The 42,157-nt window shown below is 65.7% G+C and carries 37 protein-coding genes and 1 pseudogene (2 of these 38 only partly in view); 21 read left to right on the forward strand and 17 right to left on the reverse strand.

The window, feature by feature from the left end; translation table 11 throughout:
* A protein-coding gene (locus SKP52_RS00450; RefSeq protein WP_081997499.1) for an NAD-glutamate dehydrogenase crosses the window boundary here: on the forward strand, positions 1-3,904 show its 3' portion. 797 nt of this gene lie to the left of the window's left edge; the window shows 3,904 of its 4,701 coding nt (coding positions 798-4,701); the start codon falls outside the window, past its left edge; the stop codon is at positions 3,902-3,904.
* Positions 3,904-4,761, forward strand: coding sequence for an ATP-grasp domain-containing protein (locus SKP52_RS00455; protein WP_039570475.1), 858 nt, complete (start codon positions 3,904-3,906; stop codon positions 4,759-4,761). The genes SKP52_RS00450 and SKP52_RS00455 overlap by 1 nt, the downstream gene beginning before the upstream one ends.
* Here SKP52_RS00455 and SKP52_RS00460 read toward each other — a convergent pair.
* Together SKP52_RS00460 and SKP52_RS26400 are read right to left on the reverse strand one after the other, a co-directional pair.
* Complete coding sequence (locus tag SKP52_RS00460) at positions 4,758-4,997, reverse strand: ribbon-helix-helix domain-containing protein (RefSeq protein ID WP_039570477.1); 240 nt, start codon at positions 4,995-4,997, stop codon at positions 4,758-4,760. The genes SKP52_RS00455 and SKP52_RS00460 overlap by 4 nt on opposite strands.
* Positions 4,994-5,134, reverse strand: a complete 141-nt coding sequence (locus SKP52_RS26400) for a hypothetical protein (RefSeq protein ID WP_160292334.1) — start codon at positions 5,132-5,134, stop codon at positions 4,994-4,996. Before SKP52_RS26400 ends, SKP52_RS00460 begins: the two co-directional genes overlap by 4 nt.
* A gap of 154 nt (positions 5,135-5,288) precedes the next feature.
* Between SKP52_RS26400 and SKP52_RS27345 the strand changes: the two are divergent.
* Both SKP52_RS27345 and SKP52_RS27350 read left to right on the forward strand, forming a co-directional pair.
* Positions 5,289-5,405 (forward strand): annotated as a pseudogene (locus SKP52_RS27345) (LuxR C-terminal-related transcriptional regulator); the annotation flags it as partial.
* 213 nt (positions 5,406-5,618) lie between these two features.
* Positions 5,619-6,035: a DUF4019 domain-containing protein gene (locus SKP52_RS27350; protein WP_321164082.1), complete on the forward strand. Its 417-nt coding sequence runs from the start codon at positions 5,619-5,621 to the stop codon at positions 6,033-6,035.
* 81 nt (positions 6,036-6,116) lie between these two features.
* Here the strand turns inward: SKP52_RS27350 and phbB are convergent, their stop codons facing one another.
* From phbB to SKP52_RS00500, 7 genes are all read right to left on the reverse strand, one after another.
* Entirely contained in the window at positions 6,117-6,839 is a 723-nt protein-coding gene (phbB, locus tag SKP52_RS00470; protein WP_039570483.1) for an acetoacetyl-CoA reductase, read from the reverse strand.
* A gap of 98 nt (positions 6,840-6,937) precedes the next feature.
* Positions 6,938-8,524, reverse strand: a complete 1,587-nt coding sequence (locus tag SKP52_RS00475; protein ID WP_039570486.1) for a DUF1963 domain-containing protein — start codon at positions 8,522-8,524, stop codon at positions 6,938-6,940.
* A gap of 94 nt (positions 8,525-8,618) precedes the next feature.
* Positions 8,619-9,614 (reverse strand): ferrochelatase, encoded by a 996-nt coding sequence (gene hemH / locus SKP52_RS00480; RefSeq protein ID WP_039570489.1) that lies wholly within the window; start codon positions 9,612-9,614, stop codon positions 8,619-8,621.
* The gene (locus SKP52_RS00485) at positions 9,611-11,899 is read right to left on the reverse strand and encodes a xanthine dehydrogenase family protein molybdopterin-binding subunit (protein ID WP_052207675.1); all 2,289 of its coding nucleotides are present in this window, start codon (positions 11,897-11,899) and stop codon (positions 9,611-9,613) included. Before SKP52_RS00485 ends, hemH begins: the two co-directional genes overlap by 4 nt.
* A gap of 48 nt (positions 11,900-11,947) precedes the next feature.
* The gene (locus tag SKP52_RS00490) at positions 11,948-12,520 is read right to left on the reverse strand and encodes a hypothetical protein (protein ID WP_052208795.1); all 573 of its coding nucleotides are present in this window, start codon (positions 12,518-12,520) and stop codon (positions 11,948-11,950) included.
* Positions 12,521-12,540: 20 nt separating this feature from the next.
* Positions 12,541-12,963 carry a CoA-binding protein gene (locus SKP52_RS00495; RefSeq protein ID WP_039570496.1) on the reverse strand — a complete coding sequence of 141 codons (423 nt, stop codon included), beginning with the start codon at positions 12,961-12,963 and terminating at the stop codon, positions 12,541-12,543.
* Entirely contained in the window at positions 12,963-13,952 is a 990-nt protein-coding gene (locus SKP52_RS00500) for an Mrp/NBP35 family ATP-binding protein (protein WP_039570499.1), read from the reverse strand. Before SKP52_RS00500 ends, SKP52_RS00495 begins: the two co-directional genes overlap by 1 nt.
* A 91-nt stretch (positions 13,953-14,043) precedes the next feature.
* On the opposite strand from SKP52_RS00500, the gene hflK reads away from it, so the two are divergent.
* The 4 genes from hflK (at position 14,044) to SKP52_RS00520 (ending at position 18,168) form a co-directional block, all read left to right on the forward strand.
* Entirely contained in the window at positions 14,044-15,204 is a 1,161-nt protein-coding gene (hflK, locus tag SKP52_RS00505) for a protease modulator HflK (RefSeq protein ID WP_081997133.1), read from the forward strand.
* The gene (gene hflC, locus SKP52_RS00510; protein WP_039570502.1) at positions 15,204-16,055 is read left to right on the forward strand and encodes a protease modulator HflC; all 852 of its coding nucleotides are present in this window, start codon (positions 15,204-15,206) and stop codon (positions 16,053-16,055) included. The genes hflK and hflC overlap by 1 nt, the downstream gene beginning before the upstream one ends.
* A gap of 130 nt (positions 16,056-16,185) precedes the next feature.
* The gene (locus SKP52_RS00515; RefSeq protein WP_039570505.1) at positions 16,186-17,679 is read left to right on the forward strand and encodes a trypsin-like peptidase domain-containing protein; all 1,494 of its coding nucleotides are present in this window, start codon (positions 16,186-16,188) and stop codon (positions 17,677-17,679) included.
* A 120-nt stretch (positions 17,680-17,799) separates the two neighbouring features.
* Positions 17,800-18,168, forward strand: a complete 369-nt coding sequence (locus SKP52_RS00520) for a VOC family protein (protein ID WP_039579227.1) — start codon at positions 17,800-17,802, stop codon at positions 18,166-18,168.
* Positions 18,169-18,512: 344 nt separating this feature from the next.
* Here the strand turns inward: SKP52_RS00520 and SKP52_RS00525 are convergent, their stop codons facing one another.
* Positions 18,513-19,067 (reverse strand): nucleotidyltransferase family protein, encoded by a 555-nt coding sequence (locus SKP52_RS00525; protein ID WP_039570508.1) that lies wholly within the window; start codon positions 19,065-19,067, stop codon positions 18,513-18,515.
* 405 nt (positions 19,068-19,472) lie between these two features.
* Here SKP52_RS00525 and SKP52_RS00530 point away from each other — a divergent pair, with 405 nt between their 5' ends.
* Positions 19,473-21,068 carry a helicase HerA-like domain-containing protein gene (locus SKP52_RS00530; protein WP_039570511.1) on the forward strand — a complete coding sequence of 532 codons (1,596 nt, stop codon included), beginning with the start codon at positions 19,473-19,475 and terminating at the stop codon, positions 21,066-21,068.
* A gap of 115 nt (positions 21,069-21,183) precedes the next feature.
* Here the strand turns inward: SKP52_RS00530 and SKP52_RS00535 are convergent, their stop codons facing one another.
* Positions 21,184-23,883 carry a M1 family metallopeptidase gene (locus SKP52_RS00535; protein ID WP_081997134.1) on the reverse strand — a complete coding sequence of 900 codons (2,700 nt, stop codon included), beginning with the start codon at positions 23,881-23,883 and terminating at the stop codon, positions 21,184-21,186.
* Between the two features lie 125 nt (positions 23,884-24,008).
* On the opposite strand from SKP52_RS00535, the gene SKP52_RS00540 reads away from it, so the two are divergent.
* Positions 24,009-25,295 carry a cytochrome P450 gene (locus tag SKP52_RS00540; protein ID WP_039570515.1) on the forward strand — a complete coding sequence of 429 codons (1,287 nt, stop codon included), beginning with the start codon at positions 24,009-24,011 and terminating at the stop codon, positions 25,293-25,295.
* 77 nt (positions 25,296-25,372) lie between these two features.
* Entirely contained in the window at positions 25,373-25,588 is a 216-nt protein-coding gene (locus SKP52_RS00545) for a hypothetical protein (RefSeq protein ID WP_148308968.1), read from the forward strand.
* A gap of 24 nt (positions 25,589-25,612) precedes the next feature.
* Here the strand turns inward: SKP52_RS00545 and SKP52_RS00550 are convergent, their stop codons facing one another.
* Together SKP52_RS00550 and queF are read right to left on the reverse strand one after the other, a co-directional pair.
* Positions 25,613-26,023, reverse strand: coding sequence for an acyl-CoA thioesterase (locus tag SKP52_RS00550; RefSeq protein WP_039570522.1), 411 nt, complete (start codon positions 26,021-26,023; stop codon positions 25,613-25,615).
* Positions 26,024-26,104: 81 nt separating this feature from the next.
* Positions 26,105-26,575 carry a preQ(1) synthase gene (gene queF / locus SKP52_RS00555; RefSeq protein WP_039570525.1) on the reverse strand — a complete coding sequence of 157 codons (471 nt, stop codon included), beginning with the start codon at positions 26,573-26,575 and terminating at the stop codon, positions 26,105-26,107.
* Between the two features lie 119 nt (positions 26,576-26,694).
* Between queF and SKP52_RS00560 the strand changes: the two genes are divergently transcribed.
* The 4 genes from SKP52_RS00560 (at position 26,695) to SKP52_RS00575 (ending at position 31,264) form a co-directional block, all read left to right on the forward strand.
* Positions 26,695-28,041, forward strand: a complete 1,347-nt coding sequence (locus SKP52_RS00560) for a hypothetical protein (RefSeq protein WP_039570528.1) — start codon at positions 26,695-26,697, stop codon at positions 28,039-28,041.
* 181 nt (positions 28,042-28,222) lie between these two features.
* Positions 28,223-29,062, forward strand: coding sequence for a 3-mercaptopyruvate sulfurtransferase (sseA, locus tag SKP52_RS00565; protein WP_039570531.1), 840 nt, complete (start codon positions 28,223-28,225; stop codon positions 29,060-29,062).
* Between the two features lie 70 nt (positions 29,063-29,132).
* Positions 29,133-30,332 carry a cystathionine beta-lyase gene (gene metC / locus SKP52_RS00570; protein ID WP_039570533.1) on the forward strand — a complete coding sequence of 400 codons (1,200 nt, stop codon included), beginning with the start codon at positions 29,133-29,135 and terminating at the stop codon, positions 30,330-30,332.
* Positions 30,329-31,264: a mechanosensitive ion channel family protein gene (locus tag SKP52_RS00575; protein WP_052207676.1), complete on the forward strand. Its 936-nt coding sequence runs from the start codon at positions 30,329-30,331 to the stop codon at positions 31,262-31,264. The genes metC and SKP52_RS00575 overlap by 4 nt, the downstream gene beginning before the upstream one ends.
* Positions 31,265-31,361: 97 nt before the next feature.
* On the opposite strand, the gene ppa is transcribed toward SKP52_RS00575, so the two are convergent.
* Entirely contained in the window at positions 31,362-31,898 is a 537-nt protein-coding gene (gene ppa / locus SKP52_RS00580) for an inorganic diphosphatase (protein ID WP_039570537.1), read from the reverse strand.
* A gap of 40 nt (positions 31,899-31,938) precedes the next feature.
* On the reverse strand, positions 31,939-33,870 hold the full coding sequence (locus SKP52_RS00585) for a M61 family metallopeptidase (protein ID WP_039570541.1): 1,932 nt from the start codon (positions 33,868-33,870) through the stop codon (positions 31,939-31,941).
* 94 nt (positions 33,871-33,964) lie between these two features.
* On the opposite strand from SKP52_RS00585, the gene hisS reads away from it, so the two are divergent.
* The 6 genes from hisS to SKP52_RS00615 all read left to right on the forward strand — a co-directional run bounded on the left by hisS (position 33,965) and on the right by SKP52_RS00615 (position 41,512).
* On the forward strand, positions 33,965-35,263 hold the full coding sequence (hisS, locus tag SKP52_RS00590; protein WP_039570543.1) for a histidine--tRNA ligase: 1,299 nt from the start codon (positions 33,965-33,967) through the stop codon (positions 35,261-35,263).
* A 106-nt stretch (positions 35,264-35,369) separates the two neighbouring features.
* The gene (prfA, locus tag SKP52_RS00595) at positions 35,370-36,437 is read left to right on the forward strand and encodes a peptide chain release factor 1 (protein ID WP_039570547.1); all 1,068 of its coding nucleotides are present in this window, start codon (positions 35,370-35,372) and stop codon (positions 36,435-36,437) included.
* Entirely contained in the window at positions 36,430-37,284 is an 855-nt protein-coding gene (prmC, locus tag SKP52_RS00600; protein WP_407695059.1) for a peptide chain release factor N(5)-glutamine methyltransferase, read from the forward strand. Before prfA ends, prmC begins: the two co-directional genes overlap by 8 nt.
* 275 nt (positions 37,285-37,559) lie before the next feature.
* A complete protein-coding gene (locus SKP52_RS00605) occupies positions 37,560-38,459 on the forward strand; it encodes a DUF4167 domain-containing protein (RefSeq protein ID WP_039570551.1) in 900 nt (299 codons plus the stop codon).
* Between the two features lie 76 nt (positions 38,460-38,535).
* Entirely contained in the window at positions 38,536-39,921 is a 1,386-nt protein-coding gene (locus SKP52_RS00610) for a DUF4139 domain-containing protein (protein WP_039570553.1), read from the forward strand.
* A gap of 10 nt (positions 39,922-39,931) precedes the next feature.
* Positions 39,932-41,512, forward strand: coding sequence for a DUF4139 domain-containing protein (locus SKP52_RS00615; RefSeq protein ID WP_039570555.1), 1,581 nt, complete (start codon positions 39,932-39,934; stop codon positions 41,510-41,512).
* An 8-nt stretch (positions 41,513-41,520) separates the two neighbouring features.
* Here SKP52_RS00615 and SKP52_RS00620 read toward each other — a convergent pair whose 3' ends face one another.
* Entirely contained in the window at positions 41,521-41,910 is a 390-nt protein-coding gene (locus SKP52_RS00620; RefSeq protein ID WP_039570557.1) for an acyl-CoA thioesterase, read from the reverse strand.
* On the reverse strand, positions 41,900-42,157 hold the 3' portion of the coding sequence (locus SKP52_RS00625; protein WP_039579233.1) for a hypothetical protein. Its footprint extends 51 nt past the window's final position; the window shows 258 of its 309 coding nt (coding positions 52-309); the start codon falls outside the window, past its right edge — the gene reads right to left on this strand; it ends in the stop codon at positions 41,900-41,902. Before SKP52_RS00625 ends, SKP52_RS00620 begins: the two co-directional genes overlap by 11 nt.

Genomic DNA, 42,157 nt, shown 5'->3' on the forward strand with positions numbered 1-42,157 from the left:
CCGCGTGCTGCTCGACCTCGTCATCATTCCCGAAGTGAAGGGCAAGAAGGTCGAGCGGCTGTCGATCCACGCGGGCCTGTGGACGAGCGCCGCGCTGTCGGCGCCGCCGGCGAAGGTGCCAGTGCTGCGCGCGCAGCTCGAAGCCTTGATGGGGAAATTCGGTTTCGATCCCGCAGGCCACGCAGGCAAGGCACTGGCGCATGCGCTCACCGCGCTGCCGCACGACCTGCTCATCGCCTTCGATGCGGCGGCGCTCGAAGAGCTGGTGCTGACCTCGATGTCGATCACCGATCGCCCGCGGCCAAAGGTGGTGACGGTGCGGAGCGCGCTCGGCCGCCATTTGTTCGCTTTCGTCTGGTTGCCGCGCGATGAAGTGTCGGCGGGCCGCCGCCTCGCGGTCGAATCCTTGCTCGTGCGCGAAGCCAAGGCCGGCGTCATCGGCTGGACGATGGTGCTCGAAGATGGCGGCGCGGCGCTGCTGCGCTACACGCTCGACCTGCGTAGTGGCGGCGTGGTGCCCGATACCGACGCGCTGAATGCCCAGCTCGAACAGATGGTGCGCGGCTGGCAGCCCGAGGTCGAGGCGGCGCTGGCGAAGCGCGGCGATCCGGGGCGCGCGGCGGCGCTCGCGGCGCGCTTTGCACCGATGTTCCCGCCCAATTACCGCAACCTCTATAATCCCGAGGAAGCGGCGCGCGACATCTTGCGGCTGCGCGACCTCGACGCCGACAATCCGCGCAGCGTCCGGCTCGCGCGCAAGAGCCTCGACGGCGACGACCAGCTGCGGCTGAAAGTCTATAGCGCGGTCGGTCCGCTCGCGCTGTCCGACGTCGTTCCCGCGCTCGAACATTTTGGTTTCCAGGTGCTCGAGGAAATCCCGACCGCGCTCGGCCAGAGCCGCGCCCCGGGTGTCGAAGGCGACGACGAAGCGCCGATCGTGATCCACGATTTCACCCTGCGCCTGCCTGCCAATGTCGACGAACTTGCGCTGCTTCCCTATTCCGAAGTGCTCGAAGGCGCGATCGCGGCGGTGCTCGACGGGCGCGCCGAAAATGACGCCTTCAACGAACTGGTGCTCACCAACCAGACCGATCCGCGCGCCATCGTCTGGCTGCGCGCCTGGTTCCGCTATCTGCGTCAGGGTGGCTCGGCCTATGGCATGGACACCGTCGTCAGCGCGCTGCGCCATGCGCCCGCGCTAACCGCCGCATTGATCGAGCGTTTTTCCGCGCTCCACGATCCGAAGGGGCGCGATGCGAAGCGTGCCGAAGCGCTCGAAGCCGACATCATGGCGGGCTTTGCCGACATCAAGTCGATCGACGAAGACCGTATCCTCCGCCTGTTCCACGCCGTCGTCAACGCGACGCTGCGTACCAATGCGTTCGCGCCCGCTGCCGAAGAGGCGCTGGCGTTTAAGATCGACAGCGCGCAGATCCCGGGGCTGCCCAAGCCGCTGCCGTGGCGCGAAGTGTGGGTCTATTCGCCGCGCGTCGAGGGCATCCACTTGCGCGCCGGCCCGGTCGCGCGCGGCGGGCTCCGCTGGTCCGATCGCCGCGACGACTTCCGCACTGAAATCCTCGGGCTGATGAAGGCGCAGCGCGTCAAGAACGCCGTGATCGTGCCGACCGGCGCAAAGGGCGGCTTCTATCCCAAGGCACTGCCCGATGCGGCGCTCGACCGCGATGCGTGGTTTGCGGAGGGCACCGAATGTTATCGCATCTTCATCCGTTCCTTGCTATCGATCACCGACAATCTGGTCGCGGGCAAGGTCGTGCATCCGCAGGGCGTCGTGATCCACGACGGTGACGATCCCTATTTCGTTGTCGCTGCTGACAAGGGCACTGCGACCTTCTCCGACGTCGCCAACGGCCTTGCGATGGAGCGCGACTTCTGGCTCGGCGACGCGTTCGCGAGCGGCGGGTCGAAGGGCTATGACCATAAGGCGATGGGCATCACGGCGAAGGGCGCGTGGCTCTCGGTCCAGCGCCACTTCGCCGAAATGGGCGTCGATGTGCAAACCGATACGATCCGCGTCGTCGGCTGCGGCGATATGTCGGGCGACGTGTTCGGCAACGGCATGCTGTTGTCGAAGGCGATCCAGCTGACCGCTGCGTTCGACCACCGCCATATCTTTCTCGACCCCAATCCCGATCCGGCGAAAAGCTGGAAGGAACGCGAGCGGATGTTTGGCCTCCCGCGCTCATCCTGGGCCGATTACAACGCCAAGCTGATCTCAAAGGGCGGCGGTATCTTTCCGCGCAGCCAGAAGAGCATCCCGCTCACCCCCGAAGTGCAGGCGCTGCTTGGCCTGTCGGTGGCCGAAATCGACCCCGGCTCGCTGATCTCGGCGATCCTGAAGGCGCCCGTCGACCTGCTCTGGTTCGGCGGCATCGGCACCTATGTGAAGGCGGCAGCCCAGAATAACGCCGAGGTCGGCGATCCCGCGAACGACGCGCTGCGCGTCGACGCCGAGGATCTGCGCGTGCGTGCGGTCGGCGAGGGCGCGAACCTGGGCGTCACGCAGGCGGCGCGCATCGCCTTCTCGGCGAAGGGCGGGCGGATCAACACCGACTTCATCGATAATAGCGCGGGCGTCGATTGCTCGGATAACGAGGTCAATATCAAGATCGCGCTCAACCGCGAGATGGCCGAAGGGCGGCTCAGCCAAGAAGACCGCGACGCGCTGCTCGTGCGCATGACCGATGATGTTTCTGAGCTGGTGCTCGAGGACAACCGCTTGCAGGCGCTCGCGCTGTCGATCGCCGAAAAGGGCGGATCGGCGGCGGTGCCGTCGCTGGTGCGGATCATGGAGACGTTCGAGGCGTCGGGCCGACTCGACCGCAAGGTCGAGGGGCTGGCGGCGAACGACGAACTGCTCCGGCGCGCCGCCGAGGGACGCGGGCTGACGCGCCCCGAACTGGCGGTGCTGCTGTCGACCGCGAAGCTCGCGCTGCAGGATGCGATCGAGCATAGCGACCTGCCGAACGACCCCGCGCTCGCGAGCGATCTCGCCGCGGCCTTCCCCGAAGAGATGCAGCGCGACTTTGCGCAGGCGATCGCCGACCACCAGCTGCGCCGGGAGATCGTCGCGACGAAGATCGCGAACCGCATCATCAACCGCATGGGCATCGTCCATCCCTTCGAACTCGTCGAAGAGGAAGGCTGCGCGCTCGGCGACGTCGCCGCGGCCTTCGTCGCGGTCGAACGCCTGCTCGAAATGCCGGCGATCTGGGATGCGCTCGACGCGGCGAAGATCGACGAGAGCGTGCGCCTGTCGCTGTTTGCGCAGGCGTCGTCGGCGATGACCTCGCAAATGGCCGACCTGCTTCGCGTGACGCAGACGCTGTCGCAGCCGGGGCCGGTCGTCACGCGGCTCGAACCCGGGGTCGATCGCCTGATGTCGGGGGTCGACGCGCTGCTCAGCCCGTCGGTCAAGCGCCAGTGGGACAGCCTGACCGAGCAATTGCTGGGCGCAGGTGCACCCGAGACGCTGACCGCGGCAGTCGTTCGCCTGTTCAAGACCGACGGCGCAATCGGCATCGTCGACCTCGCGGAACGGCGCGGCGATGACGAGATTGCGGTGACCCACGCCTTCACCCATCTGGGCGAAGCCCTGGGGCTCGACTGGGCGCAGACGCTGGCGGCGCATATGAGCCCCGCCGATCCATGGGAACGCCTGCTCGTCAACAGCCTCGCGCGCGATTTCCAGCAGATGCGCCTGACCTTCCTTGCGGGACTGCCCAAGGGCGATCTTGACGCGGCGGTGACCAAATGGCTCGCCGACCATGCCCCGCGGGTCGAACAGTTCCGCGCGACGGTCGAACGCGCGCGAACGATCCCGAACCCGAACGGCGCGATGCTGTCGCATATCGCGGGGCAAGCGCGCGGGCTTCTGGGACGGTAATGCCGTTCCAGCCCCGTGTCGCGATCCTCGTTCCGGCGCCCGACTATTATGAAAAGTGGCAGCCCGCCTTTGCCCGCAAGGCGGCGGCGCTGACCGCTGCGGGGTTGATCGTCGAGCAAAGGGTTTGGACCGATCCCGGCGATCTCGCGGGCTATGACGTGGTGCTGCCGCTCTTCGCATGGGGCTATCAACGCGATGTCGCGGCCTGGTATGCGCTGCTCGACCGGCTGGAGGGCGAGGGGCTGCCCATCGTCAACCCCGTTCCGGTGCTGCGCTGGAACAGCGACAAGGCATATCTCGGTGAACTCGGCGCAAAGCGCGTTGCGGTCGTGCCCACGGTAGAGGTTGATGCGCTCGACGATGCGAGCCTGACCGAGGCGATGTCCGAGCTGATGACCGACGAGGTGGTGATCAAGCCGGCGATCTCGGGCGGCGCCGACGGGACGCATCGTATCGTCCCCGGCGCGCCGCTGCCGTCCGACGCGCAGGGACAACGCCGCCTCGTGCAACCCTTGATGGCGGGCATCCTGACCGAAGGCGAATATTCGCTGTTCTTTTTCGCGGGCAAGTTCAGCCACGCGATCGTCAAGCGCCCCGCCGCAGGCGACTTTCGCGTGCAGGAGCAGTTCGGCGGCCGCGAGACCGTTTGGGACGCGAGTGAAGCGGCACAGGCTCTTGCGGCAGCCGCCCTGGCTGCCGCTCCGGCACCGCCGGTCTACGCACGCGTCGACATGGTCGGTGACGCCGCGGGCATGCTGCACATCATGGAACTCGAACTGATCGAACCGTCGCTGTTCCTGCACCACGCGCCCGACAAGGGCGCGGCGTTTGGGACTGCCGTTTACGCTGCCATCTAGTCGGCAGCGCGGTTTCGCCACAGCCACTGCCGGATCGCCGAGGTCAGGTTCGGCGGGGCGTCCGCCTCCATCCGCTCGACATCGATCCGCGCAACGAGTGCGTTAACCGGCAGCGCCTGCCGTGCGGCTTCCGCTTCAAGCGCGTCCCAGAAGATAGGCTCAAGGCTGATCGACGTCGGATGACCGGCGATCGTCACCGATCTTTTGACCGGGGGATGGAGCGGGGGGCCGCTCAAGTCCGCGCGCGCCTTCGACGCAGGATCAGCGCGGTGGCGATCAGCCAGACGAGGCCCGAGACGAGGACACCGGGGGCGCCGCCGGCATAAGCGCGGGCGAGGTCTTGCGGGACGGCGGTGAGCGAGGCTTCGGTCATGCTTGGGGTGTAGCGACTTGATTCGCGACAGCAAAGCCGTGCTGCTTCGCGCCCCGCTCCATACCAAAATTGGTATACGAATTATTTGGGGTGGCGGGCCATTTCGGCGTTCCGTAAACCGGCCCGCCGATCCGGCGCAAACGCAAGCAGGCTCATGACAGGACTTCAGGCACTCACCGAAAAAGAAAAGGAGACGTTGCGCCTTCTCGTCGATGGCCATGATGCGAAATCGATGGCGCGGCACCTGGGATTGTCGGTCCACACGATCAACGAACGGCTCCGCGATGCGCGGCGCAAGATGTCGGCGTCCAGTAGCCGGGAGGCCGCCCGGCAACTGCGCGAGATGGAAAGGGCAGACCCCCAATTTTTGGCGGACAGGCATTTGGGGGATGCGGCCGCCCCTGCCGGGATGGGAGAGCCCCGGACATCAGCTCGGACGCGTCGCCTGTCGCGCCGCGTCGGCTGGATAGCCGGAGGAATCATCATGTCGATCAGCCTTGCCCTGTTTGCTTTCGCGTCCCTGTCGGGGACACCCCAAACGCCCGCCGCGCCAGAGCCGGCCGCTTCCGTTTCCGAAACCGCCGCGGTGCAGGCGGCGCGGCAGTGGCTTGCCCTGACCGACAAGGGCGACTGGAACGGCAGCTGGAATGCGACGGGGCAGGCGTTCAAATCGCTCAACACCAGCGAGAGGTGGGCGGACGTGTCGCGGTCGGTTCGCACCCCGCTCGGCGCGCTCGTCTCGCGTAGTTTGATCGGCGAGGAATATGTTCCCGCGCCGCCTTACGGCTATCAGGTCGTGAAGTTCAGGACGAACTACGCGAACAAGGCCGGGGCGATCGAAACGCTGTCGCTGGTTCGCGAAGGGAACGAATGGCGCGTGGTGGGTTGTACGATCGAGTAGGGGAACGGGTAGTGGATTGGGCGACGGCAAAGCCGCCGCCTGAGCCTGCCCCCGCGACGGCGGGGGGCAGACCTCGGCCCGTCAGTACATATGTTGCCCGCCGTTGATGCTCATCGTCGACCCGGTGACGAACCCCGCATCCTCACTGCACAGGAAGGCGACGCCGCGCGCGATTTCGTCGGCTTGGCCGAGGCGCCCGACCGGAATTTTCGCGACGATTTTTTCGAGCACCTGCGGCGGGACGGCGGCGACCATGTCGGTGTCGATATAGCCCGGCGCGATCGCGTTGACGGTCACGCCCTTCTTGGCGCCTTCCTGTGCCAGCGCCTTGGTAAAGCCGTGGATGCCCGATTTCGCGGCGGCATAATTGACCTGGCCATATTGGCCGGCCTGGCCGTTGATCGAGCCGATGTTGACGATGCGGCCCCAGCCGCGCTCGACCATGCCAGGGAAACAGGCCTTTGCCATGTTGAAGCAGCCGCCGAGGTTGACGCGCATCACATCGTCCCAATCGGCGTAGCTCATGCGCGACAGCGTGCCGTCGCGCGTGATGCCGGCATTGTTGACGACGATGTCTACGGGTCCGAATTTCTCGGTCACGGCGATGCAGCCGTCGACGCACGCCTGATGATCGCCGACATCCCATTTCATCGCGGCGATGCCGGTGCGGTCGGTAAATTCGCGCGCCTTTTCGTCATTGCCACCATAGTTGGCGACGACGGTGACGCCCATCTCCTTCAGCTTGAGGCTGATTGCTTCGCCGATCCCGCGGCTGCCGCCGGTGACGATTGCTACGCGTGCCATAAATTCACTCTCCCACGTGATTATGGCACCATGACTAGGCCGCGTCGGCGCGCGCCGCAAGTTTACCGGAACGTCAATCGCAAAGCTATTCAGGGGGTTTAGTGGCTCACCTGCACCCGCAGTTTCGAAAAATCTCCGATCGCAAGGTCGGCCTTGTCGATCGTCACGACCAGATTGTCGCAGTCGCCGAACCGCCGGCTCATCAGTCCGCTGGTCGGCAGTTCAAGCAAAACCGCTTCGCGCTCCTCGTCATAATCAAGGATGTGGCGAAACGGCTCATGCCCCATCGCCGCCATCTCGCGGTCGGCCAGCTCGCGCCACCAGGGTTCGAAAAAGGCACGGGCCGGCGCGGGAAGATTTTCAGGATTGGCGCACCAGGCGTGCTTCGCGCGATCGAACAACATCGTCTGATAATCATGCACCCACAGATTCGCATCGGCGCGGTGCGTCGTCAGCGGCAGGGTGATCGTCTCGATACGCTCGGCGCCCGTTTCGGGATCGACCGTGGCAATCGCCTTGACCCAATGGATCGCGTGCAGCCCCGCCATCACCGCCGTCGCGTCGCTGGCCGAGAAGTCGGCGCGCGCCGCGCTGTCGTGGACAATCGCGATAATCTCTTCGGCGCGCTTGCGCGCTTCATAATTGATCGCGGCGCGCTGTTCCATTTCGGCGATATCCGCGGCATCTGCGCCCGGCGTCGGCGCGGCTTCGGGCGTCAGCCGATCGAGCCGCATTTCGAGCAACGCGACCATCGCGGTCATGCTGCCCCAGTCGAAGGGGTGGAATGCCGGATCGGCGATGTCGTAGCCGCGATCGTAGAGCGTGGCGCCAGGTTCGCCCGGATCGGCTTCGCTGCGCGGATCGGCATCGCCCGGGCCGATGGCGACCAGATCGACGGGCCATTCGGGAAAGGCGCGCACCGCGAACGGCGCAAGGTCGCCAAGAGCCAGACCGCCGTGCGGGCCGAACCATCCTTCCGGGTCGTTGAGCGTGTAGGGCGGCGCGACGGGCATGCCGGGATCGCGCAGGTGAAGGACGCACATGTCATAGCGGCGGCGGTGGATGAAGAAGGCGAGCGCGCCGTGGCGTGGTCCCAGCCCGCCCCACAGGCCCTGAGGGAGGTCGGCGCAATTGATCTGCGCGAGGAAATCGGCCGGCTGGTCGTCGATCTTTGGCCATTCCATGCCTGCGGGGAGACGCGGGCGGCCGCCGAGCCAGCTGTTCGTCGAGATCGCGTCGCGCGGCGGAATTTGGGGAACGAGGCGAAGCGACACCTCCTCGACGTCGATTTTCTCGGCGCGGTGGGCGGCTCTCTCGACCTCTAGAGCGATCGATTCGAGCGCGACATCGTCCGGATCGATAGCCGCGGCGGGTTGGGGTTCGGACCCATATTCGTCGTCGGCCGGTATTTCGAGCGGCGTCTTGCGGCTGATCCGTGCGAGCCGCGATGGCGAGATTTCCACGTCGGGTTCGGGCGCGGCTTTGCGCGGCAGTTTTGGCAGGCGGATTTCGCGCGGCGTTCGTGGTTCGCGGGGCGCGCGCGGCGCCTGTGGTTCGCGGGGTTCGCCGGGCGCGGCGGGTACGGTCCGCGATCGCCGCGACCACCAGATGGCAAAGCCGATTATTGCCAGAAAGGCCAGCGTGGCCACGGCCAGCGCCCACCCCAGCAATTCGAGCTCGGTCATCACATATCTCCAAATTGGTGCGGCTCATGCCTTTTCGGCGCCGCGCCGGAGCAATTTAGCGCATGGACCTAAACAGTTTGTAAGCAGCCGCGATTCAAAGCCATCCCGCCAGTTCGCGGCGTACCAGCGCCTCCAGCATCGCCATGCCGGGCGCGTCGGCGTTGAGGCAGGGGAGGTAAGCGAACCGCCGGCCGCCCGCGGCTTCGAATTGCTGCTTGCCGCGGATCGCCAGCTCTTCGAGCGTTTCGAGGCAGTCGGCGGCAAAGCCGGGGGCGAAGATCGCGACGCTCTTCCCTTGCTTTCCGAGCGTTTCGAGCAGCGTGTCGGTCGCGGGTTCGAGCCATTTGGCGCGTCCGAAGCGCGACTGGAACGCCACCTCGACCGGACGGCCGAGCGCATCCGAAAGCAGACGCGCGGTTTTGCGGGACTGGCAATGATAGGGATCGCCGAGGTGAAGCGTCCGTTCGGGCATGCCGTGAAAGCTGGCGAGCAGCACATCGGGGGTGAAATCGAGCGCGGCGAGCCCGCCCTCGACCGACTGTTTGAGCGCATCCAGATAAGCGCCATCGTCGTGATAGGGCGGCAGGAAGCGGATCGCTGGCTGCCAGCGCAGCGTCTGCAGATGCTTGCCGACGGCATCGACCACCGTCGCCGTCGTCGCGGCGCAATATTGGGGATAAAGCGGCGCGACAAGGATATGGCGGCAACCCGCCGCCATCAGTGCGTCGATTGCCGGACCGATCGCCGGCTTGCCGTACCGCATTGCGTGGGCGACCTGCACCGCTTCGCCGAATGCCGCTTGCAGGGCTTGGCTTTGCGCGCGCGTGATCGCGGCGAGCGGCGAGCCGTCATCGGTCCAGACCTGGGCGTAGGCGTGCGCCGACTTTTTCGGCCGCGTCGTAAGGATGATGCCGCGCAGGATCGGTTGCCACAAGATCTGCGGGATTTCGACGACGCGGCGGTCGGACAGGAATTCCGCCAGATATCGGCGCACCGACGGCGCATCGGGCGCGTCGGGGGTGCCGAGGTTGACCAGCAGCACGCCGATACGGGGTGCGGCGACGGGCGGATGATCGGGGGGCAAGGTCATAATGGGTGCGCCGAGAGGGGCAGGCGTCGGACGCGCCGGCCGGTTGCGGCGAACATCGCGTTGGCGATCGCGGGCGCAACAACAGGCACGCCGATTTCGCCGAGTCCGCCGGGCTCGCGGTCGCTGTCGATGAATTCGACCAGGATCTGCGGCGTCTGCGACAGGTCGGGGAGGCCGAGCTGGCCGAGCTTGCGCGCGGTTGCGAGGCCGCCTTCATAATCGGTCGTCGCGCCGACCGCGGCGGCGAGGCCGAATATCAGCCCGCCCTCGATTTGCTGCCGCGCGATCGCCGGGTTCACCAGCCGCCCGGCGTCGACCACCGCGACCAATTGCTCGACCTGCAGCCCGCCCTCGCTCTGCCTTGCGGTCGCCATCAGCGCGATATGGCTGCCGCGCATCGAATGGCAGGCGAGCCCCTGCGTCGTCCCCGACAATCCGCCTTCCCAGCCGCCAAGGCTGGTCGCGGTGAGCAGGCAGCGCGCGAGCAGCGGCGCGTTGCCGAGCATCGCGATGCGATAGGATAAAGCATCGGTTCCGGCGCGCGCCGCCAGTTCGTCGACGAAACATTCGGTGAAAAAGGCTGTGTAGCTATCGGCATTGCCGCGCCAGCGCCCCGTCGGCAGGCCGATATCGGCGGGGCAATGGTCGACCGCCATATTCGGGATGGCATAGCTGCTCGCCGCACCCTCGACTGCGGCGGCGTCGGATCGGCCCGCCGCCGCGCGCTGTGCGATGTCGGCCGGCATATTGTCGAACAGCCGGTCGCGAAATTCATGGTTGGTTGGCGGCACTGCGATGCGCGTCACCAGCGCGTCGATCCCGCCCGCGGCGTTGAGCGTCGCGGTCAACTTTGCGCGCGCCGGCGCGCGCGGAGGCAGACGCATGATCTCCTCGGCGCGCGACCAGGCGAGTTGGACTGGGCGTTTGACTTGCAGCGCGATGATCGCAGCCTGGACGGCGACGCTGTGGTCGAGACAGGCATCGAACGATCCCCCCGCCATCATCGGGAACAGCGTGACATTCGCGGGCGCCAGCCCGGTCGCCCCGGCGATGGCGTCGCGGCACTGCGCGGGAGCCTGCGTCGCAACCCAGACGCGGAGGCCGTCCCGGTCGGGCGCGGCGGTCGCGGTGCGCGTTTCGATGGGCGCGTGGACTGCGGGCGCGACGGCATATTCGGCGGAGATTTTCCGCCGCCCCTCCATCGCCTCGGCGACGTCGCCTTCGCTTGCGATGCGATAGCCGTCGTCTTTCAGCGCCGCCTTCAGCGCCGTGTTGATGCGGTCGGTCGATATCGGCGAACCTTCGGTCTCGAACACCGGCGCGAAGCGGTCGAGCGCGCGGTTCGCGGCCCACCAGTTGCGCGCGACCGCCGCGACCCAGCGTGCATGCGTCACGACATGCAGCAGGCCCGGCGAGGCGAGACCCTGCTTGCGGTCGATGCTTTTCAGCGTCGTCGCGCCGAGCGGGCCCTGGCGGATAGCCGCAAACACCATGTCGGGCAGGCGGATGTCGCCGGCATAATTGGCCGACCCGTCGATCTTGGCGGGCAGGTCGAGCCGCGTCAGTTCCTTGCCGTAGAGCGGGTCCGAACTGCTCGCGCGGTAAACGGGTTCGGCAGGCGGTTCGAGCAGCGCGGCGGCGGCCGCGACGTCTCCGAAACGCAGCCTTTTCTGACCATGGGTGACGAAACCGTCCTGCGTGTCGCATTCTTCCCAGTCGGCGTCCCAACGATTGGCGGCCGCCATCATCAGCAGCGCGCGCGCCTGCGCCGCAGCGGCGCGGCACGGCGCCTCGAACATGCGCACCGACGAGCTGTTTGCGGTGAGCATCACCGCATGGCGCACGGCCCATTCGCGGCGCGCCCAGCTGCGCACGTCGGACACGAAATCGGGAACGCCTGCGCGCGGGGTAAACACCGCGCTATCCTCGTCGACGAGCAGCGTGTTGGTATAGAGCGGGTTGATCGGCGCACTTTCGACCGCGATCGTGCGCCAGTCGGCGCCGAGTTCGTCGGCCATGATCTGCGGCAGCAGTGTCGTGACGCCCTGACCCATCTCGCATTGCGGGACGATCGCGCTGATATGGCCGTCGTCGCCGATCTTCAGGAACGCGTTGAAGATATGCTCGTCGGGGGATGCGGTCAGGTTCGGCTGATAGTCGCGCGGCCACAGGCTCCACGCGATGGCCAGTCCGCCCGCCGCGGTCGCGCCGATGAGCAACGAACGGCGGCTGACGTCCGGCAGGCGCGATTTATCTTTCCCCACTATGTCGCGAATGCCGGCCATCGCCGACGCTGATAAGCGGCGTGAGTCGGGAGGGCAAAGGCTTTTGCGTTACCAGCCCCAGGGGGCGGGCGGCGGCGTCACCGGCTTCGCATAATCGAACGCCACGCGGAAATGGCGTCCCGGCCGATCGAGGCCATAGGTGAAGCCCGCCGATGTCGTTTCGATGGACCAGATGTTCGTGTTCGAAACGCTGCGGCCGGTCGCGGTGAACATGGCGATCGATTCGGCGTCGACGGGGAAGGTCTGCCGCGCGGCCGTTCCGGCATCGGCGGTGTCGCCGCCATAAAGCGTGGTCGCGTCGGGCTTGCCGTCGGCGTGGCGATGATCGTGCTTGAGGCGGAGGCCCGTGGACGTCCGGGTGATGATCCAAGTGCGCGACCGGTCCCAGTCGCCATCGGGGCCGAGTCCGTCGATGTGAAAGGGGATTTCGATTCGGTCGCTCGTGCAATGGCGGATATGCATCACCATCGCCTTGCCGTGCATCTCGGCATCGGCTTCCTGATCGCTTGCAAGGCGGCCGGCATAAGCCTTGCCGCAGCGCGCCGATAGAGCGGCGAAAAAATCGTCCTGCGGCGTCGTGGCGGTCGGCGTCGTCGCGCATCCTGCGAGTGAGGCCGCCATGAGCAGCGGCAACGCGGACCTCACTTCAGCAGGCCGAGCCGCGGGATTTCGATCTTGGGACAACGGTCCATAACGACGGTCAGTCCTGCGGCTTCGGCGCGCTTCGCTGCGGCCTCGTTGATGACGCCGAGCTGCATCCACACGGCCTTGGCGCCATGGACGATCGCTTCGTCGACCGCGGTTCCGGCGTCGTCGCTGTTGCGGAAGATGTCCACGATTTCGGCCGGCGGTTCGACATCTGCGAGGGTCGCGACCACGGGTGCGCCGTGAATCGTCGTGCCGGCATGACCCGGGTTGACCGCGATCACATTATGTCCCTGCGCGACCAGAAAGGCGAGAACGCCGTTCGACGCGCGCGCGGGGTTGGGAGAGGCGCCCACCACCGCGATACGGCGCTTTTGCCCGAGCAGTTCGCGAATCTCGGTTTCGTCGTTGATCGCCATCATCGCCCCTTTCGTGTGGTCAGCCACTCGGCGACCTTCGCCGCTATCGCATGGAACGGCTCGCCCGCCGGGTCGGTTCCGGCCGCGGGCGGGACGCCGCCGTCGCTCGCGAGGCGGATGCCCATCGAAAGCGGAACGCGGCCGAGGAAGTCGAGGCCCATCGTCTTTGCTGCGGCCTCGGCGCCGCCGCTGCCGAACGGGTCGCTGACCTCGCCGCAATGCGGGCAGGAATAGCCCGCCATATTCTCGACCAGCCCGATGATCGGCACCTCGGCCTGTTCGAACAGGCTGACCGCGCGCGTCGCGTCCATCAGCGCGAGATCCTGCGGCGTCGACACGATCACCGCGCCCGCGGGCTTGTGCTTCTGGATCATCGTCAGCTGGACGTCGCCGGTACCGGGGGGCAGGTCGACGACGAGCGTGTCGATGTCGCCCCAGCTGGCGTCGACCAGCTGTTCGAGCGCCTTGCCCGCCATCGGACCGCGCCAGGCGATCGCCTGTCCGGGCGCCGCGATCTGCCCGGTCGACAGCATCGGCACGCCATAGGCGTTGGGGACGGGGACGAGTTTCGATCCGCGCGATTCAGGTTTGATATTTTCGCTGTCCATCAGGCGGGGCTGCGACGGCCCATAAATGTCGGCATCGACTAGTCCGACCTTCACGCCCAGCCGCCGCAGCGCGACCGCGAGGTTTGCGGCGAGGGTCGATTTGCCGACGCCCCCCTTGCCGCTGCCGACCGCGATGATCGTCATCGTCTTTTTCTCGGCAGTCATCGCGATGCGGACCTCGCGCACGCCGGTTTCGGCGAGCAGGCCGGCGCGGAGCTTGTCTTCGAGCGGTTTGCGCGCTTCGACCGCGAGCCCCGACACATCGAGAACGACGGCGAGCAGGCCCATATCGTCGAGCAATCGCAGCCCCGACGCGCGCCCCTCGCTCAATTGGGCTGCGGCTGCTGTCAGGCGGGCGATATCGGCGCTTTGTTCGGTCATGTCCGCGCCAGATAGGCATGATCGGCGCGTTTGCCAGCCATTTTCGCGCGCACCCCCTGTTAATCGCGCCCGTGGCCCCTATAAAAGCAATATGAACGACAAGATTGACGGCAGCATGGATCGCCGCAGCCCGAGGGGATTGCGGCAATTTTTCGATTCGATCAGCCAGATGGCGAACAGCCCGTGGGGCAGCCCCGGCAAGGGCGATGACGACGGGAAGGGCGACGGCAAGCGTCCCGGCCCGCGGAACCCGTGGGTCACCCCCGATCCGGCCGACCAGCGGCGCGCGCAAAAACCGCGCGGCCCCTCGGCGCTCGACGAATTGCTGCGCAAGGGGCGCGGCGGTTTCGGTGGCGGCGGTTCGGGCGGCGGAAGCCAGTTCGATTTCGGCGATTCGGCAAAGCTCTGGAAGTGGGTGGTGCTTGCCCTCGTCGTTGCGTGGGTGCTGTTCTCCTCCTTCCACATCGTGCCGCCCGAAAAGGAAGGCGTGATCACCCGCCTCGGCAGCTACTCGCGCACCGTCGGCCCCGGCGTGAAACTGACCTGGCCCGCGCCGATCGAGCGCATTCGGCTCGAGGACGTCCGTGCGATCCGCACGATGGCGATCGGCTCGCCCAATGCCACCGACGAGAATTTCGTGCTGACCCGCGACCAGAGCATCGTCGACCTTGCCTATGAGGTCCGCTGGTCGGTGCGCGATCCCGAACTCTTCTTCTTCCAGCTCGCCGATCCCGAAGGCACGATCCGCGAAGTCGCGGAAAGCGCGATGCGCGCCACGGTTGCGAACTTCGACCTCGTCCAGGCGATCGGCCCCGGCCGCGTCGAGATCGAGGCGCAGGTCCAGCAGCGCATGCAGGAATTGCTCAACCAATATCGCGCCGGCGTGATGATCCAGGGCATCGCGATCCGCCAGGTCGACCCGCCGAGCCAGGTCGACGAAGCCTTCAAGGAAGTCACCGCGGCGCGGCAGGAACGCGAATCGGCGATCAACCTCGCGCGCGCCTATCAGCAGCAGGTGCTCGAACGCGCGCGCGGCGACACATCGGCGTTCGACCAGATCTATGCGCAATATCAGCTGGCGCCCGAAGTGACGCGCAAGCGCCTCTATTATGAAACGATGGAGAATGTGTTGTCGAACGTCGACAAGACCGTTGTCGAAGCGCGCGGGGTGACCCCCTATCTGCCGCTCAATGAAGTGCAGAGGCGGATTCCCGCCACGCCGCCTGCCGCTGCGACGAAGGGAGGCGAATGATGTTTAATTCGCTGTTCCAGAACCCGATGCGGCTGCTGTTCGGCGCCGTCATCCTTCTCGTCATCCTGTCGCAATCGCTGGCGATCGTGCCCGAGGACAAGCAGGCGCTGATCCTGCGCTTCGGCGAGATCGAGCGCACGGTGAACCGCTACAAGCCGAACGAGGAATTCGGCCGTTCGGGCGCCGGCCTTGTCCTGCGCGTGCCGTTCACCGACGGCATCCAATATATCGACAAGCGCATCCTCGGCGTGAACATGGAGCGCCAGCAGGTGCTCTCGACCGACCAGCAGCGCTTGCAGGTCGACGCTTTTGCGCGCTTCCGCATTACCAACCCGGTGCGCATGTACACCGCGATCCGGACCGAGGATAAATTGCAGGCGCAGCTCGCGACGATCCTCGGTTCGTCGCTGCGCAACGAGCTGGGCAAGCGCACCTTTGCCACCCTGCTGTCGCCCGAGCGCGGCGCGGTGATGGACAATATCCAGGTCGCGCTGAACCGCGAAGCGCAGAAATATGGCGCCGAGATCATCGATGTGCGGATCAAGCGCGCCGACCTTCCCGAAGGCGCGACGCTCGAGGCGGCGTACAACCGCATGCGCACCGCGCGCCAGCAGGAAGCGATCTCGATCCGCGCCGAAGGGCAGAAGGAAGCGCAAATCATCCGCGGCAGCGCCGATGGCGAAGCGGCGCGCATCTATGCCGCCAGCTTTGGCAAGGATCCCGAATTCTATGATTTCTACCGGGCGATGCAGAGCTATCGGCAGACCTTCCTCGGCGAAAACAACCAGGGCGGGACGTCGATCATCATGTCGCCGGACAATGAATATCTGAAACGGTTCAGCGGCGGTTGATGCGGCCGGCTGCCGGCTGAACGGAACAGGCAGGCGCTGTTCATGTTCAATCGCCGTTCAGCCAGTTCGCCGCAGATAGCCGCGGCCGGGGCAGATAAGTTTTTTTCGAGAACGAAAAGGAATTTCGATCGTGCGTTATGTTTATGGCATCACTTCGGCCTTGCTGGCGGGTGGCACCGCGCTGGCGCTGGTCACCCAGTCCCCCGTCGGGGCGCAGGTCGCGCAAAATGAGAAGAGCGAAATCGCCAAGGTCGTGCCGCGTTCGGGCGCGCCCGAAAGCTTCGCTGACCTGGTCGAGCAGCTCCAGCCCGCAGTGGTCAACATCTCGACCAAACAGGAAGTCACGCTCGGCGTCCGGCTCAACCCCTTCGCCGGCACGCGTGAGCCGATCACGCAGGAACAGCAGGGCGGCGGATCGGGATTCCTGATTTCGGCCGACGGCTATATCGTCACCAACAACCACGTCATCTCGGGCGGTCCGCGCGGCGAAGAAGTGAACCAGGTCACGGTGACGCTGACCAACCAGAAGGAATATAAGGCGACGATCGTCGGCCGCGACGTCGCATCCGACCTCGCGCTGCTCAAGATAGAGGCGAGCGGTCTGCCGTTCGTCAAGTTCGCCGACAGCAGCACCGCGCGCGTCGGCGACTGGGTCGTTGCGATCGGCAATCCGCTCGGGCTCGGCTCGACGGTGACCGCGGGCATCATCTCGGCGGTGCAACGCAACATCGGCACCGGCACCGCCTATGACCGCTATATTCAAACCGATACTGCGATCAACCGCGGCAACTCGGGCGGTCCGTTGTTCGATCTGAGCGGGAATGTCGTCGGGATCAACAATATGCTGATCTCGCCCGTCGGCGCGAACATCGGCGTCAACTTCGCCATTCCCGCCGATGCGGCTATTCCCGTGATCAACGCGCTGCGCGCCGGCGAAAAGGTTCAGCGCGGCTATCTTGGCATCGGCATCGCGCCCGTCGACGAGGATCTCGCGGCGGCGCTCGGCCTGCCCAAGGACCGCGGCGAATTCATCCAGCGCGTCGAACCCGATCAGGCGGGTCAAAAGGCGGGCCTGAAGCGCGGCGACGTCGTGACCAAGGTCAACGGCAAGGACGTCACGCCGCAGCAGACGCTGTCGTACATCGTGTCGAACACCAAGCCTGGCACGCGCATTCCGCTCGAAATCATTCGTGACGGCAAGACGATGACGATCCAGACCGTCGTCGGAACGCGTCCGCCCGAGGAAACGCTGACCGGCAGCAATTTCGATCCCGAAGAAGAACAGACGGTTCCCGAGGATCCGACGGGCGCCGCCGACAAGGCGATCCAGGAAGAGTTGGGACTGTCGGTGCAGGTGGTGACGCCCGAAATCGCGCGCGCGGTCGGGGTCGACGCCGGCACCAAGGGGCTCGTGGTCGGTGCGGCATCGGCGAACAGCGACGCGGGCCGCAAAGGCCTGCGCCGGGGCGACGTGATCCTTAGCGCCAACCGCACGCCGGTCACGACGAGCGAGGCGCTGGCCAAGGCGGTCGCCGACGCGAAAAAGGCGGGCCGCGATGCGGTGCTGCTCGAAATCCTGCGCCGCGGCGGGCCGTCGGCCTTCGTCGCGATCCGCGTGAAATAGGCTTCGGCTTCTCACCCATCAATCGGGGCGCCGCACCTTCGGGTCCGGCGCCCTTTTTGTTTGCCTCGTGCCGCCCATGTTCATACTATGTTCCCATAACAACGAGTCGGGAGAATGATGATGATTGGCTATGTGACGCTGGGCACGAAGGATCTCGCCAAGGCGGCGGAATTTTATGACGCGATTGCCGCCGAACTCGACACGCCGCGCATGATGGAATTCGACGGCTTCATCGCCTGGGGCAAGCCGGGCGGCGGCGCGGGCATCGGGCTGACCAAGCCCTTCGACGGCAATGTTGCAACGGTCGGCAACGGCGTGATGGTCGCGCTCGAGGCAAAGGACAAGGACCAGGTCCACCGCCTCCACGAGATCGCGCTGGCGCATGGCGGCAGCTGCGAAGGCCCCCCGGGACCGCGCGGCGAAGGCTTTTACGCGGGCTATTTCCGCGACCCCGACGGCAACAAGCTCAACGCCTTCATCATGGGATGAGCGGGCGCGCGCGGAACGTCGGTTTTGGGGTGGGGAGCGGACATTCCCCCTCTCCCAAGGGGAGAGGGCTTTATGGCCGCAACCGGTCGTTTCCCGCCACTTCGTCATCCCGGACCTGATCCGGGATCCACGGCGGCGCTGAAGTCATGGACCCCGGATCAGGTCCGGGGTGACGATGAGGGGGATATCCTCCCTGTCGCAGCGATGGGGGGGGGGCGCCGCGAAGCGGTGGTGGAGGGGCTGCGATGGTGCGCCATTAGCCCCTCCGTCAGCGCTTCGCGCTGCCACCTCCCCATGGCTCCGCCACAGGGAGGATTTATGGCAACGATTGCTCGAAACCGGCCTCACGCTTCCCGCAGCAAGGGCCAATGCTCCAGCCATTTTTTGGATTTCCGTCGCTCGTCGTAAACGGCGCGCTTCAGGTCCACGAAAGACGACGTCGGACGCAGGATCAAGCCGAACAGATCGTCGGCGCCCAGCGGCGCGGCAACCTCGCAATGGTCGGCATCATAGCGTCGCGCCGCAACGGCGGTTGCTGTCTCGGGCCAATGGCGCATCGCATCGGCGGCGGAAGCATAGGGCGGGTCGCCGTTGCGGATGTGCATGCGCGCCTGGTTCTTGACCGACCAGACGACCGAGGGCGCGATCGCCGCCAGCCGCGCCTCGTGGAGCCGATCGAGCGCCGGGTCGATTCGGTCGGGGTCGTACCAGATCACGTCGACATCGCGATCGGGCGGTGACGGCGGGCGCTGGTGCCGATGATCCCAGACCGCGTTTCTGACAAAACCGGCTGCGATCCAGCAGTCGGGCAGTTCGAGCGCCGCAACCGCGCCGAGCAGGTACCAGCGAAGCCGGTCGGCGCGCAGAATAGAAATGATATCGGCCTCGGCTGCGCTCATCTGCGGGAAGATAGCGCGCCGGGCCGTGTCTGAATATGGCCGCGGCGACGGTTCCTTCGGCTGGCGGGCAGCGACAGCGGCTTTCCTACAATATCGCGCCATGATCTATGCTGCCGGATGACTCGATCCGACACCCTTGCCGTCGCGCCCCTATCGCGTTTGGGCACCGACCGTGCGATCCGCCAAAGCCACACAAGACATATGTCTCGTCCGTGCATGCGGGGTTTTTGTGGCGTTAGCGCCGGCGGCTGCAACTCTGCCGTGCCGTCGCGCGACGCGAATTCCGAGTGAAGTTCGGCAGTTTTGGGCCGTTTTCCGCTTTTGGCCTCGGCGCCGGTTTGCCGATTGCCTGGACTCTCCCGCCGCTCTAACTTCGACGCAGCATTTCAAGGTGGAGGATAGCGGGTGAGCGACGGCAGTACGGCAAGCGAAATCTATATCGGTCTTGGCGGGGGCGGCGCTGCCGACGGGCCGCGCCAGTCGCTCGTGCTCAAGCGCGCGAACCGTCACGGGCTGATCGCTGGTGCGACGGGCACGGGCAAGACGGTGACCTTGCAGGGCCTCGCTGAGGGCTTTTCGGCGGCCGGCGTCCCGGTATTCGTCGCCGATGTGAAGGGCGACCTTGCCGGCATGGCGATGGCGGGCAGCCCGACGGCGAAGGTCCATGAACCCTTTTCGAAACGCGCCGCCGAGATTGGCGATACCGACTGGGCGTATCGCGACAATCCGGTGATCTTCTGGGACCTGTTCGGCGAGCAGGGGCATCCTGTCCGCACGACGATTTCCGAAATGGGCCCGTTGCTGCTCGCGCGGCTGATGGGGCTCAACGAGGTGCAGGAAGGCGTGCTCGCAATTGCGTTTCGCGTCGCCGACGAACAGAATCTGCTGCTGCTCGATCTGGGCGATTTGCAGGCGATGCTCGTCTGGTGCGCTGAAAACGACGACGAACTCACGACCAAATATGGCAATGTGTCGAAGGCGACCGTCGGCACGATCCAGCGGCAATTGCTGACGCTCGAAAGCCAGAGCGGCGCCAATTTCTTCGGCGAACCCGCGCTCGATATCATGGACATGATCCGCACCGACGAAAATGGCCGCGGCTATGTGAACATTCTCGCCGCCGACAAGTTGATGGCGAGCCCGAAACTCTATGCGACCTTCCTGCTCTGGATGCTGAGCGAGATGTTCGAGACGCTTCCCGAGGTCGGCGATCCCGACAAGCCGAAGCTCGTTTTCTTCTTCGACGAGGCGCACCTGTTGTTCGACGATGCGCCGCCCGCGCTGACCGAAAAGATCGAACAGGTCGTGCGCCTGATCCGTTCAAAGGGCGTCGGCGTCTATTTCGTCACGCAAAACCCGATCGACGTCCCCGAAACGATCGCGGGCCAGCTCGGCAACCGCGTCCAGCACGCGCTCCGCGCCTTCACCCCCCGCGACCAGAAAGCGGTGAAGGCGGCCGCCGAAACCTTCCGCCCGAACCCCAAGATCGATGTCGCGCGCGAGATTACCGAACTCAAGGTCGGCGAGGCGCTGGTGTCGCTGCTGATGCCCGACGGCGCCCCGTCGCCGGTCGAACGCACTTTGATCAAGCCGCCCTGCTCGCGCGCGGGGCCGCTCGACGCCAAGGAGCGCGCGATCATCAAGTCGATCTCGCCCGTCGAGGGCAAATATGACACCGCCGTCGACCGCGAGAGCGCCGAGGAACTGCTCGCCGCCAAGGCCGAGCAGGCGCAGGCTGCTGCGATCGAGGCGAAGGCGCAGGCCGAAGCCGACAAGCAGGCCGCGATCGCCGCCAAGGAAGAGGCGAAGCGCAAAGCGGCCGAGGAGCGCGAGCGGCTGCGGCTCGAAAAGGCCGCCGCGCGCGAGGCCGCGAAACCGAGCTTCGCCGAAAAGATGGTGCAATCGGCGGCGCGCTCGGCAGCGACCAATCTCGGCCGACAGGTCGCGGGCAAGTTCGGCGGCCAGTTGATGCGCGGGATATTGGGCAGCCTGTTCAAGTGACGGCAGGAGACGGCAGGATTAGCCCTCCCCCAAATCGTCACCCCGGTCTTCGCCAGGATGACGATAGAGAGCCGCAAGGATAAGGCCACGATGATGACGCAGCGCTGGCTCCTGCCTACTTCGCCTTCAGCCAGCTGGCGACTTCACCCTTGATCCGCGGGCGGCTGACGCTGCGTTCCTTCAGCGACGCCAGCGTCTTGTCATAGGGCTTGCGCACGTCGGCGGGCAGCGGCGCCGCGATCCGTTCGAGCTTGGCGATCATCGCCGGGTCGTTCGACGCGGCGGCGAGGCCCGCGAGGAAACGCGCGCGCGCCGAGGCGTCGATCAGCCGGTCGACCGCGGCCTGGTTGGCCTGCGCGAAATCGACCGCGAGTTCGGGGTGGTTTTTCGCGACCGCGCCGATGATCCCGGCGCTGACGGTCTTGCCCGGCTCGTCGGTGAGCGCGAGGTCGAGCGCGCGCTTCGCCAACGCCGCATCCTTCGCATTGCCGAGGAAGGTGTAGAAGGCGCTGCGCTCGACCGCCGATTTCGATCCCTTCGCCATGGCGCGCAGCTTGGCCCATTCGCCCTCGTTCGCGTTCGCCGCCACGATGTCGAGCCAGCGCGATTTCAGCGGACCGTCGAGCGCCGCGGGATTGCTGTCGAGCAATGCGAAGCGGCGGCGCGCCTCGGCGAGCACTTTGGCGTCGCCCAGCGTCCCGAGCGCGCCAAGCAGGTCGGAACGCAGGATGCTGTCGAGCGCGGGCTCGCTGGGGCGTGCATCGAAGCCGAGCCGCTGCATCGCCGGGCCGAGCGCCGCGCCGCCGCGCGCGGCGATCTGCTTCTGCACTGCGGGCTGGTCGTCGAACATGGCGTAGAGCGCCGCATAACGTCCTGCCGCGTCGCCCAGCAGCTTCTGGCTCGCATCCTGCGGCGTCGCTGCGAGCAGTTCGAGCGCGGCGCCCATCGGCTGGTAGCCGGCATAGGCGAGCGCGAAATTGTCGCCGAGCAGCCCGAGCTGGTCGATCGGGGCAAGCGTGGCGAAATCGCCGCGGAGCGCGGTCAGCGCCGCGGGCGAATAGAGGGTGCGGTAATAACCCGCCTGCCCCGCATTGATCAGCACCGCGCCACAGCCGGGCAGGGTCAGCCGTCCGCTCCCGCCCGAAATCACCTGCCGCGTGACCGCGCCCTGGCCGACGCGCGCGAGGACCGGCACCTGCCAGCGGCGATTTTCGGCGTCGATGCCCTGCTTGCGATCGCGCGAAAATTCGGCCTGCGTCAGTTCGACGGTCGTGTTGCCGCCCGCGCAGGTCACGGCGCCGACGCGGAGCAGCGGGATGCCCGGCTGGTTGGTGAAATCATGCGCGATCGCGGTCAGCCCCTTTGCGCCCGCCGCCTCGACCGCGTTCCACAGATCGTCGGTGCGCGTGTTCGCATATTTATGCTTTGCCATGTAGGTGCGCAGCCCTTCGCGCCACACATTCTGGCCGGCATAGGCCTCGAGCATCGTGATCACCGCCTCGCCCTTTTGGTAGGTGATCGCGTCGAACGCCTGGTTGGTATCCTCGACGGTGCGGATCGTCTGGACGATCGGGTGCGTCGTCGCAAAGGCGTCGAGCGCCATCGCGCCCTCGCGGCCGCCGACGCGGTCGAGCAAAGGCTGCCAGTCGGGGTGGAAATGGTCGCTCGCCTTGGTTTCCATCCAGCTCGCGAAGCCTTCGTTGAGCCAGAGATCGTCCCACCACGCCATGGTGACGAGGTCGCCAAACCATTGGTGCGCGACCTCATGCGCCTGCGTCGAATAGATCTGCTGGCGCACCGCATCGCTGGTGATTTTCGGATCGTCGAGCAGGATGCGCTCGAAGGTGAAGATCGCACCCCAATTTTCCATTGCGCCGAAAAATTGCGACTGGCCCGGCCCCGCGACATTGTCGAGCTTGGGCAGCGGATAGGGCTGGCCGAAATAATCGCTGTAATAGCCGAGCAGGGGGCCGAGGCTGTCGAGCGCGAAGCGCGCCTGCTCGCCCGACCCCCTGGGCGACACGATGCCGACCTGTGGGCCGCTCTCGCTCTTCGCCGCGAGCCGCTCGAAATTCCCGGTTGCGAAGAAGAGTAGATAGGACGACATTTTGGGCGAGATCTGGAAGGTCACCTTTTTCTTGCCCCCCGCGACCGGCGTTTCGCTCGTCACGGGCATGTTGCTCACCGCAAGGTCGCCCGCAGGGACGGTTGCCGAGAGGGTGAAGGTCGCCTTGTAGCTCGGCTCGTCGAAGCTCGGAACGAAGCGCCGCGCGTCGGGCGCCTCGAACTGAGTGAACAGCCCGCGTACCTCGCTCCCCGTGGCCTTGTCGGGATAATCGAGCGCGAAAAGCCCATTCGCCTGCGTGTTGATCGTGCCGGTATAGCGCGTTGTCAGACGGTATTTGCCGGGCGCGAGCGACGCGGGGGCGGTGAAGGTCGCGGTCTGCGCGGCGGCGTCGATCGCGACGGTGAGCGGGACCGCCTTGCCGTCTGCACCGGTCAGGCTCGCGCTCGCGAAGCTGAGGTCCAGCGCGTTCAGCGTCAGCGTTGCGGAGGGTTCGTAAAGTTCGAGGTCGATTCCAGCCTCGCCGGCGAAGCGCAGCGCCTTGGCGTCGGGCGTCACGCTGATGTCGTAATGCACCGGCCGCGCGATGCGCGGCAGCTGGCTTGGCACGCCGACATCGAGCGGCGCGCCGGCGAGCGCGGGCGCCGCGGCGACCGGCATAGGGGATTCGATCCCCGGCTGCGCGGCGCAGGCGGCGAGGCTGAGCGACGAGACGGCGGCGGCAAGCAAATGACGAGTCGAATATTTCATGGATGCGATCCCCGGAATGATTTGTCGGTCCGGCTAGGCGCATGCGCCGCCCCCTGCAACGCCCCCTTTCGGCAGGCCGTCGTCTGGGCTCGACAGACGGCGCGCGATGCGGCAGCTTGGGTTGCATGACAAAACCCATATTGCCTGGAGAGGTAGCCGCCGCCGTCGTCGACCCCGTCGCATACGGCAATTGGGATCCGCTGCACGAACAGCTCACATGGGCGCGTGCGAACATGCCGCTGGGCGTTGCGGAGAATCACGACCACGACCCCTTCTGGCTGGTGACGCGCCACGCCGACATCATGGCGATCAGCCGCGATCCGCAACGTTTCGCGAACGGCATCCGCCCGACGGTGCTGACCAACCGCGACGGCGAGGCGCTGGCGCGCGCGGCGACGCCGAACAATGACGGGCACCTGATCCGCTCCCTGGTCCAGATGGACGCCCCCGACCATATGAAATATCGGCTGCTCACGCAGAGCTGGTTCATGCCCAAGAATCTCAAGATCGTCGAAGAGCGCATCCGCCAGATCGCGCGCGAGACCGTCGACCATATGCTCGAACAGGGTGGGACATGCGATTTCGCGCGCGACGTCGCGGCGCATTATCCGTTGCGCGTCATCATGGACATTTTGGGTGTGCCGCCCGAAGACGAACCGCGCATGCTGATGCTGACCCAACAGCTATTCGGCCCGACCGACCCCGAGCTGAACCGGAGCAGGGAAGCCATCACCAGCGCCGAACAGGCGATCGCGATGCTCGATTATGTCATCGCCGATTTTACGCAATATTTCGGCGCGCTCACCGCCGATCGCCGCGCCAATCCGCGCGAGGATATCGCGACGGTGATCGCCAATGCGACGATCAATGGCGAGCAGATCCCCGACCGCGAAATGTCGGGCTATTATATGATCGTCGCGACCGCGGGGCACGACACCACGAGCGCCTCGACCGCGGGTGCGATGATGGAACTCGCGAAAAACCCGGCGCTGTTCGAACGTTTCCGTTCCGCCGACAGCGACAAGGCCGGGCTGATCGAAGAGGCGATCCGCTGGACGACGCCGGTCCAGCATTTCATGCGCAGCGCGAAAGAAGATGTCGAAATCGGCGGGCAGACGATCCGCGAAGGCGACTGGCTGATGCTCAACTATGTCTCGGCCAATCGCGACGAAGGCGTGTTCGGCGAACCCTTTGCCTTCAATCCCGACCGCGAGAAGAATCAGCAGATCGCTTTTGGTTTCGGGGCGCATGTCTGCCTTGGCCAGCATCTCGCGCGCATGGAGATGCGCATATTGATGGAGGAATTGCTGCCGAAGCTCAAAAGCGTCGAACTGGCGGGCGAGCCCGCGCGCGTCGAATCGGTGTTCGTCGGTGGATTGAAACGTCTGCCGGTCCGGTTCGAGGCCGCCTAGCCGGGCCCGCCACTTTTTCGACGATGGAACAAACGCCTGTCCGCCGCGTTTCAAAGCGGCTGTCAAAGGAGTTTTCGATGATTCTCTGGAAAAAAGTTGCGGTTTCGTTTGCTGCCATGTCGATGATTGTTTCGCCGGTGGCCGCTTCGGCTGCGCCGCGTGCTCTGTCCGTTGTCGACGATCAGAACGAGCTCGAAGGCGGGAGCTGGATTGCGATCGTGCTGGGGCTCGCCATCGTTGCTGGCGGCGTGTGGCTGGCGGTCGATAGCGACGACGATCCGGTTAGCCCGTAAACACCCCCCGATAATTCGGCCCGGCTAAATTTTCTCGGCCGGGAAGAAGCGCGCGACGACCTCGCTCGCCAGTCGTGCGGGGCGCAGCGTTTCGGCGTCGATACAGCACCAGCTCGACTTTACCTCGGCAAGCACATCCTCTCCGCGCTTGATGACCGTTTCGTAAAAGGCGCGCGCGCCTTGAACCTTTTCGAGGATGACGGTCGCGATGACCTGATCGTCGAGGAAGGCCGGGCGGCGATAGGTAATCTCGTGCTTCAGCGCGACCCACAAATGCGCCGCGACCGCGTCGGGCGGCGCGATGTGGCGCCAGTGCGACAGCACCGCTTCCTGCACCCAGCTGAGATAATGGGCGTTGTTCACATGGCCCATGAAATCGATCTGGTCGGAGCCGACGGCGATCGCATGGTCGTGCGGAAGAGAAGCGATGTTCATATCGCTGACACTAGTGTCAATATTTTGTGACGGAAAGATGAATTATCACCGTCGAAGAGAGACGGCCCCGGCCGCCTCAAACTAGCCTCTTCCGCGATAAGGCGCGACGCCCTGATCGGGGAGCCACAGGCCGGCGGGCGGGGCGCCCGATTGCCAGAAGACGTCGATCGGGATGCCCCCCCGCGGATACCAGTAACCGCCGATGCGCAGCCAGCGAGGCTGCATCTCGTCGAACAGGCGGCGGCCGATGCCGACGGTGCAATCTTCGTGGAAGCCCGCATGGTTCCGAAAACTGCCGAGGAAGAGCTTCAGGCTCTTCGATTCGACGATCGTTTCGCCGGGCGCATAATCGATGACGAGATGCGCGAAATCGGGCTGGCCGGTCACTGGGCAGAGCGAGGTGAACTCGGGCGCCACGAAGCGCACGAGGTAAAGTTCGCCGGCGCGCGGATTGGGCACATAATCGAGGACGGCCGCCTCGGGAGCGGCAGGAAGTTCGCTGGATTGGCCGAGATGTTTCGGCGCCAGCGGCGTGGGGCTGGAATCGGTCATGGAAAGGCTCTAGTGCGCAGCGCGGCCGATGTCACCGATCTCGTTGGACGGAAGCGGCCGGGTTCAGCGCCAATTCAGCGGCGCAGACACTATATTTGGTTCGAGGTCGCGGAAGAAGAATGACGAACGGAAAAACGGGGCAGGGAAGCAAGGCGGCGTCGTTGCCGCTGACCGCGCTCGCGCTGATGCTGGCTGGTGCAACGCCCGTTCGTGCACAGGACACCACGCCGACTCCGGCGCCTTCCTCCTCCCGCCCGCTTGATTTTCGTCTTCCCCCCGCGCCCGACGATGGCCGCACCCCGGGGGTGCAGGGACCGTCGGACAATGGCCTGCCACCGGTTGCGCCCGGTGAACGCCGCGGTCAGCCGAGGCCCACCCCAGCACCAACCGCGGCACAACCCGCCTCGCCGCCGCGCGTGACGCCGACGCAGCCCACGACGGGTGCGACGCCTGTGCCAGCACCGGCCCGCCGCGATACGCCCGCGACGGCCGCCCCGCGCGCCACGCCTGCACCCGACACCGCAGCGCCTGCGCTTCCGGCCGCGACCGAAAGTTCGGTGCTGCCGCCGCCCGATCCGACCGCCACGTCCGTCGCCCCTGCGACAGATGCAGCGCCGGTTGCTGTAGACGAGATATCGCCGGCCCCGACGCCGACACCTACCCCGTCGGGCATGCCGCTTTGGGCCTGGCTGCTCGCTGCGCTGGCCGCGCTTGGCGCCGGTTATTGGTACTGGCGCCGCCGCACGGCACTCGCCGGACCGGCCATCGATGAGGTCGATGAGGCGCCGCGACCCGTCGCCCCGCGCCCCGCGACTCGCACCGCCGCGACGCAGCCCAAACCTGCCGCGCCGCCGGCGCCTCGCCCCACTGCTCCGCAACCCGCGCGCGCGCCGGCGCCGGCGCCCCAACCCCAGGCCGCCCACCCGCTCGTTACCCGGCCGGCCGGCGAGCAGCGCGCCGTCGTCGGCATGGCACTCGACATTCGCAGCATTCGCTTCGCCGCCGATCATGTCGCGGTCGGCTTTGCGCTCAACCTGCTCAATCAGGGTACCGCGCCCGCGACGGGCATGATGGTCCGCATCGCGCTCAACCAGGGATCGGCGATGACCGAGCCCGTGCTCAGCCGCTTCTTCGACGGCGCGGGGGGCAGTGTGCTGCGTGACGATATGATGCTGGCGGTCGGCGCGGGCGAGGAATTGTCGACCGAGGTCATGCTGCCGCGCGCCACGATCGAGCCGCTGATGATCGGGGGCAAGCCGATGCTCGTCCCCGTTATCGTGTTCGACGTGACCTATCATTGGGATGGCGAGGGCGACGCCTTTGGCCAGAATGCGGGCAGCTTCGTGCTCGGCCGCGAACAGGGCGGCAGCGGCAGCGACAAGCTCGCGCCGCTGCCGCTCGACCGCGCAACCTATAGCGTCGATCGGCCCGCGGCGCGCGCGACGGCGATCAAGCGCTCCCAATAGTTTTGGCTCAAAACGGCACCGCTTTTTTGTTGCGGTGCAGCATCGGCTGAGGCACATCTCCACCGCGCTTGAAAAAGCGCGGGGCGGGGCATAGGCTGACTGTCCCCGGAAAGAAGCCACAGCAGGATGGCCGGGATAGGGACAGGCAAAGACTCCCGACCGGCCGCAACAGGAGCATGACATGGACGCCTTGGTCTCAACCGACTGGCTGGAACGCGAACTGGGGGCATCGGACCTGCGGGTCGTCGATGCGACGAAATTTCTTGAGGCCGATCGCGACGCGCGCGCCGAATATGAGGCGGGCCACATTCCCGGCGCGGTGTTCATGGACCTCGCCGAGCTGACCGATCCGTCGAGCGACGTCGACAATATGGCGCCGCAGGCCGAAAAATTCGCGAGCCGGATGCAGTCGCTCGGCCTCGGCGATGGCAGCCGGATCGTGCTTTACGACGACAGCCCGCTGAAAAGCGCGGCGCGCGGCTGGTGGCTGCTCAAGCTGTTCGGCGCGCATGATGTCGCGCTGCTCGACGGCGGCCTCGCCAAGTGGAAGGCCGAAGGTCGCGCGCTCGAAATGGGCAAGCAGACGCTGCGCCACCGTCATTTCACCGTGTGGCGCGATGCGAAGGCGGTGCGCACCAAGGAGCAGATGCTCGCAAACCTTGACAGCGGCGCCGAACAGGTCGTCGACGCGCGTCCTGCCGCCCGCTTCACCGGCGAGGAACGCGACCCGCGCGCCGGCGTTGCGCCGGGCCATATCCCGGGTTCGCGCAGCCTGCCGCACAGCGCGCTGTTCAACGCCGACGGCACCTGGAAACAGGGTGATGCACTCAAGGCGGCCTTCGACGCCGCCGGGGTCGATCTCGACAAGCCGCTCATCACGACCTGCGGCAGCGGAATGACCGCGACCGTTGTCGCCTTTGGCGCGCATCTGCTCGGCAAGGACGATGTCGCGGTTTACGACGGCAGCTGGACCGAATGGGGTGCCGATCCCGCGATGCCCAAGGCGACCGGCGCCGCCTGACGCCCGGCTGGCCCGAATATCCATCCGTCGAAGGGTGGATTTTGCCGGGTGCTCCGCTAACAAGGCGGGGATGAGCAAAAGCGACGATGACAGCCTCCGCCCTGCGACGAAACTGGTGCAGGGCGGGCGGCGGCCCGAATGGACCGGCGACCCGCGGCTTGGCGGCGGCGTTGTTAATCCGCCGGTTTGGCGCGCCTCGACGATCCTCTACGACAATATCGCCGATCTGAAGGCGCGCGGCCATGCGACGCACGACAAGCTCTATTATGGTCGGCGCGGGACGCCGACGGTGTGGGCGCTCGCCGATGCGTTGACCGGGATGGAGCCGGGCGCCGAGGGTACCTTGCTCTATCCGTCCGGGGTCGCCGCCAATTCGGCGGGATTGCTCGCGCTGTTATCGCCGGGCGATCATCTACTGATGGTCGACAGCGCCTATGAGCCGACGCGCGCCTTCTGCAATGGTATGCTCGCGCGGCTCGGTATCGAGACGAGCTATTATGATCCGCTTGTCGGCGCGGGCATCGCCGAACTGATCCGGCCGGAGACGAAGCTGATCTTCCTCGAATCGCCGGGCAGCCTGACCTTTGAGGTGCAGGATGTTCCCGCGATCGTCGCGGTGGCGCGCGAACGCGGCGTGCTGACGATGCTCGACAACACCTGGGCGACGCCCTTGCTCTTTCCCGCGCTGTCGCACGGCATCGACGTGACGATGATGAGCCTCACCAAATATGTCGGTGGGCATAGTGACGCGATGATGGGCTCGCTGACGGCGACCAAGGCGGTTTGGCCACGACTGCGTAGCGCGGCGTATCAGCTTGGCCAGGCGGTTTCGCCCGACGATTGCGCGCTGATCCTGCGCGGGCTGCGCACGCTCGATGTTCGGATGCGGCGTCATGGCGAGAGCGGCCTTGCGGTCGCGAGCTGGCTTGCGGGCCGCGGCGAGGTTGGCCGCGTGCTTCATCCCGCGCTGCCGGGCGATCCCGGTCACGCGATATGGTCGCGCGATTTCGGCGGCGCCAGCGGACTGTTCGGTTTCACGCTGAAGGGCGTTGACGAGGCAGCGCGGACACGCTTCATCGATTCGCTGGCGCATTTCGGCATCGGCTTCAGCTGGGGTGGCTATGAAAGCCTTGTCGTGCCGAGCAATCCGGAGACGATCCGCACCGCGACGACATGGACCGATCCCGACCCGCTCGTCCGCCTGTCGATCGGGCTCGAGGATGCCGCCGACCTGATCGCGGATCTCGAACGCGGCTTTTCCGCGATATGAGCGCCAGTGAAAATATTCGCGACGGGGTCGCCCGTGCCGTCGAGGTGATGAAGGCGATCGGGATCGATGTCGGTTCGTATCGCCTGTCGCTCTATGGTCTCTTCTCGACGCTGGTCGTCGCCGTGCTGCTGTATGTCGCGGTGCGGCTGCTGATGCGCGGAATAAAATGGCTGCTCCGCCGCAACACGCAGATCGACGCTACGCAGCGGCTGCTCACCGAAAAGCTGATCGCGATCGCGTTATTCGTTTTTGCGATGCTGTTCGGTATCGACCTGCTCGGTATCGACCTGACCGCGCTCGCGGTCTTTTCGGGCGCCGCGGGGCTCGCGATCGGCTTCGGTCTGCAAAAGACTGTCGGCAATCTCATCGCGGGGATCATCCTGTTGATGGACCGCTCGATCAAGCCCGGTGATATCATCGTGGTCGGCGACGGCAGTGCCATGGGCGGAACGACGCTGCCCGGCGGCATGCCGAACGTCGGGCGCGTTGCCCGAATCGGGGTGCGGGCGGTCAACGTCATTACCCGCGACGGCAAAAAACATCTGATCCCGAACGAACTGCTGATGACGCAGCCGGTCGAGAACTGGAGCTACGCCAGTCCCGAGGTGCGGGTGCGGATGCGCGTGCCGGTCGGTTATAACTGCGACCCGCGGCTGGCCCAGCGGCTGATGATCGAAGCGGCGACGACCAACCCGCGCATCTTGAACGAACCCGAACCCGCGGTGTGGATCACGGCGTTCGGTGAGCGCGCGGTCGAGCATGAGCTGCGCTACTGGATTTCCGACCCCGAGGCGGGGCTCGGCAATATCCAGGGCGAGGTGTTCCTGGGGATATGGGACCGCTTCAAGGAAGCCGGGATCGCCATTCCCTATCCGCGCCAGGACGTGCGGATTGTCGGGGCGCCGGATAAGGGCGAGACGCCCAAATCATAAGTGCGTCATTGCGAGGAGCCGGAGGCGACGCGGCAATCCAGGGCGCAAGGCCGCCCTAGATTGCTTCGCTACGCTCGCAATGACGAGAACGTAAGGGTCAGAACCCGACCTTCTTCGCGCGCTCGATGCACTCGACGATGATGCGCTTGGCTTCGTCAACATCGCCCCAGCCGTTGAGCTTCACCCATTTGCCGGGTTCGAGATCCTTATAGTGGCTGAAGAAATGCTCGATCTGCTGGAGCACGATCGGCGGCATGTCGGTGTAGCTTGCGACATCGGCATAATAGGGAAAGGTCTTGTTGACCGGGACGCACAGCAGTTTCTCGTCGCCGCCGGCATCGTCGACCATCTTGAGCACGCCGATCGGGCGGCACTTCACCACCGCGCCCGCGACGATCGGCGAACGCGCGACGACCAGCGCGTCGAGCGGGTCGCCATCGTCACCGAGCGTGTGCGGAATGAAACCGTAGTTGGCGGGGTAGCGCATCGGCGTGTGGAGGAAGCGGTCGACGAACAAGGCGCCCGATGCCTTGTCGAATTCATATTTCACCGGCTCGCCGCCGATCGGAACTTCGATCAGGACGTTCAGGCTGTCGGGCGGGCTGTCGCCGGCGGGGATCAGGTCGATGCGCATGGGAGAGTGGAGTCCTTTATCTGTTGTCCGCCGAATCTTTTTAGAGGCGGCGGCGCGGCGCCAATAGCCGATCGAACCAGTCGGGGCCACTCCCGGTTTTTTCGAGATGCGGCCAGCGCAGCCCGCCATGATAGTCGATCTCGATATTTCGATAGCGCCCGCCGCGTTCGACGAGCAGCCGCACCGGGGTCTTTCCGTCGGTCGCCGCGCGGACTGCCGCCTCGATCCGCTCGCGGCTGTAGCTCACCCCTTCGACCGCGACGATCTTTGTCCCGTTGATAATGTCGGCCTTGAACGCCGGGCCTTCCCACAGGATGCCGGTCGCAACCCCGTCCTTGTCGATCGTCATGCCCAGCGAATGGGTGAGGTCGGCGTTCTTCGCCTGCGCCATGCGGTCGCGGTCATAGACATTGGGCGCGTCGCGCCAGACGAGGCGATATCCCGCGCGTTCGATGCCGCCGGTGGGCGCCGGCTGCCCGCTCGCCTGCATGCGTTCGCGCAGGAAACGTGCCCAGTCATAGGGGTGGACCGCGTTCAGCGCCGCGACGACATCGTCGAAATCATATGTGTCCTGCCCAAAATCACCCTCGCGGCCGCCGAAAAAGGCGCGTGCGAAATCGTCGAGGCTTTTGGCGTCGTTCGTCGCCTGGCGGATCAGCATGTCTGCTTCGAGCCACATCAGCGACCCTTCGTTGTAATAATCCTCGTTGCGCGACCAGCTCGAAAACGGCTTGGGCTTGCGCGCCGCGATGACCGGGTCGAGCGTCGTATCTTCCACCGACCGCCACGCGCGGCCCGGCTGCGCGCTGTAATAGCCGGCATTGGTCGCCCATTCGGCGAGGATCATATCTTTCGATTGCATTCCCGACCGCCCGGCGAGGACGAGATCCCAGAAGCTGGTTTGTCCTTCATAGACCCACAGAAGATTGTCCTGCATCGGCGTGCGATAGTCGGGGGTCCAAAGCTTGTCGGGACGGCGATATTTGCCGTTCCAGCTGTGCGTCAACTCGTGCGGTAGCAGCCCGCGTTCCCAGTCATTGTCATCCCATTTGGTGAAATAGTCTACATTGCGGCTGTTTTCGCTGCTGCGATGATGCTCGAGCCCGATGCCGCCGAGTTCGTCGGTCAGCGCGAGCAGGAATTCATAGCGGTCGAAATGCCGGACCCCGAACAATGCGACCGCCTCCGACACCAGTGCGGCGTGGCGCGCGATATGGTCGGGGCTTGCGTCGAGATATTTGGCTTCGTCGGCGACGACGTTGAGCGTCACCTTATTGCCGAGGTCCCATTTGCGGAAAAATCTGCCGGCGAACATCGGGCTGTCTAACAGCACCTCATAATTGGTCGGGGCAAAGCTGTAGCGATTGCCCGACACTTTGAGCCCGTCGAGCGCCGAGGCGCCGGTCCAGCCTTCGGGAAGCGTGACCTCGAGCTGCACCGGGATCGCGCGGGTGAAATAGCCCGCGGGATAGAGGCTGACCTGTTCCCATTGCAGGTTCATCATCGCGGGGGTGACGACGACGCGGCCCTCGCTGGTGCGGGTCGGCGAGAGAAAATCGAAGGCGACGTCGATGCTTTTGGTCCCTGGGGGCACGTCGATATCGAACGCGTAAACGTCGGTCGGCTGGCGCGTCCAGGTCAGCGGTTTGCCGCCGACGCTTGGCCGGAAACCCGCGACTTCGGCGATCGCGCCGCGCGGCGCGTGCTTGCCGGGCAGCCATTCGGGATAGAGCAGGGTGAGCTTGCCCGCTTTCGCCACGGGGATCGTCTGGCGGACGTGGAAAATTCCGCGCGCAACGTCGGTCGCGTCGACCTTGAGCTGCATGGTGCCCGGATAGGGCCTGTCGGTCGGCAACGGGATCGTCAGCGGCTGGACGACGGGTTGCGGCCGGCTGTTGCCATCCTGGGCATTTGCGGCGGGGGCGACGGACAGGGCGATCAGGGACGCTGCGACCAATAGTGCTTTTTTCATGGGCAGCACCTCTGCCGCCAAATGTCCGCAACGTCCAGTCGCCGCTCTGCAAGCGACTTTGCCTTTCGACCAAAAAGCATTAGACGCCGCGACCATGAGCAAGGACAAATCCGCCAAAATCCCGACGCCGCAGGCCGTGCGCGGCACGCAGGACATGCTTGGCGATTTCGCCGACCGTTTTGCGCATGTCGTCGAGACGTTCGAGCGTGTGCGCCGCCTCTATGGCTACAAACGGATCGAAGTGCCGGTGATCGAACCGACCGCGGTGTTCGCGCGGAGTCTGGGTGAGACGACCGATGTTGTGTCGAAGGAAATGTATTCGTTCGACGATCGCGGCGGCGAATCGATCACGCTGCGCCCCGAATTCACCGCGGGCATTGCGCGGGCGTACATCACCAACGGCTGGCAGCAGTATGCGCCGCTGAAGGTGGCGACGCATGGGCCTTTGTTCCGCTACGAACGCCCGCAAAAGGGGCGCTATCGCCAGTTTCACCAGCTCGATGCCGAAGTTTTGGGCAGCGACAGCCCTCTCGCCGATGCTGAACTGCTGGTGTTCGCGGATCAGTTGCTCAAGGAATTGGAGATCGTCGAGGGCGTAACCTTGACGCTCAACACCCTCGGCGATGCGGCGAGCCGCGATGCCTGGCGCGCGGCGCTGGTCGAGCATTTCGAAAGCCATCGCGGCGATCTGTCCGAAGACAGCCTGGCGCGGCTCGATAAGAACCCGCTGCGCATTCTCGACAGCAAGGATCCCAAAGACCGCCCGATCGCCGACAGCGCGCCCGACATCGACGCATTTCTGACCGGCGAAGCGCAGGATTTCTTTGGTGCGGTGACGTCGGGGCTCGACGCCGCGGGGGTTGCGTGGGAACGCAATGCGCGGCTGGTGCGCGGGCTCGACTATTATCGTCACACGGCGTTCGAATTCGTCACCGACCGGCTGGGCGCGCAAGGTACCGTGCTCGGCGGTGGCCGCTATGACGGGCTGATCGAAGCGCTCGGCGGCCCCCCCACGGCGGCGGTCGGCTGGGCGGCGGGGATTGAGCGGCTGGCGATGTTGCTCGAAGAATACTCTAGCGATGAAGTGATTGCCGTTATCGCGGACAATCCGAGCCGCCTTGAGGAGGCGCGTAGGATTGAACAGCATCTTCGCTCGGCTGGCCAACCGGTGCTTTCGATCTTCAAGGGAAACAGCAAGAAGCAGGCTGAAAAGGCCAAGGCGCAAGGCGTCGGTGCACTCCTTTACGTTCGCGATGATGAGAAGCCCAATCGCCGTCTCCACCTCACGGAAGTGACGCGAAAGGGTGATGAAGGGACTAGGCGATTGCTGGAGATACTGGGGAAGCTGCCGTCAGAATATTCGGAACTGGAAGGTGACGACGACCCGCAGTAGTCCCCACCTCGTCACCCCGGACTTGATCCGGGGTCCAAGCGGCACCGGCGGCCATGGATCCCGGATCAAGTCCGGGATGACGAAGAATTGAAACGACAGTGAGTAGATGACCCAGGTTTCCGAACGCCAGATCGACGCCATCATTGAACGCCACGCCGCGCTGCAAGCGCGCATGGCGACGGGCGAAATGGCGCCGGCAGACTTCGTTGCGGCGTCGAAGGAATTTGCCGAGCTCGAACCCGTCGCGACCGCTGCCCGCGAAGTCGTGCGGCTGCGCGGCGAACTCATCTCGCTGGGCGAAATGCTCGCCGATCCCGAGATGAAGGCGATGGCGGCCGAGGAGATTGCGGCGGTCGAGGCGGCGCTGCCCGCCGCCGAGCATGATCTTGCGCTTCAGCTGCTGCCCAAGGACGTCGCCGACGCGCGCGCCGCGATGCTCGAAATCCGCGCCGGGACCGGCGGTGACGAGGCGGCGCTGTTCGCGGGCGATCTGCTCCGCATGTACAGCCGCTATGCCGACGGGCAGGGGTGGAAGGTCGAAATCATCTCGGCGAATGAAGCCGAAATGGGCGGCTATAAGGAGGTCGTCGCGTCGGTGACGGGGCAGGGCGTGTTCGCGAAACTCAAGTTCGAGAGCGGCGTCCACCGCGTCCAGCGCGTTCCCGCGACCGAAAGCCAGGGCCGCATCCACACCAGCGCCGCGACCGTCGCCGTGCTGCCCGAGGCCGAGGAAGTCGACGTCGCGATCAACGACAGCGACCTCAAGATCGACATTTACCGCGCGAGCGGGGCGGGCGGCCAGCACGTCAACACCACCGATTCGGCTATCCGCATCACGCATATCCCGTCGGGGCTCGTCGTGATCCAGCAGGACCAGCGCAGCCAGCACAAGAATCGCGCCAAGGCGATGCAGGTGCTGCGCGCGCGGCTCTTTGACCTTGAGCGCGCCAAGATCCACGACGCCGAGGCGTCGGCGCGCAAGTCGATGGTCGGGTCGGGCGACCGCTCCGAACGCATCCGCACCTATAATTTCCCGCAGGGGCGCGTCACCGACCACCGCATCAACCTGACGCTCCACCGCCTGCCCGAGATCATCGAGGGCGCGATGGACGAGCTGATCGATGCGCTGATCGCCGAGGATCAGGCGCAGCGGCTGGCGGGGCTGGGTGATTGAGCAGCCCAACTTTGCGGGGGTGGCCGAATCGCTCCGCACGGCCGCCAATCTGCTTACCGGCATCAGCGACACGCCGCGGCTCGACGCCGAGCTGCTGATGGCGCACGCGCTTGGCGTCGAGCGACAGCATGTGCTGCTCGACCCGGCGCGGTATGAAATGCCCGAGCTTTACGCCCATCTGGTCGCGCGGCGAATGGCGCATGAACCGGTCGCCTATATCGTCGGCTACCGCGATTTTTGGACGATCAGGGTCGCGGTGGGCCCGGGCGTGCTCGTCCCCCGGCCCGACAGCGAGACGTTGATCGAGGCATGTCTCGATTTTGCGCGGCACGAGCGAACGCAAGGCTGGCCCGAACGGATCCTCGATCTCGGCACCGGGCCGGGTACGCTGTTGCTCGCCGCGCTGAGCGAATTTCCGCGCGCGACCGGCCTGGGGATCGACGCATCGGAACAGGCGCTGGCCTATGCGCGCGACAATGCCGAAGAACTGGGGCTCGCCGACCGCGTATCGTTTCGGTCGGGCGACTGGGGGGCGGGGGTCGCGGAACGATTCGACCTCATCCTCTGCAATCCACCTTATATCGCCGACTCCGAAGCCTTGATGCCCGATGTAGCCCATCACGAGCCCGCGGGCGCGCTTTTCGCCGGCGTCGACGGACTCGACGACTATCGCCGGATCATCCCCGATTTGCCGCGTCTTTTGGCGCCCGGCGGCATCGCAATCCTTGAAATCGGGCACACACAACATATGTCAGTAAGCGAGCTCGCCGAAACTGCGGGATTCAAGGTCGCCTGCAGACAGGATCTGGGCGGCCGCGACAGGGCGCTTTTGCTGACCCGCGCCTGACACGCCCACAAGAATTCGCTTGGTTTCCGCCGCAAAGCGCGGTAGGGGCGGCTTACAGACCTGATCGGGGTCCCTTTGGCGATGCGGACAGCATCGATACTGGTCCGACTGGTTTGCTTCCCACTTACGATGCTGGTGCGGGACCGTGGGGTCCGGCGCAAGCGGTAAAGGGCAAGGCCGCGCAAGAAGCGCGGGCACGACGCGCAGACAAGCGCGGTCGGCCAAAAGGGGTTGGCATAGCTTATTAGCTTATCGACAGGATGTCTCAGTTGAACATGAACAACCGACAGAACGGTCGCCGTCGCGGCCGTAACAACAACAGCAACAACAATAACAATCGCCCGCAATCGGGTGGACGCGGCGGGGTCGACCAGGCCAACCGTATCGACAGTCGCGCACGCGGCAACGGCGCCCAGATGATCGAAAAGTACCGCAACCTCGCGCGCGACGCGCAGCTTGCCGGGGACCGGGTCCAGACCGAATATTATCTGCAGTTCGCCGACCATTATTTCCGCGTCGTGAGCGATTTCCGCGCGCGTCAGGAAGAAAAAGCCGCGGCGAACGGACAGGAACGCAGCCACGACCGCAGCCGCGAGATTCGCGGCGTCGAAGATTTCGACGGCCACGACGATACCGACAGCGATTTCGAAGCCGACACTGCCCGCGACGATAGCGACAATGGCGACGACCGCGGCGAGCGGAACGAGCGCGGCAATGATCGGGGCGACCGCAACGAGCGGAATGACCGCGGCCATCGCGGCAACCGCGAACCGCGCGGGGACCGCGACGACGACAATCGTGGCAATCGCGAACCGCGCGGCAATCGCGACGATGATAATCGCGGCAACCGCCAGCCGGCGCGCGCGCGTCCTGTCCGCAATCGCGACGAGGACGAGGCCCGCGACGACCGCAGCGAAGCCCCCGCCGTGCGCGAAGAAGCCGCCGAGCAGGAACCCGCTCCGCGTCCCGCGCGCCGCCCGGCCCGCCGTCCGCGTCAGGACGACAGTGCCGACAATGGCAATGCCGGAATCGACACCGCCGTTCTGCCGCCCGCGATCGGCCGTCCCGAACGCGCCGTCGAAAGCGATGCCGAGGGCGAAGCGCCCGCCGCCAAGCCGCGCCGCACGCGCCGCACCCTGGCGACGCGCAGCACCGACGTCGAAGCGGCCGAATAAGCCATCGATTTCACGCTGGTTTTTCCGATTCGCATGACATAGCCTCCCCGCGGGATATCCTGCGGGGAGGTTTTTTATGCGCGTGTTGGCCTTGGCCTGTTTGCCGCTGCTCGTTGGCGGAACGTCGACCGACCTTTTTGCGCAGGATGTAACGACCGGCAACGCACAGGGCGACGTCGCAGTCACCATCTATAATAATGGTCAGTCGCTGGTTCAGGACGACCGCCAGCTGAGCGTCGCCGCCGGGCGCAACCGCATCGAATTTCCCGACGTGTCGGCGCGCATCCGCCCTGAAACGGTGACGCTGTCGGGCCCCGGCATCGGGATCGTCGAACAGAATTTCGATTTCGACCTGCTCACGCCCGACAAATTGATGGACAAGGCGGTCGGCCAGTCGATCACCCTCGTCCGCACCAATCCCGCGACCGGCGCCGAACGTAGCGAGCGCGCCAAGGTGCTCGCGGCGAACGGCGGCATCGTGCTTCAGATCGGCGAGCGCATCGAGGTGCTGCGCGACGACGGCCTGCCCGTGCGCGCGGTGTTCGACCGGCTGCCGCCCAATTTGCGCGCGCGGCCGACGCTGTCGGTGACGGTCGATGCGGCGAGCGCAGGCACCGTCCCGGCGCGGCTTTCCTATCTCACGCCGAACCTTGGCTGGACCGCCGATTATGTCGCGCTGTTCGACGCTGCCAAGGGGGCGATGGATATCCAGGGCTGGGTGACGCTGACCAACAGCACCGGCACGACCTTCAACAATGCGCGCACTTTGCTGGTGGCGGGTAATCCGGGCGGGGGCGGCGGTTTTCGGCAGATGAGCGGCGCGATGGATTCGGCGGGCACCGAATCGAATGATCGCGAGCGGCTCGGCGATTATTATCTCTATCCGCTGGCGGTGCGGACGACGATTGCCAACGCGCAGCAGAAGCAAGTGAGCTTTCTCGACGTGAAGGGCGCGCCCGCGCGTTCGACCTATGAATATGTCAATCGCTGGCTCGGCAGTAACAATGAGCCCGTCAGCACCGCGAGCGTGCTGCGCTTTTCGACCTCGCGGCAGGGCGGGCTTGGCGACCAGCTGCCCGCGGGCACGATTCGCGTCTATATGCGCGACGCGCGCGGCGATCCGCAATTCATCGGCGAGAATCGCATCGACCACACGCCGATGGGGTCGGCGATGTCGCTGCGCACCGGCGACGCGTTCGACGTGAAGGTCCAGCCCACCGTCGTATCGCGCACGCGCAAGGGCGATTCGCGCTGGGTGACGAAGATGAAATACACCGTCAGCAACGCGCGGCCGGCGCCGGTGACGGTACTGCTCGCGCAGGACGGGCTCTATGGCGATGTGCGGATCAGCGACGAAAGCCTGAAGGGCGAGCGCATCTCGGCCGACCGCGTCGAATGGCAGGTGCCGGTGCCAGCGAACGGCAAGGTCGACCTGACCGTCACATTCGATTCGCGTTACTGAGCGCCACGCGATGCGGGCCTGGCCCCCGTTGATATGGGTCGCGGCGCTGCTCGCGCCCGCGCCCCTGATTGCGCAGACGTCGATCGCCGTATCGGCCAAGATCGACGATGCCGCGGTCACCGTCTATCGCGCGCCGAGCCGCGGCGCCGGGCCGATAGACCCGAACTGGCCGCGAGGCTTTGCCTTCATCACCGAGACGCGCACCGTCACGCTGCCCGCCGGGACATCGGTGCTGCGATTCGAGGGCGTCGCCGAAGGGCTGCTCCCCGAAACCGCAGTGGTCAGCGGTCTGCCCGACGGGGTGATCGAGAAGAATCGCGACGCGCGGCTGCTGTCGCCCGCAGGACTGGTCGACGCCTATCTCAAGCGCAGCGTCACGCTGCGGCGCACCAGCCGTGCGACCGGCAAGGTCGTCGAGCAGGATGCGGTGATCCAGTCGGGACCGAACGGCGGCGTCATCGTCCAGACTGCGGCCGGGGTCGAGGCGCTTGCCTGTTCGGGGCTGCCCGAACGCATGCTCTATCGCGAAGTGCCCAAGGATCTTTCGGCCAAGCCGACACTGTCGGTGCTCGTCGAAAGCAAGGCCGCGCGGACGGTAAAGGTCCAGCTTCTCTATCTCGCCGAAGGCTTCGATTGGGCGGCCAATTATGTCGCCGACCGCCGCGCCGACGGCAAGACGCTCGGGCTGACCGGCTGGATCACCGTTGCGAACGGCGGGGTCACCAGCTTTCCGCGGGCGCAGCTCAATGTGATCGCGGGACGCCTGAACAAGATGTACCGCCCACCGCTCCCGCGCAGCACGCCGGGGCCGTTGGTGCTCAAATGCTGGCCGATGGATATCACGAGCACGCATCCCTTGTGGGAGCTGCCACCGATCATCGAATTCGAACAGAGCTACGCCGAAGCGGACGCTTCGGAGGTGATCGTGACCGCACAACGCCTCGATCGCCGCGCGATGGCCATGGCGCCGCCGCCTCCGCCACCTCCGCCGCCCGCACCACCTCCGCCGCCGCCGGCGGAGGACCTGGGCGATCTCAAATTCTATCGCATCCCCTTTCGCGTCGATGTGTCGGCGAAGGGGCAGAAGCAGGTCGCGCTCCTCGCGAAAGACAAGGTCGCGGTCGAACAGCTTTATGCGGCGACACTCAACGATTATGGCGACGGCCGGCCGCAGCCGTTGATGATGCGTCTGCGCGCACAGAACCGCGAATCGGACGGACTTGGCCTTGCGCTTCCGGCCGGCATGGCGACGGTGTTCGAAACAATCGGCGATCGCCGTCTTCTCGTTGGCGAAGCGGCCATCGGCGACAAGGCCAAGGATGAACGCGTCGACTATGACATCGGATCGAGTCCCGCTGTCCAGTATAAGGTCACGGTCCAGCCCGACGCCAAGGACGATTACCGGCTGTGGCAGGTAACGCTGACCAACGCGCGGCCCTTTGATGCCGAGGTCGAAATTCTGATCCCCTTCGCGCTCGATCCGACCCCCGATGGATGGGAGCGCCGTGGCAGCAGCTGGGTCTGGCGCGTCCGCGTCCCCGCGAACGACAGCCTCGCCCAGAACTTCCGACAGAAATTGAAGGGCGATTGATTCGCCGCTTAGACCGGCGGCAGCGCCCGCGGCCGGTGATTCTCGTCGAGCGCGACGAAGGTGAACAGGCCCTCGGTCACGCGTTCCTCTGTCCGGCCGCCGTCGCGCGTTGCGATCACCTCGATTCGGATCCCCATCGACGTGCGTCCGCGGCGTTCGAGCGTCGCATAGACCGAGATGATGTCGCGCAGCAGGATGGGCGCGATAAACTCCATCGTCTCGATGGCAACGGTCGCGACCGCGCCCTGCGCCTCGCGTCCGGCCACGATGCCGCCGGCGATGTCCATCTGACTCAGCACCCAGCCGCCGAAGATATGGCCGTTGGCGTTGATGTCGGCAGGGCGGGGGACGACGCGCAGGATCGGGTCGCGCGGGCAGTCGGGCGTATTATCTGTCATGATTCATATCCGGGTCGTTTTCAAAAGGGTCTTCGATCGATTCGTCGTGGCCGCTGCCGCTCGACAGGAAGACGAGCCCCATCAAGGCTGCGCCGAGCAGGACCGACAGGCCGACGCCGGCCGCGGTCGCGATGATCATATGAATGGTGAGGGCCTCGCCCATCGTGAAACGAAGCCAGCCGAGTGCGCCGACGACCGCGAGCAGCGACACCAGCGCCATGCCCTTCATCAGCCGGCGATAGCGGGC

The organism is Sphingopyxis fribergensis, from assembly GCF_000803645.1.
Lineage (GTDB): Bacteria > Pseudomonadota > Alphaproteobacteria > Sphingomonadales > Sphingomonadaceae > Sphingopyxis > Sphingopyxis fribergensis.

Bases quoted from the DNA above. Each gene is read 5' to 3' on its own strand.
- SKP52_RS26400 (WP_160292334.1), bottom strand. From the start codon at position 5,134: ATGACCGAAGCCTCGCTCACCGCCGTCCCGCAAGACCTCGCCCGCGCT.
- SKP52_RS00560 (WP_039570528.1), top strand. From the start codon at position 26,695: ATGACGAACGGAAAAACGGGGCAGGGAAGCAAGGCGGCGTCGTTGCCG.
- SKP52_RS00500 (WP_039570499.1), bottom strand. From the start codon at position 13,952: ATGACCGAACAAAGCGCCGATATCGCCCGCCTGACAGCAGCCGCAGCC.
- queF (WP_039570525.1), bottom strand. From the start codon at position 26,575: ATGACCGATTCCAGCCCCACGCCGCTGGCGCCGAAACATCTCGGCCAA.
- hemH (WP_039570489.1), bottom strand. From the start codon at position 9,614: ATGACCTTGCCCCCCGATCATCCGCCCGTCGCCGCACCCCGTATCGGC.
- sseA (WP_039570531.1), top strand. From the start codon at position 28,223: ATGGACGCCTTGGTCTCAACCGACTGGCTGGAACGCGAACTGGGGGCA.
- SKP52_RS00615 (WP_039570555.1), top strand. From the start codon at position 39,932: ATGCGGGCCTGGCCCCCGTTGATATGGGTCGCGGCGCTGCTCGCGCCC.
- SKP52_RS00620 (WP_039570557.1), bottom strand. From the start codon at position 41,910: ATGACAGATAATACGCCCGACTGCCCGCGCGACCCGATCCTGCGCGTC.
- SKP52_RS00535 (WP_081997134.1), bottom strand. From the start codon at position 23,883: ATGAAATATTCGACTCGTCATTTGCTTGCCGCCGCCGTCTCGTCGCTC.
- prfA (WP_039570547.1), top strand. From the start codon at position 35,370: ATGACCCAGGTTTCCGAACGCCAGATCGACGCCATCATTGAACGCCAC.
- SKP52_RS00575 (WP_052207676.1), top strand. From the start codon at position 30,329: ATGAGCGCCAGTGAAAATATTCGCGACGGGGTCGCCCGTGCCGTCGAG.
- hflK (WP_081997133.1), top strand. From the start codon at position 14,044: ATGAACGACAAGATTGACGGCAGCATGGATCGCCGCAGCCCGAGGGGA.
- phbB (WP_039570483.1), bottom strand. From the start codon at position 6,839: ATGGCACGCGTAGCAATCGTCACCGGCGGCAGCCGCGGGATCGGCGAA.
- hflC (WP_039570502.1), top strand. From the start codon at position 15,204: ATGTTTAATTCGCTGTTCCAGAACCCGATGCGGCTGCTGTTCGGCGCC.
- SKP52_RS27350 (WP_321164082.1), top strand. From the start codon at position 5,619: ATGTCGATCAGCCTTGCCCTGTTTGCTTTCGCGTCCCTGTCGGGGACA.
- SKP52_RS00525 (WP_039570508.1), bottom strand. From the start codon at position 19,067: ATGAGCGCAGCCGAGGCCGATATCATTTCTATTCTGCGCGCCGACCGG.
- SKP52_RS00550 (WP_039570522.1), bottom strand. From the start codon at position 26,023: ATGAACATCGCTTCTCTTCCGCACGACCATGCGATCGCCGTCGGCTCC.
- SKP52_RS00520 (WP_039579227.1), top strand. From the start codon at position 17,800: ATGATTGGCTATGTGACGCTGGGCACGAAGGATCTCGCCAAGGCGGCG.
- SKP52_RS00545 (WP_148308968.1), top strand. From the start codon at position 25,373: ATGATTCTCTGGAAAAAAGTTGCGGTTTCGTTTGCTGCCATGTCGATG.
- SKP52_RS00455 (WP_039570475.1), top strand. From the start codon at position 3,904: ATGCCGTTCCAGCCCCGTGTCGCGATCCTCGTTCCGGCGCCCGACTAT.
- SKP52_RS00585 (WP_039570541.1), bottom strand. From the start codon at position 33,870: ATGAAAAAAGCACTATTGGTCGCAGCGTCCCTGATCGCCCTGTCCGTC.
- SKP52_RS00540 (WP_039570515.1), top strand. From the start codon at position 24,009: ATGACAAAACCCATATTGCCTGGAGAGGTAGCCGCCGCCGTCGTCGAC.
- metC (WP_039570533.1), top strand. From the start codon at position 29,133: ATGAGCAAAAGCGACGATGACAGCCTCCGCCCTGCGACGAAACTGGTG.
- SKP52_RS00485 (WP_052207675.1), bottom strand. From the start codon at position 11,899: ATGGCCGGCATTCGCGACATAGTGGGGAAAGATAAATCGCGCCTGCCG.
- SKP52_RS00475 (WP_039570486.1), bottom strand. From the start codon at position 8,524: ATGACCGAGCTCGAATTGCTGGGGTGGGCGCTGGCCGTGGCCACGCTG.
- SKP52_RS00605 (WP_039570551.1), top strand. From the start codon at position 37,560: ATGAACAACCGACAGAACGGTCGCCGTCGCGGCCGTAACAACAACAGC.
- SKP52_RS00490 (WP_052208795.1), bottom strand. From the start codon at position 12,520: ATGGCGGCCTCACTCGCAGGATGCGCGACGACGCCGACCGCCACGACG.
- SKP52_RS00610 (WP_039570553.1), top strand. From the start codon at position 38,536: ATGCGCGTGTTGGCCTTGGCCTGTTTGCCGCTGCTCGTTGGCGGAACG.
- hisS (WP_039570543.1), top strand. From the start codon at position 33,965: ATGAGCAAGGACAAATCCGCCAAAATCCCGACGCCGCAGGCCGTGCGC.
- SKP52_RS00495 (WP_039570496.1), bottom strand. From the start codon at position 12,963: ATGGCGATCAACGACGAAACCGAGATTCGCGAACTGCTCGGGCAAAAG.
- ppa (WP_039570537.1), bottom strand. From the start codon at position 31,898: ATGCGCATCGACCTGATCCCCGCCGGCGACAGCCCGCCCGACAGCCTG.